The organism is Neisseria sp. P0001.S005, assembly GCF_051963715.1.
The window spans coordinates 1-57,671 of record NZ_JBQCTZ010000005.1; the positions used below are offsets into that span (position 1 = coordinate 1).

Sequence of the window (57,671 nt, forward strand, 5' to 3'; positions counted from 1 at the left end):
CCCCTGTTAGATAAGGGGGGCGCCATCGGCGCGCGTGAATCCGCCTTTGGCGTGTCGCTTACGCTGCCACCGCCAAACGCGGCTTCATGCGCTTTTTCGGTGCTGATGTTTTTCATTGGGACACCTCTTTGCTGATAATTTCGCGGACGAACAAACGACCGTATTCATTGGCGGCATTTCTAATCTGTGGAATACGGTCGGGGGAAGATATGGGAAAATTGACAGTTTTAAGACAACGGGTAACGTCAGAATCGTCTTTGAAAATACGAACGATGAAAGATTTTGGAAATTTAGGCGGTTCAGGATTGACGGTGTAGAAGACGATGCACATAAAAAAGCCCCTTTGTTAAAGGGGCTTTAGTTATGTTAAAAATGCCCCTGCGATAGGGCGCAATATATAAGGCTGTCTGAAAGATTTTCAGACAGCCTTTAAACCTTCATTAATATCACAACCTTAACAACATAAGCCTACAGTTGCTTTGCATGTTTCACACATTCTGTATCATCCAATGATATATTGCTTCAATTGCGTCATCTTCAACATTAAGTTTTAATAGGGTTAAAATCAATACCCGTAATATAACGTTGTCCAGCATGAGCTTTAATGTGCACAACAATATCAATGGTCTGCCTAAGCAGGTTTTTAATAACCTCAAACTCCAGACCACTTCCTTCTGGTGATGCTTTTACCATTAATGCCAATTGATCCCATGTTTGTTCTGTGCTACCAGCATGGCAACTTGTAATAGATCCCGGGTGTCCAGATGCACAATTTCGAATAAAATAAAATGATTCGTCACCACGTAGCTCTGCTAGAATAATTCTGTCCGGCTTCATACGCAGACAGGATTCCATACAACTTTTTGCCGTAATATTTGAACTACCTTGTCCACCTTTTGAGTAAAGCAAATGAACTACATTTTCATGAGGAATAAATAGTTCCCTAGCATCCTCAATGCTGATTAGTCGCTCACTTAAAGGAATGTGATTAACCAATGCTTTCATGAAAGTAGTCTTACCACTGCCAGTTGCACCTGAAACGACTATATTCTTTTTATATTCAACGGCTTTTTTAAAAAATTCTTCGTAGTTCCGATTGTTCTTCAGTTCTACTAATTCCTTATCTTGAGGAGATAATTCTCCATTTAACTCAATAATCTGACTAAAGAAACCATCTTTACTATACTGACTTAAGCTCTTTGTGTGTTTTGATGGCAAACGGATCGTAATTGAAGCTTTTCCTGCATCACAGGCAGGAGGAATCACAAATTGGGCACGTTGTCCTGTTGGGAATGTCAACGATACCATCGGCTCTGCTTCTGTAATTCGTTGACCAGTATTACTTTCATTAACAACAGCTGTACAGAACTGACGTGCCCTATCAAAGTTTAGCGTATTTACTTCTACCTTTTTCCAACCCTGAGAGGTTTCTAAAAATACCTCTCCTGGTCTATTAATACAAATCTCAGTCACATCAGGATCTTTTAAGAAAGAGGTAATTCCCAATACTTCATATTGATAATCTAAGAAATCCGCTGAAATTGTTGAGTTTAATTCATCCATAGTTAAAAATAAATTAATTTAAAATATGCGATTATAATGAAATTTAAAACTTGAGGAAGTTTTTTATTCAAGATTAAGAAACACCTATATTCCCCGAGCTTGTACTTGTGACAACTGTCTTTGCTGTGTTTCTAATTCAAATTGCTGAGCTGTTACCTGTACCTTTATAAGACTTTCCTCTATCGGTGTAACTGCAGCTTTTTGCATATCCACAGAAGCAGTTCTTAATTCAGGAGCCTTATCACCAATAAGAATCTGACCATTCTCTTTGATATTGATTAAAGAAGCCCCTCGCATCTTATTTGCATATCCTTCAGCAGCCAATGCCATAGCAATATTATCTAAGCTTCTTTCATCGTAGCTAATATCCTTTTTATTACAGAATTCAGTAAAAATTTGTTTACTTTGCTGATAGATATTTTGAGCATGTTGTGGGATAGCTTCCAACTTTAAAGGCTTCACAGATTGCATATTATCCCAATCGCCAGGAACAGGAGCATGCGCTATGTTGCTCTTAGGTTGATGTAAAATCTTAGTACTCTCTATTCCTGTAGCAGAATGTACTCTAATACTATTACTATCTCTGACACCACTACTATATTGGCCTGTTTTCTTTTCTTGTAAATGAATGCCTAAATCCCCATTTTTGAAATTTTCAATTTTAAGACCATTTATATCTAATGTCCCCGTATTTCTATCCCATTCATATACCATTCCAGCACTACGGTAAACGAAACGGTTTGGTTGAGATAAATCACGTACACCACCCTGTAATATATAGCCATTCAATGATACTTCACCCTTGCCGTCTGAATCTCGGATAATATCTAAATTGTCAGCACGATATTTGTCATGTCCTTTACCACCAAACAATTTATCTCTTCCAGAATTACCGGCTAAAATATCATTACCATTACCACCAATTAATACATCATTACCACTACCGCCTAATAAAATATCATTTTGATTAGTACCTTTTAAAACATCATCTCCGGCATCTCCATACATATATGCCCCACTTTTTAAATAAGTCTTAGCCCTGCCTATTAATAAACTATCACGGCTATATGATCCATCAGCAACAATTTTATTGTTGCCCTTATTTCCAAAAGTGTCATAATTTGCCATATGTTTAACAAATACTTGTTTGGAATTAGGGCTTATGGATGCTTCTTTAAAGTCTTTGGAAAAATTAGTACGGGTATTCAGGAAATGTTCAATATCAGTTTCATAATAAGTCATTCTGATTGATCCAGTTCCATTACTTGGGTACATACCATACATATTCTGGCGAGCAATTAAATCTTTAACCTCTCCAAAACTCTTACCTTTAACGTATGGGTAAAGATTACCACTAATTCCTGTACTATATGCCCTACCATTATATCTTTCTTCGTAAGCAACCATACGCGCTTCGTTAAAGATCGCCTCAGCTTCTCCATAGCCTCGCGCTTGAGCATAAGCCTTAGCAGTATCATAATAACTAGCTGATTTAGCTTGATGTTTACCTAATGCATGTCCTACCTCATGAGACATTGTTCTAGCGGTAATATATCGGATATCTTGTTCAAAATGGATACTTTTATTTTTCGGATCATAATATGCTCCTTCACGATTTTTTGGAGCAGGTTTGATATGTCCCCCTTTACTAGCGAAATGGTTAATTTGCTCCACTAATTCTGAGTCTTGCTTAATTCTATCTAGTTCAGACATTTGATTATTGAATCTTATTTTATGAAAACCAAGTGTCATCAATTCTGCTTCTGCTCTTTTATTCAGTATAATCTTTGGCATCCTAAAACTCCTTATGGCATTGGGCTCATTTTAAGATTGCTACAAAACTCTAAAGCTAAAATTGCACCTCCCCCAGAATTAGTAGCAATTATTTCACGGCCTGATTCTCTCCAATAATAATCTAGTCTTTCTTTTATTGAGTCATCATCTTTTCTTTTGGCTGAATACTCAAAATCTAAATACACCCCCTCAGGTATTTCATGTGTCATAGGCTTTGGAAAAAATTTAGGGAATGCATTTTCAGGAAATATGCTACCTATTTTATCTAGGTACTCTTTTGTTTGAGTAATATATAAACTAGATTTAAGTTCAGTATGCCTGAAAACGACATACATACCTATAGATGAATGAATATCTTGATTATGTTGCATATAATCATATGCCTCTATTACGGGTATTTGCCAAATCTCTTGTAATTCACTTGCGTACATCGTATAAAGGCAGTCATCTTTAAATGCCGTATCATACATCTGCTTAATTAGATCATCCCGATTTTCCACTTTGTGCAACATACTTCGGCAACGATTGCGCACTTGTTCCATAGTTATTTCCTTTTGTATATTCTGCATCTTGGAAGAATCCTTAATATTTTTATTACTAATCTGCGGAGTACAGGAGGTCACCAAGCATACAGTTAATATGGCTGTAATCGCTGATAGTTTCATATAAATTCCTTTTTAATCATTCTGGAAATTTAATTTTCAGACGGCCTTGAGCTTTTATTACTATTACCGTTTTCCTTTTAACGAGGCAACTTTCACTGTCTCCATCAGTCGTTTGGTAAATGTTCCATCTTGGTAATAACGGATTTTCCCCACTTGCGCCGGATGTGACATACCTTCGTAAAGGATAATTTCTTTATCTTGGCTCATTGCCTTTAACTCTTGCGGCAACATCAGTGCGCGACGCTCTTCGCTTTCTGAGACACTACGTTCACGTCCACGGCTGACATTTTTTCTTTTCACTGTGGTATAACCTAGCATTTCGGAGTATTCATTTGCATCCTGCTGTTCTCTAGGTGTATAGATGATTTGCAAAGCATGGTTAGTGATAATAGTACGCGCATATTCTTTGCCATAAACAGCATCTAGCTGGGCGACTGATTGGATAATCGGAAATAGGCGAATGTTGTAACCTGCCATATAGCTGACGGAATGAGCAATAATTTCAACTTTACCAATACTTGTGAATTCGTCCATTAACAACATACATTGGTGTTTCAAATCTGGGTTGTCCTGAGGCAGCTCTTTCGTATTTTGGTTGATAAGTTGAGAGAAAAAGAGGTTAACAATGACTCTTGACTCAGCAAGTTTGTTAGGAAGAATGCCGATATAAATAGTCATTTTCTTTTTACGTACGTCAGTCAACAGAAAATCATCAGCGGAAGTGGCGGCATCAATGACAGGATTAATCCACGGGTTGAGGGGTTCTTTAAATGTACCCATGATAGAACCGAAGGTTTCTTTTTCTTGAGAGATTAAACCGGAAAAAGCAGTTTTTGTAGCCTCGCTGAGGTATGGTTGTTGTGATAGAGATGTAAAGTATTCCTTGAGTTCTGTTCCATTACCTGATGAAAGACGGTATATTTTTCCTAATGTACAGGCCGGCTCATTTTCTTTGCCCACCACGGGAAAATCAGCCATTGCTTCATACTCATCAAAACAATAAAGTGAAAACGCCAAAAACGCATTTCTTGCCTGCGCTACCCAGAACTTATCACGACTATCCCCATCAGGATATAGCATTGCAGCTATCGACATTAAATCCGATACTCGCTGGTCAGGATCGGAAGAAACATAGGTAAACGGATTCCAACGGTGCGTCCTTCCATCTTCGGCAAACGGGTTGAACAAATAGACTTCCTGACCTAATACTTCTTTGCGGTAGCCACTAGTCAAATTGAAGTTCTCCTGTTTGATGTCCAAAACCACTACCGATCCTTTATAACTTAACAGGTTCGGAATAACGATACCGACACCTTTACCCGAACGTGTTGGCGCTGCCAACAATGCGAATTGCTGGCCATTGTAATGTAACAATTTGCCGTTGTATTTACCGACGACAATTGAAGTATCCGTTTGTTTGAAAAATCCTGCTTTTGTCAAATCAGCCATCCCGGCAAATCGTGCTTCTCCATGAAGACTTTGGGAAGCTGTACGCCAAATAGGAATTAAACCAAGCAGACCAATCAGAAAAGTAAAACCAAATCCAACAATTCCTGATGTTTTAATTTGTAGTGAATATTTGGCAACCTGAGGAATATCCAGCGTATTATAATATTTGAACCATGTTGTAAGTAGTAAGGGAGTTTTATCTAAGCCTAACCATTGCAGCAGGATAAAGCCTGAAAGGTAACAGCCTAATATGAAAGAAATTAATAGTAAAACTACCGTAATAATAGATTTGTTTTTTAGAGTCATTTCAATACCTGTAAGTCAAAGTAATAGATTATTTTAGCTTTCTAGTGAAGATATTAGTTTTCAGATAGCCTAAGGTTAAGGTGATGAGTGTATTATGAAATTTATCACTCTCTTTTAGTACTATCCTTGGCAGTTTCACTGTATGTTTGAACTAAATATTTTTTGCTTTTTTTGATAATACTCATGCACACTGCTCTATACAAACTCTTAGGGATACAGCTGGCAATAGAACTATAGATAATAGTAGGACGAGAGGCTTCATCAGCAATTATCCTTTATGATAAACACATAATGATTAGGCCGTCTGAAAAAACAGACGGCCCTTTAAAATTACTGCATAACCGAACTAAAATCAATGTCCTGGGCAGTATAAATATTAATCAAGGTCCCTTGGTTGATCGTTACTGTATTAGGACGAGCATTATTTCGCTCAAGCTGGCTGATAGCCTGTTGCTTCAATGTATTGGCTGTATCACTCTCGTAAGGATTAGTGGTAGTCGATGTGTTGGTTGTAACTGTTTGTCCTTGTGGACCATATTCAGTAGCAGCATATTTAAAAGCATCTGAAATCATACTAATCAATAAAGCCGATGCCAAACGTGATCCCCAATGAGACTTAAATTTACCAACATGGCCAGCCGCACCAAGATTATCTACTCCAGGGGATTCTAGTGTTACATCAACGCCTTCTGGTGTTATGATTCGATTCCAAATGACCTCCATCCGCGGGCCAGTAGGATTACTGGAACCATATTGTCCCATTACTTTCGAACCTTTCGGCAACAAGAGATATTTTCCACTGGCAGAGTATACAGGCTCAGTGATGATACAAGATGTAAACCCTTTTACTTCAGAAACAATTTTAGTTTCTAATACACAGCGTAAATAAGTACCCTGCAAAAGTAATTTATCCCTGTTATGCATATAACGGACAGCATTAGCTTGAGCTATGCCTGCTCCCGATTCTTTCTGAGCAGCCTCCCCATCTTCAACAAATTTAGAATCCGTGTTGGCATACATATCCGCAGGCTGCACGGGAATATTAGGAATTATAGGCGGAGGGGTATCTATTATCGGTGGAGATAGTGTTTCTATTGGTGGTGTAACAGATTCGGTAGTTTTAGAACTCTCTGGATCAGGCTTCTGCTCTTCCACTAAGTCAACCGGAGGTATCTGAGTAGCTTGAGGCTCCGGAGCAGGTAAATCTGGAACAGTAACCACCTGAGGACGTTCCGGTGGAGGTGTCTCCTCAGTGCCACTAAATTGATGATATGCAAATGCCCCTAACCCAGCCAATCCAAATCCCGCTGCCACAATAAAAGCAATTGCTTTTTTGTTAACAGTACGATCAACTGGAGCATTCAGTTGAGGAGCATTCTCCTCCAGCCCTGCCAATTGATCTTGCTCATACTGATTTGAATATAAGTTTTGTGATGACTCACTATCTTTATGATGTTCATTATTTAGCTTATCAGACATACTCAATTTCTCCTCAACCCAACTACATCATCTCCATGTCTTAAAACTAAAAACGGATAAGTTCCATGGATAATAACCACATTACCTTCAACATTACTATTTAGGACAAACTCAGTCCCTCTTTCAAACTTTCGACCATAAACGGTAGGAAAATCTCCTGTGAATTTTCCCTTACTCAAATGTACATAAGTAAATCTACCGTCATCATAAACCTTTAAAGGAACTAGCCAACGAGATGTGTCACTTACAGCCACATCATAATTAGTATTGTAAGTTTTAGAAGAATCATATTTCAGGCTATAACCAGCTAAAGTACTTGTCCGGAGACTAAAGTCTGTAGAATCAGGATATCTGAATTTAACTTGATAATTCACTCCCTTATCTGAAGCGTCAGCCAAGTTACCTACAACATTTTTCATAACTTTAAGTTCAAAAATGTATTGATGTGCCTGAGTACGCACAATGAGATTTGTATCAACTGCATCAGATTTTGGACGCAGATAAAATACATTTTCTCGGCGCACCAAGTCCCAACCACCACTCAGACCTGCACCAAAATCTTTAACCTTTTCACGAGAATCAAGTTCAATTTGTGTAACCACACCCTGTGCAGTATGAACTGGATATGTCGTATTTTCTTGAAACGTATATTCTTGAATAGCTGCAGCATAGACACTTCCTTGCAACAACCACGTTGCTGTTGCTGCTAAAACCATTTTTTTTAACATTATTAATTCCCACTTTCAACAGATATAGGAGAAGTACCGGGGACAGCATTATCCACAGATGTAGGGACTTCTGGTTGAGGTACACTTTGTATTTGTTGCTGAGTCTGACTTTCAGGCAATGTTCCACTAGAAAGATAATCAGAAGACAGATCTTGAACAGAAGATTCGCTGGCATCAGGATCGACACGATAAGACAACACTTGGAATCCTAGAGGGTTTTTTAACCTATACTTTTCATCCATCTTCAAATTACTATTATAAGTGTAGGTTAGAGTAGCAACATTACTATCTATGAATCTTGATATACCAGTACTCTTATTCAATAAAAATCTTTGGAATCTAACTGTCGCACTGGCATCACGGCCATCAGCCTTTCCGCTATTATTAAGAACGATACTCAAAATTTTAACGCGAATTGACTGAGTTGAGCCGTAAAGATTGAACGGGCTGTTAGGATTACTTTTATTCATTAGATTACGATAACTGTCAGACACACCTGCTACCGACATAGAATAAACTGTAGCCCAATCATTATCATAAATGATTTGACTATCAAAAGACTCCCTTGCAATAATAAAGTGAGAAATATTACTCTTGTTCACTGCCTCATTTTTAGTAATATCGAAATTATTCCAATCACCAGCCAACTTGGCAACTGTTGCCTGTCCTGTATAAATATCAGCCATGACAAGATAAGGTTCTTTTTCTTTCAACGGCAAGATATAAAATAACCCCCCGAGCAAGCACAAAGAAGAAAAAGTAGCAACACCGGCAACTACCCATGCCCTTTTCTCACTTTTCTTACGGATATCGACTAGAGTCGTTTCGAAATCCAAAGATTTTTTGACAGCTTTTTGAATTTTATCAATGTTTACTCCTGACGCATCAATCAGTCAATTCGTATCCCTATCCACTCATGTCTCTCCAACCATTGTTAAAACCACTGGTGGAGATTACCTGACAACATGGCATCTATCCGGCCTCCCCTTCGTAGGTCGTGAAGAATGGGAGCTTGAGCACAAACACAATACATTTAACCGTTTGCTCCAATCCTTGCGTGCCCCCGACTACGTAAATGTCGCCTTTTGGGTACATGACATTCGACGTCATCGTAATATCGATTTACGTCCTGAATTTCAAGAGTCTTTCAACCAAAGCCTCTCTGATCGTTATTTCTCTCGACTCTCCCAAGAAAAGCTCATGAATAACGAGCTTTACTTGACCATGATCTATCGCCCAGTTGTCGATGGCAAAAAATTCGTTGATAAATCGGGTAATATCGATCGTCTCAAAGCCGAGCAGGAACAAGCTATTGGTACACTTAACGAATTAGCAACCAACCTTGAAGCTGTTCTCAAAGACTACCATCCATACCGACTTGGTATGTACGAAGGTAAAAACGGGACTGTATTCTCTGAAACCCTCGAACTTTTCGGTTACATCCTTAACCGCGTTAACGAGCCAGTTCCTGTACTTCCTGCACCAGTTTACAACTACTTACCCCTTAGTCGACATCTCTTTTCTTCCAAAACCGGCGACTATATCGTCCGTACTCCTGAGGGTAAAAACCACTACGGGGCCATACTCAACCTTAAAGAATATCCTGATGGTACCTACCCTGGGATACTGAATGGTCTCAAATATTTGGATGTTGAATACGTCATCACCCATAGCTTCAGCCCAATGAGCCGATACGATGCTATGAAAACCCTCGAGCGCACTCGTGGCATGATGATCTCTTCCGGCGACAAATCCTTTACCCAAATTGCAGAACTCGACCATGCAATGGACCAGCTCGCATCTGGCAATTTTGTTCTTGGCGGCTACCATTTTAGCCTTGCTATCTATGCCGACAGCCAAGAGCAACTTTCCCAAAACATTGCCTCTGCCCGAGCCGAACTTTCCAATGCCGGCTTTGTAACGACTAAAGAAGACTTAGCTGTCTGCGCCGCATATTATGCCCAACTTCCAGGCAACTGGAACTACCGCACCCGCATTGCCAACCTCTCATCGTTAAATTTCTTGGGCCTCTGTCCTCTTCACAACTTTGCCGTTGGTAAACGTGAGGGCAACCCATGGGGGCAATGCGTTACCGTTCTTCAAACAACCAATGGTCAGCCCTACTACTTTAACTTCCATGCAACCCTTGAAGGTGAAGATTCCGAAGGTGAAAAAGCCATTGCCAATACCATGGTTATTGGTAAGTCCGGTACAGGTAAAACAGCCCTTATCAACTTCCTCCTTAGCCAGGTACAAAAATACGATCCCAAACCCACTATCTTCTTCTTCGATAAAGACCGTGGTGCCGAGATCTTCGTCAGAGCTTGCGGCGGTGCCTATATGGCGCTGGAAAGCGGTCAGCCGACCGGTTTCAACCCCTTCCAATGCGAAAATACAGAGGCAAATGTCCAATTCCTCTGTGGCCTTATGAAGCAATTAGGTGGCAAGGCGCACTATTCAGCAGCAGAAGACGACGACGTCCTGCGCGCCGTGCGAGCCATGCTTGATACCCCACCAGCGCTGCGTAGTATTTCCAACTTCCAAAAATCGCTACCCAATACTGGCGACGATTCCCTCTATGCCAATATCCGCAAATGGACTAGAGGAAACAGTCTCGGCTGGGTCTTTGATAACCCTCAGGACAAAATCGACTTCAGTGGTGCCAACATCATCGGCTTCGACTACACCGACGTGATTGAAAACCCACAGGTACGCGATCCAGTCATCGGTTATCTTATTCATCGAATGGAAGAGCTTATCGATGGCCGCCGCTTCATCTACATCATGGATGAATTCTGGAAAATCCTTGATGGCGAAGGCGGCTTGAAAGAGTTTGCTAAAAACAAACAAAAAACCATCCGTAAGCAAAACGGTATGGGTATCTTTGCCACCCAGTCTCCGGAAGACGCCCTCAAAAGCGATATTTCCGCCGCACTGATTGAGCAGACAGCTACCATGATACTGCTGCCAAATCCGAATGCAGATAAAAAAGACTACATCGATGGACTGAAGCTGACCGATTCAGAGTTCCAAGTGATTAAAAGCCTGGACGAGCGCAGCCGCTGCTTCTTGGTCAAACAGGGTCATGCTTCCGCAGTATGCCAGCTCAACCTACGCGGATTTGACGATGAATTGGCAGTTATCTCCGCCAGTACCGACAACATCGACATCATGGACGGCATCATCAAAAAAACGGCCGAACGTCTTGGTGTCGGCATCGATGCGGTAAGACCGGAGGATTGGTTACAGACCTTCTACGATGAACGTAAGGGTTCTGGTAAGAAAGCAGCCACCAACGTGATGCGCAACGCGGATTAGTCGTATAGACGAATAAACCCAAAGGCCGTCTGAAAACAGCAAGTATTTCAGATGTTCCTTACTGAAAAACAAAAAACTTGGATACGTTTAAATAATTTAATTTAAGAAAGATTGTAAGCAAATGAAAAACACAATGAAAAAACTGGCAGCAGTTTTAGTGTGCTCAGGAATGCTGGGAAATACATCCGTAACGGCAACAGGTATTCCGGTATTTGATGGAGCAGCGATGACCAATGCCTTCCAACAGCTGATGAACTGGCAGGCTCAATTATCCGCTCTCACTCGTGGGGGATTGGACAAATTAAAAGGCGCAGATACAAATGTTCGAGAATCTTCTCAAGCAAAAAAAATGTTTGAGCGACGCAAGAAAAAATGCAGGGAAATACAACAAAACAACCCTGCCTCAGGTACGATTTGTCTAAAAATTACAGGATTAGAACAAGAAAAATATGACCTGCTGGTTAAAATAGATAAGGAGCTTAAAGATGATTTTGATAGAATCAACGGCTTGGTAAAATCTCAAGGCAAATCAGCAAATTCAATGGCTGCTGCAACCCCTTTGTCTAAAGACACGAAAGGTTTTAATTACTCGAATCAGGCAGGTAAAGCTGAAACTGCCGAAAACAATGTACAGATACAAGTAAATGCCGTAATTGCCAAGTATAATCAGTACAAGAACCGAATTGAAACTTTAGACAGTATGATTGCACATTACAACTCAATGCGTAAAATGCTGACCAAAGAGCAGCTTACCGGCAGCAGTTTGAACAAAAAAATTACTCAAGTAACTACATACGGCAAACTGACTGAAGCTACGAATCGCTTTAGAGAAAAAGCAAAAGACGTAGTTGATGATAGAAAAGAAATCGAAAGCAAAACCAAACCGATCTATAAATCCAATTGAGTATAAGGCCGTCTGAACCGGATCGGTTTCAGACGGCCCAAACAAATCAATCATCCCATTGTTTTACAAAAATTAATCGAAAGCTCTTCTCATTATGATGGATTTACTCCTTTATACCGGCATTCGCGACTATCTTTATGCGCGAATCGGCTACTTTACCGAAGTAGTCTTATCTAAGAACTTAAATCTCGCCCTTACAATGGTTTTGGCATTGCTGACATTATGGATTATGGTTCAGGGCTATCTGATCGTAACAGGTCGGAGTCAGGAAGGCCTCAAAGGATTTATTTTTAACCTTGGTAAAAACTATGTTGTTATTGCCATTGCACTTGGGGTCTCCTTAGGTAGCAGCTTTAGCGTCCGTGTGTTGACTGATAATCTTGCCAATGGCATCAGTCAAGTTATGCATGGTAGTAACGATTTCGGCAGCGAGTGTCTGACCGAACAGACCTCCTATATTACCGGCTGTAAAATCGACTTAAACCTGAAAACAACTCAACTTGTCCTATCCAGCCTTTCTGCCATCGATACAGCAGATGACGACCATCTGGAAGATAAGCTTTCCGAAGCCAAATGGTTTGCCGGGGTAGGTACGGCAGGTCCAGCCGTCGTGGCAGGCACCATGCTCATCATGTACCGTATCGCGATTTCCCTGTTTGTCGGTTTCGCGCCTATTTTTATTTTATGCCTTCTGTTCAAAAGAACCGCTCCGCTGTTCCAAAAATGGCTATACTTCGGATTGGCTACCATCTTCTCCAGCGTCTTGCTCGGCGTTATGGCGGAGATTTCCATGGACTTGGTGGGCCACTTATTCGGCGGCGCGGCAGCCGGCAAATTTGTGGCAACTATCATCGGTGAAGGCGGCACTACCGGCATTATGGAAACCGTTACCCAACAGCTGGGCTTGGGTCTGATGCTCTCTACCCTGCTGATTACCGTACCGCCTATGGCAGGTATGTGGTTTAACGGTGTGATGGGCAGCTTCAGTGCTTACTCAGTCATCGGCAATGGAAATGGAAATCGCCAAGAAGTTCCGCCTCATTTGGATGGTGGGGCAAGTAGACAACAAATTTCAAATATTGATAAGCCTATGAATTATTACCAGGATCAGTATCAGCAACCTATATCGAGTTATACTACAGGAGGATATGGAAACGCTAACCAAGGCTTTGGTTCTAATACTGTTAAACCTATTGGTCAGTCTAAATTTGGTGCTAGTCAGACTCAAGAACCTCAATAGGCAAAACAAAATCGGACAAAGGATCTTACTGATGAAATACTTATATTTTATATTTGCAATAGGATTGGTAAATACAGCTTTGGCAACAAATCCTACATATGATGTAACCAAAGGTGCATTACAAAATGATCCAACGCTATGCCAATATGGTTACAATCCTAATTGTTCTCAGGCACATAAGCAGTCACAACAAACAATTGAACACATTTATGTTCATAGACCCCCAAAATTTGGCGCTTTAGCATATAGTTCAAAGGTTGGTCATATTGCGGGGTCTCTGAATCATAATTCTAAGGCTGAAGCTCAACAGGCTGCAATTCAGCGTTGTCAACGTGGAAGCAAGAATACCCCATGCAAAGTAATTGTATGGGTACAGAATGGTTGTGTTGCATCAGCAGTAGGAAAAATTAAAAATAAATTCGTTGTAGTTACCGGTGCAGGCCATCCAGGAACATCTGAGCAAATAGCTTTGCAAAACTGCAAAAAGGGCGGATTGGATGATTGTGAAATTATTATGCCCGAAGGTTGTTCTCTGCCTTAGTAGTTAGATAAAAGTGTACTGTCTGAAATTTCAGGCAGCACTTGATACCTTCTTCTAATCCCCAATTCAATTTTAACGAGTACGGCACGATGAAACACTTATCCATTTTTGTTTTAACAGCGGCCCTGCTACCGTTTTCTGCCTCTGCCGTCAACGCTTCAGATATTGCCGGCAAACTGCTGACAGGCGATAAAAAATATGCCTGCGAGGCCATTGCCTGCCTGACTTCTCCGGGTACGCCGCCTAAAGAATGCAACCCTGCACTGCACAGGTTCTATTCCATTCACCACAAATACGCGCAAGACACCATCAGCGCTCGCCGCCGCTTCCTCCAGCAGTGTCCTGCTTCCCATGATAAAGAGATTGCGCCTATTATCGAAATAGTCGTACATCGATAATCTATCTACACAAAGGCCGTCTGATATTCAGACGGCCTTTTGTAAATAGTCGGTTTCGCGCCTATCTTTATTTTGTGCCTCCTTTTCAAAAGAACCACCCCGCTGTTCCAAAAATGGCTATACTTCGGATTGGCTACCATCTTCTCCAGCGTCTTGCTCGGCGTCATGGCGGAGATTTCCATGGACTTGGTGGGCCACTTATTCGGCGGCGCGGCAGCCGGAAAATTTGTGGCAACCGTCATCGGTGAAGGCGGCACTACCGGCATTATGGAAACCGTTACCCAGCAGCTGGGCTTGGGTTTGATGCTCTCTACCCTGCTAATTACCGTGCCGCCTATGGCAGGCATGTGGTTTAACGGTATCATGGCATCCTACTCCGGATACAATGCAATGCAGGGTTGGGGAAACGGTCAGCCTGCAACACCACCGGGGATGAATAGCCAACAGGTTCAAGCCAACTATAATGTACAAAATCTTGACAACAGAAATGCAGATAACTCAAGAGCAGACACCGTACTACAAAGAAATATGTGGACTCCTGGTGGTAGTCAACCAGAAAGCACAACCACTGACACTACGAAATTACCTGGTCAGCAGCGCAGAGGAGATAACAAATCCTAGTATTTATGCGGCAACAATATGATAAAGTTTTAATGGTCAACAGACTGGACTTAAAATGAAAAAAATGCTTTTTTTATTATCAGGACTAGTAAGTCTTAATGTTTATGCCAATGGTTGTGGTGGTGAATACCAACCTGCAACTGGGACCTGTCGTATTATTGATAGCTCTGGTCGGCAAATCCTATATAATGTGGGTGCTCCACAATCTTCTAGTGGCTCTGCTCAGAGTCAACCTAGGGTTATCAATATCGATGTCCCTTCAAAATACGGAGCTTGGGCATTAAATTCTAAAACTGGTATTGCAGGCGGTGCACTAGATATGAATTCACTTGCAGCTGCGAAAAGAGAAGCCATTAAAACTTGTGAACGAGGTGGGCAAAATAGACCATGTAAAGTTTTAGTTTGGGTTCGAAACGGCTGTATCGCTGTTGCTCAAGGAAAGGATAGTAAATCATGGAGAAATTTTTTCGGAACAACTCCACCAGGTATGGCTGAAATAGAAGCATTAAGTAAATGTCAAGAACATGGACTTTCACAATGCAAAATTGTTGTAAACGAGGCCTGCTCACTACCTAAATTCTAGCCAACTTTTTTAGACAATCCTTGATACTTCCCTCTAATCTCCCTACTATTTTAACGAGTACGACACCATGAAACACTTATCCATTTTTGTTTTAACCGCTGTTCTGCTGCCGTTTTCTATACCTGTAGTCAACGCTTCAGATATTGCCGGAAAACTGCTGACTGGCGATAAAAAATATGCCTGCGAGGCCATTGCCTGCCTGACTTCTCCGGGTACGCCGCCTAAAGAATGCAACCCTGCACTACACAGGTTCTATTCCATTCACCACAAATACGCGCAAGACACCATCAGCGCACGCCGCCTCTTCCTCCAGCAGTGTCCTGCTTCCCGTGACAAAGAGATTGCACCCATTATCGAAATAGTCGTACATCGATAATCTATCTACACAAAGGCCGTCTGATATTCAGACGGCCTTTTGTAAATAGTCGGTTTCGCGCCTATCTTTATTTTGTGCCTCCTATTCAAAAGAACCGCCCCGCTGTTCCAAAAATGGCTATACTTCGGATTGGCTACCATCTTCTCCAGCGTCTTGCTCGGCGTCATGGCGGAGATTTCCATGGACTTGGTGGGCAACTTATTCGGCGGCGCGGCAGCCGGCAAATTTGTGGCAACCATCATCGGCGAAGGCGGCACTACCGGCATTATGGAAACCGTTACCCAACAGCTGGGCTTGGGTCTGATGCTCTCCACCCTGCTGATTACCGTACCGCCTATGGCAGGTTCTTGGTTTAATGGAATGATGGCAAGCTTCAGTGCTTACTCAGTCATCGGTAATGGAAATCGCCAAGAAGTACCACCCCATTTGGATGGAGGAGCAAGTCAGCGGGCTAATATCAATGTACAGAATTCAGCTGTTAATACTGTTAATAATGATTCAAACATTGGTAAACAAAATACATGGACGACTGGTAGCAGCCAAGCTAACAGTATGACCACTGATACAATGAAACTGTCTGGTGAACAGCGTAAAAATGATAGCAAATCCTAGTATTTTTGTAGTAGCAGATAAATAAAGATTTTAATAACCAATAGATTGGATCTAAAATGAAAAAACTGCTTTTTATATTATTGGGACTGACAAGCCTGAATATCAGCGTTGCCAATCCTACTTATGATGCAACTAGAGGTGCACTGCAGAATGACTCTAGCTTGTGCCAATACGGCTATAATCCTAACTGTGGCTCATCTGGTTACCGCCAACAAAGACAACCTACGGAAATTATCAACATCAATGTTCCTTCAAAATACGGTGCATGGGCAATCAACCCTAAAACAGGTATATCTGGTGGGGCGCTCGAGATGGATTCATATGCAGCTGCAAAAAAACAAGCCATTAAAACCTGTGAACATGGTGGGAAAAATAAACCGTGTAAAGTTTTGGTTTGGGTTAGGAATAGTTGTATCGCCGTTGCTCAAGGAAAAGATGGAAAACTTTTTTATGGCACAACACCTCCAGGGATGGCCGAAGCAGAGGCTTTAAGGAAATGTCAAGAGCGTGGAACTTTACAATGCAGAATTATTGCTAACGAAGGTTGCTCAATGCCCAGATTCTAATCAGGAAATGCCGTCTCTCGCTCAGACTGCACTTAATACTTTTTTCTAAATTCCCACCTTAAATTTAACGAGTACGGCACAATGAAAAATTTATCAATTATTATTTTAACAGCGGCTCTGCTACCGTTTTCTGCATCTGCCGTCAACGCTTCAGATATTGCCGGCAAACTGCTGACAGGCGATAAAAAATATGCCTGCGAGGCCATTGCCTGCCTGACTTCTCCGGGTACGCCGCCTAAAGAATGCAACCCTGCACTGCACAGATTCTATTCCATTCACCACAAATACGCGCAAGACACCATCAGCGCTCGCCGCCGCTTCCTCCAGCAGTGTCCTGCTTCCCGTGACAAAGAGATTGCTCCTATTATCGAAATAGTCGTACATCGATAATCTATTTATACAAAGGCCGTCTGAAATTCAGACGGCCTTTTCTCTTACAAAGAGATTTTGCAAGTTACCTTCAAATCTAACCGTCTAGTCTGCTAGATTATTTACACAAGCTTAATCTTATCTTTGCCAATATAGGTTAAGGCTTTTATATGGATTTGAAATGCCGTCTGAAACAACTGAGCACCATCCGCAAAGCGGATCGAACAAATAAAGAATGGTTTGTTTTGTTCTGATTCTTCCCTTTTTACCCCACCAAAACCGACGTCATACTGAGCGATCCCGCAATCAAATTATCGTTGAAAAACGTAATCTCGTCTTGCGGTTCACGTAATGCCATGATGTAAAGCAACGGCAAGTAATGATCTGGAGTTGGTACAGAAAGCTTAGCCTTTTCGCCTAGCTGATCATAATGCACCAAGGTTTCATTATCTCGTGTTGCAATCGCCTGATTGACCGCTTCACGGAAAGCAAACGCCCAGTCATACCCTGCACCGATTTGATCAATATGTTCCCAGTTTATCGTTCTCAGATTATGCACAATGTTGCCGCTGCCGATAATCAACACGCCTTGTTCTCGCAAAGCAGCTAACTTTTTCGCCAAGTTGAAATGCCATTCTGCCGATTGCAAACGATTAAGACTCAGTTGCACCACAGGAATATCGGCATCGGGATAGAGATATTTCAACACCGCCCATGCGCCATGATCAAAGCCTCGTGTTGGGTTCAGCTCCACATTTTCCGGCTGTAATAATGACCGTACTTGCTCCGCCAACTCAGGCGAACCAGGCGCAGGATATTGCACTTGACTGAGTTCATCGGGGAAGCCGTAGAAATCGTAAATCATTTCAGGGCGTTTGCCAGACGTAACCTGCAAACGGCTACTGTACCAATGCGCTGAAATCATCAAAATGGCTTTTGGTTTAGCAAACTGTTGCGTAATTAGACTGAAATTCTGATTGAACGAATTTTCTTTATCTAACGCATTCATCGGGCTACCATGCCCAACAAATAATACAGGCATTTTTTTCATGATTTACTCCTCGTTATCGGATACAGCAGATTGTACGGATAAATTTTTATTCAAAAAATACCGGTTTATGAACAACATTTTTTACTAATAAGAAATCATGACTGATAGGGGCTTGAGTTTCTGAGAGAATATGTAGGATAAGGATTTATATAAAAGGCCGTCTGAACATTTTATTTCAGACGGCCAAAAATTTCTTTATTTCTGTATTGACAGAAATAAAAGATAAAAATAGAATACCATCACTATGAAACTGAATCCGACCACTGAAAAATTTATCCTCCATTGGGGCGAAATGGGTACCAAATGGGGCGTAAACCGTACCGTTGCGCAAATCCATGCCCTGCTCTACATCTTAGGGAGACCGATGAACGCCGAAGAAATCACCGAAACGCTCGGCGTAGCGCGCTCCAATGTCAGCAACAGCATCAAAGAGCTGCAAAACCTGAGACTGGTGCATACCGTGCATATCTTGGGCGACAGGCGCGATCATTTTGAAACTTCGGATGATGTCTGGACTTTGTTCCGCACCATCGCAGAAGTGCGTATGCAGCGTGAAATCGAACCGACGCGGCAATTTTTGCAAAGCCTGATCGACAGCCCTGAATTTAGCCAGGAAAATGAAACTGCTAAGCAGAGAATCCAGCAAACCCATGATTTCATCAGTACGCTGACCATGTGGGCAAATGAAATGCTGAAACTTTCTACTTCAACCATGGTGAAAATTCTGAAAATAGGCGCCGGAATACAAAAATTTTTCCGTTGATGGCAATGGGCTTGTGAGCAATAAACACAGCCAATGCTATTTAGGATATGGAAACATGCTCATAGTGTCCTTGTATGGGCATGTTTATCTGAAGCTTAATGTTCCTTGGTAGATTTTGAATCACTGGATATGGGTTTCCCTCCTAAAGAAACAATCCCGAAGACTATCTAAAATTTTTTATCCTATAATTTCTCTTTTAACAGAAATTATAGAAATTTCAAACTAATTATATCTTTAAACTGAAATGAAATCAGGAAAGCAATATGCCCGACCACTCTACACATACCCTCCCCACCTACCTGCCTTACTCGATGGGGCTGCTATGGCTCTGGAGTGGTACCCAACCTCTGTTTTTCATGCCTGAAATGTCATTGGATTTGCTGCATTCGGTCGGTATCCCCAATCCGTTGCAATGGCCAACATTAATCGCCGCTTCGCTGCTGGACATCGGTTTTGCCTTCTTATGCTTCAGCCGCTTTCGCTCCCGTTCAGCAATATGGCTGCTGCAATTGATAACCGTCGCGGCATACAGCCTGATTATTGCCTTCAGACTGCCCGAAATGTGGGCGCATCCATTTGCGCCTTTGGTAAAAAACCTGCCGATTATGGCTGCTTTGTTTTTCTTGTATCAATCCGTAGGAGATAAAAAATGAACACCTATTTAATCGTTAAAACCCTGCACATCATCTCGGCCACCTTAATGGTCGGCACCGGCTTTGGTACGGCGTTCTACCTCTTTTGGGCAAACCGCAGCGGTTCGGTTGCCGCGCAGTCGGTCGTCTCCCATTGGGTCATCAAAGCAGATTGGTGGTTTACAACCCCCGCCGTTATTTTCCAACCCTTGTCCGGTTTATGGATGCTGTATGAACGCGGCTACACTGTTTCCACTATGCTGGAACAAAATTGGGTATGGATGACGCTTGCCTTATACATCTTTTCAGGCATTTGCTGGCTGCCCGTTGTCTGGCTGCAAATCCGTATGGCCAAGATTGCCGAAAAAGCACACAAAGAAAACGCAGACACCATTCCGGAGCCCTACTGGCGTTACGCCAGACGCTGGGAATTGCTCGGCTATCCAGCCTTTTGCGCCACTATTGTGATTTACTTCCTGATGGTGATGAAACCGATTTAAAGATTTTCAGACGGCCTCAGCAACAATATAAAGAAAAACATATGAACATCATCATTTTCGGAGGCAGCGGCTTTATCGGCAGCCGTACCGTTCAAATCCTCAAAGAACAAGTCCACCAAGTTTTCACGCCCGACCGCCGCGCCTTCGACTTTCTTTATCCCAATGAAACAGCCGCACGCCGTTTATTGGAAGGACAAGACATTTCTTATCAACTGCATTGGAATTATGAGCCGTCATGCCGAAATACTCGAAACTGTGCACCACCACACGCCCAAACAGCTCGCCGCATGGGCAAAAGCAGCTGGCATAAAACGCTGGGTGCAACTATCCGCGTTGGGAGCCGATCCATCTCAATCCATCAACTTTGTCGGCAGCAAAGGACGTGGCGATGATGCTATTGCTCAAAGCGGCATACCGATTGCCATAGCCAAGCCATCCGTTGTTTACGGTCGAGGAGGAACCAGCTGCGAACTGTTCATCAAACTAGCCCGCCTCCCTTTGCTTCCTTTGCCGGAAGGCGGACGCTTTCATTTGCAGCCCGTACACCTTGCCGATGTTGCCGAAGGTTTGGCAAAACTTGCCGTCCAAACCGATGCCGACCATAGCATCATCAACATGACCGGCAGCCAAACGCTGACCTTGGCAGAATACCTAACCACCCTCCGCTTAACCCTGCACCACAAACTGCCACAACATATTCTGCCCATCCCCCTGCGCCTGATTGACCCTGCGCTGCCGTTGGCAAACATCCTCAGCAACGGCATCATCAGCCGCAACAGCTTTGCCCTGCTCAAGCAAGACTCATGCGCTGACTATTCTGATTTTGCAGCTTTACTAGGCAGGGAACCATTGGCAGCAAAAAACTTTGCCGGTTGCCTATAATTTGTTTAGTTTTAAAATGACAAAACAAAGGCCGTCTGTTTGTTGTTCAGACGGCCTAAAGCTTTTATAAAATACTTCTTTGCAAAACAATTCACACTTTTATCGGCTTATTGCTTCTACCTACCCAACTACAAAGGCTGGGCCAAATCGTTTTCCGTGTTGTAGCTGATAAAATCCTGTTCATGAGGGAAATGGACAACCCTTGCACGCTGTTGCTGTAGCCAGCCGCGGATGCTGCGCATTCCTGAATAAAGGTATGGCACGGTACTTTGCAGGATTTGCGGCCGGATGAACATCACGCTGTAATGCGGTCTGGCAGGGGTCTCCACATAAAACGCATTGCACAATGGCGTGCGCCGCGCGATGGTTTCAAATTGGGAAACCAAGTTTTCCGGCAAACGCGGCATATCGCAGGATACGATAAGTAGCCAATCGGCGGTGGCAATTTGCAAATCGTTAGCAGCTGTACACAAAGCAGCTAAAGGGCCGTAATGCTGCCATTGGCGCGCGTCCGAGAAAACGTGTGCGCTGCGTTGTGCGTAAGATTCAAGATTACGGTTGGCACTGATGGCGATGTGGCTGACTTGCGGGCGGATTTTTTCGATAACATGATCTATCAAGGCTTTGTTGTGCCATTGCACCAACCCCTTATCGACACCTCCCATCCGGCTTCCCTGCCCGCCGGCCAATATCAGTGCGAAAATTTTCATTTTGGTAGTCCTTTGAGAAGCAGAGTATGGAGTGTGGTTCAAGATGTTGTGTTTATTGGATAAATTTCAAGGTTTCAGGCCGTCTGAAACCTTATTTTTATGATTAAATTCACTTGAGATGAATTTTATCATAACATGATTTTACATTAAACCCCTGTTTTTTCTTATCATAACCACACAATTATTTTAGACAGGTTGTTTATAGACCAAAAGAATGATATTTTTATAAGATTATCGGATTAGTTCTCCTGCGTGCTTTATGCGTTTATTCTCCGGATCTTCAGACGGCCTGAGCCTGTCTTCGCGTTTAAAACTGCTGACTTTTTTATGGGTCAGTTCGGCGTTTTTGTCGATTGCCTTTACCCTGCTGCTTTCTTGGCGTTTGGAAAACGCAGCCAAAACGATTGAAGATGCAGGCAGTTTGAAAATGCAGGTGTATCGTTTGGCTTATATGGCAAGCGTCCGTACACCCAATGCGCAAATTGACAACCAAATCAAAGAATTTGAGCGTACGCTGGCCAATGTGACGCAAAGCGATGCCATTCATCCGCTGATTCCGTCTCAAATGCCGCTGGCTTACGACTTGATTCAATCGATGCTGTTGATTGATTGGGAATCCAATATCAAACCGTCTTTGCAACATTACGAGCGTCCGACCCAAATCGGCCTGTACCGTTTTGCCGGCAACATCGAGCTGTTTTTACAGGCGATGGAAAATGCCAACGAGCAAAATACCTTGTGGCTGCGCCGCTTTCAAATGGCCATGATGCTGATGATTTTTGTGGCTGCAGGCTTGATGATTGTTTGGCATTATTCATGGATTATCCGACCCTTGGAAAAACTGCGTGATGGCGTAGAGACCATCAGCAAAGGGCATTTCGGCGTTCAAATCGAGACAGACCAGATCCGTGAGTTTGCCCAAGTAAGCAAGGGCTTCAACCAAATGAGCCGCCGTCTGCATACGCTTTATACAGACTTGGAAGGACAGGTTGCCAAACAAACCCAAGACTTGGCGCGGCAAAACCGTGATTTGACCCTGCTCTACCAAACCACGCGCAATCTGCACCAAACCTTTACGCCGCAACAGGCGGCAGAAGAATTTTTAACTCAGATTCTGCCTGCGTTTTCAGCTTTGGGCGGTACGGTATATCTTTCCGATGAAGAGCGGAAACGTTCTGATTTGGCGGCAAGCGTTGGTGAAACCGAAGAAAGAAATCGTGTAGAATTTCCGATCGTTTATCAAGACGAACAGCTCGGCGTACTGACCCTATATTTTTCAGACGGCCATATGCCTGATGAGCAAGACGAAAAACTGCTGCATACTTTAAGCGGACAGCTGGGCATTTCCATCGCCAACAACCGCATGGAACAAGAGCGCCGCCTGCTTGCAGTCTTGCAGGAGCGTAACTTGATTGCACAAGGTTTGCATGACAGCATCGCGCAAGCTTTAACCTTTTTGAATTTGCAGGTACAAATGCTGGAAAGTGCGTTTGCTTCAGACCAACGCGAGCAGGCCGAAGAAAATATCGGCTTCATCAAAGACGGCGTACAGGAATGCTACGAGGACGTACGCGAACTTTTGATGAATTTCCGCACCAAAATCAGTAATAAAGATTTTCCTGAAGCGGTAGAATCGCTGCTGGCGCGTTTTGAACGACAAACCGGTATTCCAGTTGATTTAAAATGGCAGGACGACGGGCAGGCTTTGAATTATGATGAGCATTTGCAGATCATCTTCATCTTGCAGGAAAGCCTGTCTAATATCCGTAAGCACGCGCGTGCACAACATGTCAGCGTCGAAATTGCCAACCACGGCGATTTTGTCATGACCATTCGTGACGACGGCGCAGGCTTTAATAAAGAACACCTATCAAACCGGCCTTCAGGCGAACATGTCGGCTTGGGCATTATGCAGGAACGGGCCCAACGGATTAACGCAGAATTGGCCATTACATCGCAGATTGGGCAAGGTACGGCGGTTATGCTGACTTTGCCGCAACAAATGAGAACAGCATCATGACGATTAAAATTACCCTTATTGACGACCACACCCTATTTCGCAGCGGTATCAAGGCCTTGCTTTCGCGCCAGCCTGATTTTGAAGTCGTCGGCGAAGCTTCAGACGGCCTGGCCGGCGTAAAAATGGTTGAGCAGCTCAAGCCTGATGTGGTCTTACTGGACTTGGATATGCCGGTTATGAACGGCCGCGAAGCATTGGCTCAAATTTTAAGTATCAATCCGCAGCTGACCGTCATCATGCTGACCGTTTCTGAAGACAGCGACGATTTGACCGAATGTATGCGTATGGGTGCAAAAGGCTTTTTGCTGAAAAACATCAACGCCGACTTCCTGTTGGAAAGCATCCGCAAAGCTGTCGATGGCGACAACGTCTTTTCTCCAGAAATGACCAGCCGCTTGGTGCAATCGCTGATTTCTCCCTCTCCTTCCCGCTCCGACCATCTGCTGGAGCAACTGACCCCGCGCGAAATGGAAATCTTGGGCTATCTTGCCGCCGGACACAGCAACAAAATCATTGCCCGCCATTTGAATCTGGCAGAGTCAACCGTCAAAGTGCATGTACAAAACCTGTTGCGCAAGTTAAACCTAAGCAGCCGCGTCCAAGCAGCGGTTTATGCGGTGCAACACAAAGTACCGCAACCGGTATTGTCTTAAAAAGGTCGTCTGAAACCTTCTTTTTAAAAGGTTTCAGGAAAAGCGTTTATTCGCTATAATCACGCCGATTTATATGCAGGGTTGTCTGATTCTTTCAGACGGCCTTTTTATTTGATTTCTCACTGATTTAAAACAACATGTCCGAAAACATTCCAGAAAATACACCCGAAAATACCGTTCCTGAAGAACACAAACGCAGCATCCGCAGTTTCGTCTTGCGCCAAGGCCATATGACCGCGGCCCAACAGCGCGCCATCGATACGATGTGGCCGCAATTTGGTGTGGACTTTCAAGATGCTCCTTTGGATTTGAACCGCGCTTTTGGACGGGACAATCCTAAAGTATTGGAAATCGGTTTCGGTATGGGCGTCGCGACAGTGGAAATCGCCAAACGTCTGCCCGATACCGACTTTTTAGCGATTGATGTTCACGGCCCAGGTGTCGGTAATATTTTGAAGCTGATTGAGGAAGAACACATTTCCAATATCCGTGTGATGCGTCATGATGCGGTGGAAGTAGTGGAAAAGATGCTGGAAGACGGTTCTTTAGACGGCATTCATATTTTCTTCCCTGACCCTTGGCACAAAAAACGCCACAATAAACGCCGCTTGGTACAAGTGCCGTTTGTTGAAAAGCTGCTGCCCAAACTCAAAAGCGGCGGCTATGTCCATATGGCGACCGACTGGGAAGAATACGCCGTGCAAATGCTGGAGGTTTTGAGCAGTTTCGACGCTTTGCAAAACACGGCTGCCGATTACGCCCCTACACCTGATTATCGCCCTGAAACCAAATTTGAAGCTCGAGGCAAACGATTGGGTCATGGCGTTTGGGACTTGGTGTTCCGTAAGAAATAAAGCCAAACATAAAACACAAGGCCGTCTGAAAAATTTCAGACGGCCTTTTATTTTATTGATTAAGCCAAGAAAAGTTTATAAGCCGGATTATCGGTTTCTTCTTTATAAACATAACCCAAGCTCTCCAAGAAATCGGTAAAGGCTTCATTGTCGCTTTCAGGTACATCGATACCGACCAAAATACGGCCGTAGTCCGCACCATGATTGCGATAATGGAACAAAGTGATATTCCATTCGGCGCGCATATGGTTCAAGAAACGGGACAATGCGCCGGGGCGTTCCGGAAATTCAAAGCTGACCAAACGTTCGTTGGCTACTTTTTCCGTACGGCCGCCGACCATGTAACGAATATGGATTTTGGCAATTTCATCATTGGTCAAATCGACATTGGGCAAGCCTGCTTCAGTCAGTTGTTCACTGATGACGGCCAAGTCTTTCGCACCGGCGGTTTGCAAGCCGACAAAAATATGCGCATTTTTATCGCTGCCGTAGCGATAGTTGAACTCAGTAATGTTCCGGCTTCCCAACAAATTGATAAACTTCAGGAAGCTGCCCTTTTCTTCGGGAATGGTAACGGCAAAAATACCTTCGTTGCCCTCGCCCAGTTCACTGCGTTCAGAAACATGGCGCAGGCGGTGGAAGTTCATGTTGGCACCACTAGTGACCGCAACCAAATTTTGACCTTGGATATTGTTTTTCGCGACATAAGCCTTCAGGCCGGCAAGGGCCAATGCGCCCGCAGGCTCGGTAATGCTGCGCGTATCGTCAAAAATATCTTTGATGGCGCCGCACAACATATCCGTATTGACCGTAATAATCTCGTCCAATAGCTCTTTACACAGGCGGAAGGTCTCCTCACCCACCACTTTAACAGCCGTGCCGTCTGAAAACAGGCCGACATCTTTCAAATGTACGATTTCCCCTGCCTCAACCGATTGCTTCATACAGCAAGAATCATCGGTTTGCACGCCAATGACTTTAATTTCAGGGCAAACCTGTTTAATAAATGCCGCCACGCCAGCCGCCAAACCGCCGCCGCCAATCGGCACAAAAATCGCATTGATATTGCGGTGTTGACGGAGGATTTCCATGCCGATGGTTCCCTGACCCGCAATCACATCAGGATCATCAAACGGCGCGATATAGGTCAGTTTTTCCTTTTCTGCCAACTCCATCGCATAATCATAGGCATCATTGTAAGACACACCTTTCAATACCACTTCACCGCCACGGCTCTTTACTGCATCAATTTTGATTTTCGGCGTAGTTTCCGGCATCACGATGACGGCGCGGCAACCCAAATATTGAGCCGATAAAGCCACACCCTGCGCATGGTTGCCCGCACTTGCTGCAATCACGCCGCAATCCAAGGCTTCTTTTGGCAGCTTCGCCATTTTGTTGTACGCGCCGCGAATTTTGAACGAAAACACCGGCTGCAAATCTTCACGTTTAAGCAAAACCTGATTGTTCAGACGGCCTGACAGACTACGTGCCAAATCCAAAGGCGTTTCTACGGCCACATCATAAACTGAAGCGGTCAAAATACGGGTTAGATAATCAGAAAGAGGAAGGGAATGGTTCATGGTATTCTTAGTGTTCGGAAATAAATTGCAATTCGGTCAAATCGACCGGAGGAAAAAGTTAAAACCATACCCCTGAGGCCGTCTGAAGGCAAGAAAAATCTTAGCAAAGCCTAAATGAGACGGTATAATGTCCACTTAATATCTATTTAATATGCCAAACTGTTTACCTCATAACAGTGTCCACTCATATTCAAATCCACAAATAATGATGAAAAAAACGCTACTTAGCTTAATTTTTGCTGCCCTCCTGAATACTTATGCCCTTGCTGCCGACCTGGTTGCATCCACACCTGCCGTACAAAGCGAGGCTCAAACGCAGCCGCTGCTGCACAGCATCAACAGCCCGACAACGCCGCCGGAAATTGCAGCGACTGCCTATATCGTTACCGACCTGCACAGCAAGCAAACCTTGGCATCCAACAATGCCGACACGCCTATCGAGCCTGCCGCGTTGACGCAAATGATGACCGCCTACCTTGCCTTTAAAGCACTGGAAAACGGTACGCTTGAGGCAGGACAAATGTTGACCGTTTCCAATGCTGCATGGAAAGTCGAAGGTTCGCGCATGTTCCTCGATCCCAAAGTTCCTGTCAGCGTCAGCTCCTTGATTAAGGGTACAACCATCCAATCGGCCAACGATGCCGCCATTACCCTTGCTGAAGCCCTTGGCAACGGCTCTATCGACGAATTCGTCAAACAAATGAATGAAGAAGCCAAACGCTTGGGCATGAAGCACACCCACTTCAACAACCCGACCGGTATTTCTTCTAACGGCCATGTTTCAACCGTTGGCGACCTTGCCATCTTGGCTGCCGCGCTCATCAATGACTATCCAAAATATTATCCTTTATTTGCAAACAAATCTTTCAAATACAATAATATCGAGCAGCCCAACCGCAATCTCCTGCTCTATCGCGACAGCAGTATCGACGGTTTGAAAACCGGCTATAGCGAAGGCGCAGGCTACCATCTCGCCGCTTCCAGCAAACGCAACAACCGCCGTATTGTTTCCATTCTTGCCGGTGCCGAATCCACCGAAGCGCGCGCCAGCGAAAGCAGCAAACTGCTCAACTGGTCATTGCAGGCATTTGATACGCCTAAACTTTACAACGGCGGAGAAGTGATTTCCCAAGTCAAAGTTTACAAAGGCAGCACCAAAGCCGTAGATATCGGTTTCTTGAACGATGTTTACATTACCATTCCTCACGATACCGGCAAAAACGTCAAACCAATCTTAGAAACGCTTCAGCCCGTCCTCGCCCCGATTGAAAAAGGCCAAGTATTGGGCAAACTGAAAGTCATGAAAGACGGTAAAATTATTGCCGAAAAAGACGTTGTCGCCCTGACCGGCGTAGAAGAAGGCAGCTGGTTGCGCCGTATGTGGGACGCGATTGTGTTGTGGTTTAAAAGTTTATTCAGTTAATCCTCTTTCTATCAAAACATAAATAAAGGCCGTCTGAAATTTTCAGACGGCCTTTTGTATATCTGTTTTATGGCTTTAATAAAAATTCCTAACAAGAAATTTATCCATTTTAATTTTAGCGGTTTCAGTGATTGATAATATTAAACGCTTCAAAAAAATGCCGTCTGAAAACACAACGGTTTTCAGACGGCATTTCAATACCTTAATAGGTTATCAGTATGGGCTTAAACTAAGCCTTTTTTCTCCAGATAGCTTTCGTAATCGCCCAAGTAGTGTTCATATCCGCCTTTGCCATCCAATTCGATAATTTGGGTAGCCAATGAAGATACAAACTGACGGTCGTGCGATACGAAAATCAGTGTGCCGTTGTATTTTTCCAGTGCCATATTCAGCGATTCGATGCTTTCCATGTCCATGTGGTTGGTGGGTTCGTCCATAATCAGCACATTGGGTTTCAGCAGCAGGAGTTTGCCGTAGAGCATACGGCCTTTTTCACCGCCGGAGAGAACCTGCACTTTTTTCACCACGTCGTTGCTGCCGAAGAGCAAGCGGCCCAAAGTGCCGCGGATGACTTGTTCGTCATCGCCTTCCTGCCCCCATTGGCGCATCCATTCGCTCAGGTCCATATCGACGTCGAAGTCGTTTTCATGGTCTTGCGGGTAGTAACCGACACTGGCTTTTTCCGCCCATTTGATGGTACCTTCGTCCGGCAACAGGCCGTCTGAATATTCGGGGTTGTACGCGCCGGCCAAGAGTTTCAGCAAGGTAGATTTACCTGCGCCGTTCGGGCCGATGATAGCGAGGCGCTGACCTGCTTCAAGGATGAAGTTCAGGTTTTTAAACAACTGGGTTTCAAAACGTTTGGCCAGTTTTTCAACTTCCACAGCCTGACGGTGCAGCTTGGCTTTTTCATCAGCTTCAAAACGGACATACGGGTTTTGACGGGTAGAAGGTTTGACTTCGACCATCTCGGCTTTGATTTTGTCTGCCTGTTTCAGACGGCTGGTTGCCTGACGGGCTTTGGATTTATTGGCAGAGAAGCGAGCAACGAACTCTTGCAGCTCTTGCAGTTTCTCTTTGGCTTTGGCGTTGTCTTTCAGGGCGCGCTCACGCGATTGGGCGGAAGCGAGCATATAGTCGTCGTAGTTGCCCGGATAAATGGTGATGGTGTTGTAGTCCAAATCCGCCATGTGTGTGCAGACTTCGTTCAAAAAGTGACGGTCGTGCGAGATGATAATCATGGTGGAGTCGTATTGGTTCAACACGCCTTCCAACCAGCGGATGGTATTAATGTCCAAGTTATTGGTCGGTTCGTCCAAAAGCAATACATCTGGTTTGGAGAACAGGGCTTGCGCCAGCAATACGCGCAGTTTGAAGCCCGGAGCGACTTCTGCCATGGTCGCATTGTGCAAATCTTCGGAAATGCCCACGCCGCTCAATAATTCGGCAGCGCGCGCTTCGGCGGTGTAGCCGTCGTATTCGGCGAACTTGGCTTCCAGTTCGGCGGCTTTCATGTAGTCGTCTTCGGTGGCTTCGGGGTTGGCGTAAATTGCATCACGCTCGGTCATCGCCGCCCACATTTCGGTGTGACCCATCATCACCACGTCCAGCACGCGCATGTCTTCGTAGGCAAACTGGTCTTGGCGCAATTTACCCAAACGCACACCGTTTTCAATCGCTACTTCACCGGCAGTTTGTTCCAAATCGCCGCCGAGAATTTTCATGAAGGTGGATTTGCCTGAGCCGTTGGCGCCGATCAAGCCGTAACGGTTGCCTTCGCCGAATTTGACGGATACGTTTTCAAACAGCGGCTTTGCGCCGAACTGCATGGTGATGCCGTTGGTAGAAATCATTATTCGTAAAACCTTTATAAATAGAATGTTATAATCGGACGCGATTGTAGCATATTTTTGCAAAGACCTCAGGATTGAGGCCATGGCAAATGCGCCCAATTTCGATACAAGATGAAAACAGGCAACGCTTCACGCAAAAACGCGTTGTAGGCAGCATTTCAGGCCGTCTGAAACGGAGAATCTATATGGAAACGCACAAAATCTATTATGCCGTGATTATTTTGGTATGTGCCGCTTCCATGCTGCTCAGCCCGTTTTTCTATATCCGCCGCACGCGCTCGGGCGCCGAATTACGGAGCGCACCCAGACAGTGGAAACCCATCCTCTTCGCCAACATCATCATGATTGCGGCTTTATTTGTTTGGTGGAAATGGTTTTAAGGAAAAATAAAAAATGAACAAACTCTGGATCAGCACATTACTGCTCGCTTTGGCAACTGCGGTTTCCGCCGCGCCTATTTTTGAATGTACCGATTCTGCCGGCCGCAAAGTCTATACCCAAGCCGGCGGCAAAAACTGCAAAGCCAGCAATATCGGCAAACCGTCCGTATATACTTCTGCGCCTGTTTCAACACCGGCAACGCCGATTTCCCCAAGCAAAGCCGAGCAGGCAGAAGAAGCTGTCGCCCCGGTCAATCCGACTGATGTCGGCGCGGCCAAGCGTGCTTTAGATACCGCCAAGAAAAATTTGGAAGAAGGCAAAAAAGTGCGTTATGGCAATGAACGCAACTATGCCCGCTATCTCGATCGGATCAACGGTTTGGAAAAAGCCGTCCGCTCGGCTCAGGAAAACTATGATGCGGCGCAACGCCAGCCTGCATCTCAAGATCCTGTTGCCTATTAATCCTTACCACACCAGCAAGGCCGTCTGAAATTTGATGTTCAGACGGCCTTTTCATCTTTTCAATATAACAAAATCGTCTTTATACCAAACAAAGTATTCTTTCCAGTTTTCAGACGGCCTTGTTAAAGTAAGCGTGTATTAAATTCTGACGATTGCCATTATGTTGTTACTCAAAACGCCTTCTGTATTGCCGGGTTTCAAACTCAGCCTGGGTTTGACGGTTTTATGCCTGTCGCTTTTGGTGGTTTTGCCGTTTGCGATGATGGCGGCCAAAGCGGCGGAAATCGGCTGGAGCGGATTTTGGAACACGATTACCGAACCCAATGTCTTGGCGGCCGTCTGGCTGAGTTTGCGGATGTCGTTTTATGCGATGTTGACCAATATCGTGTTCGGCACGTTGGTTGCCTGGGTATTGGTGCGTTATGAATTTCTGGGCAAAGGGTTAGTAAACGCTTTGGTCGATTTGCCGTTTGCGCTGCCGACAGCGGTAACAGGTATTGCGTTGGCAACCCTATATGCGCCCAATGGCTGGATAGGCCGTTTTTTCGAGCCTTTGGGCATCAAAATCGCGTTTACGCCCATCGGCATTTGGATTGCGCTGATTGTTGTCAGCCTGCCCTTTATCGTCCGCGCCGTGCAGCCGGTATTGGAAGAATTGTCGGGGGAATATGAAGAAGCGGCGGCGACTTTGGGCGCAAGCCGTTGGACTACGTTCCGCCGCGTCCTTTTGCCAGAAATCACACCGGCCCTGTTGACCGGCGCAGGCATGATGTTTGCCCGCTCTACCGGCGAATACGGATCGGTCATCTTTATCGCGGGCAATATTCCGATGGTGTCTGAAATCCTACCCTTGATTATTACCGGCAAACTGGAGCAATACGATGCTCAGGGTGCATCAGCCGTTGCTCTGTTTATGCTGATGATTTCGTTTGTCATCCTGCTGATTTTGAACATTATGCAATGGACTTTGAGCCGCCGCGCCGGAGCGAAGGTTTAACAAACAACAGGCCGTCTGAAACATCAAGCAAACATTTTTCAGACAGCCTAAACGGATACAAGAATAAATAGAGGCTTCACTAACATGAAAACCCATTCTACCAATCCAAACCTGAGCGAACCGCGTTGGCTGCGCGTATTGCTGACCGCTACTGCCTTGGGCTTTCTGCTGCTGATGCTGGTCGTACCGCTTATCGCCGTGTTTTACGAAGCACTGAAAGGCGGTTGGGATTTGTACCTGCAATCCTTGACCGATCCCGAGGCATGGTCTGCCATCAAATTGACGCTGATTACCGCGCTGATTGTCGTTCCCGTCAATGCCGTATTGGGCGTGGCGATGGCGTGGCTGCTGACCCGTTTTGACTTTCGCGGCAAGCAGTTACTGACCACCCTGCTCGATTTGCCGTTTTCCGTATCGCCCGTGGTGGCCGGTTTAATGTTCGTCTTATTGTTCGGCGCGCACACGGCATTGGGCGGCTGGCTGGAAGCGCAAGGCATACAGATTATCTTCGCCATCCCGGGCATTATTTTGGCGACACTGTTCGTTACCTTCCCCTTTGTCGCACGCGAAATTATTCCTTTAATGCAGGCGCAGGGCGACAGCGAAGAACAGGCTGCCCTGATACTCGGCGCAAGCGGCTGGCAGATGTTTTGGCGCGTTACCCTGCCCAACATCAAATGGGCGCTGCTTTACGGCATCATCCTTACCAACGCCCGCGCGATGGGCGAGTTCGGCGCGGTCAGCGTGGTATCGGGACACATACGCGGCGAAACCAATACCATCCCGCTTTTGGTCGAAATCTTCTACAACGAATACAACTTCACCGGCGCATTCGCCCTCTCCGGCGTATTGGCACTTTTAGCACTGGCGACGCTGGCGGTGCAGAACATCATCACAAAATTACAAGATAAAAAACTCGCCGCCGCCGAAAGGAACGCAGCATGAGCATCACCATTCAAAACTTAAACAAACACTTCGGAGCGTTCCACGCGCTGAAAAACATCAACCTCAACGTCCCCACCGGCAAACTCGTTTCCCTGCTCGGCCCTTCCGGCTGCGGCAAAACCACGCTCCTGCGCATTATCGCCGGACTGGAAAACGCCGACGGCGGCCAAATTCTCTTTGACGGCCAAGACGTAACCGCCAAGCATGTACGCGAGCGCAAAGTCGGCTTTGTGTTCCAACACTACGCCCTCTTCCGCCACATGAACGTGTTTGACAACGTCGCCTTCGGTTTGACCGTATTGCCCAAGTCCGAACGCCCGTCCAAAGAACAAATCCGCGCCAAAGTCGAAGAATTGCTCAAACTCGTGCAGCTCTCCCACCTCGCCAAATCTTATCCGCACCAGCTCTCCGGCGGCCAACGCCAACGCATCGCCCTCGCCCGCGCCCTCGCCGTCGAACCCAAACTCCTGCTCCTGGACGAACCCTTCGGCGCGCTGGATGCCAAAGTGCGTAAAGAATTGCGTACCTGGCTGCGCGACATCCATCACAACCTAGGCGTAACCAGCATTTTAGTGACGCACGACCAAGAAGAAGCCCTCGAAGTTTCCGACGAAATCGTCGTTATGAACCACGGTAAAATCGAACAAACCGGAAGCGCCGAAGCCATTTACCGCAAACCCGAAAACGCCTTCGTTACTGAGTTTCTCGGTGAAACCGACGCATTTGAAGGACGCATCGAAAAAGGCATCTGGCACTACAACGGCTTCGCGTGGAAATTGGACGCGCACTACAAATGGCAGGAACAAACCGCCACCGGCTACATCCGCCCTCACGAATGGCAGCTTGCCGCCGAAAACGAAACACCGATGATTCGTGCCAAAATCGAAAAAATCCACGCCGTCGGCGCATTGACGCATATTTTAGTCAAACACGACAAACAAGACGTACATATCACGCTGGCAGGCAGCGATGCCGCGCGTTACCAAATCGCCGAAGGCAAAGAATTGAAGCTGATTCCGAAACAGGTTTATGTCTTTTCTCAAAACGAACTGATTGAATATTCGATTTGAAACTAAATCATAAGGCCGTCTGAAAATCTGCTTTCAGACGGCCTATCATCTTATTTAAACCTGCCAATCAATCGGCTCTAAACCATGTGCCTGCAAATAAGCGTTTGCCTGCGAAAAATGTTTGCAGCCGAAAAAGCCGCGATATGCCGATAAAGGCGAAGGATGCGGCGCAGTCAGCACCAAATGACGGTTGCGGTCGATAAACACGCCTTTCTTCTGCGCATGGCTGCCCCACAGCATAAAGACTAAATGCTCGCGTTCCTTATCCAATTGTCGGATGACTTCATCGGTAAACGCCTCCCAGCCAAAAGTCGCATGGGAATGCGCCAAACCGGCACGGACAGTCAATACCGTGTTCAACAGCAACACGCCCTGTTCTGCCCAATGCTGCAAATAGCCGTGTTGCGGAATCTGAAAGCCCTCAATATCCGTCGCCAGCTCTTTATAAATATTGACCAGTGACGGCGGCACCGCAATTTCAGGTTGCACGGAAAACGCCAAACCATGAGCCTGACCCGCGCCGTGATACGGGTCTTGCCCCAAAATCACTACTTTTACATTTCCGAATTCAGTCGTCCGAAAGGCATTGAATACATCGCGCTCAGGCGGATAAACAGTTATCCCCGCCTGCCTTTCATGGCGTACCTTCTCCAAAATCGTTTGAAAATACGCCTTTTCTTTTTCTGCACCAATTGCCTCGTGCCAAGTCTGCATTATTTGCCGCTCCGTATTTGAACGGACTTATTATAACTGAAATAAATTTCAACCTTAGCCTTTTCATTTCAAGCTGTTGCCATTATGATAAGGATTCTCAAAAGATTATTAAAAGGATATGCCGCATGACGATATGGTTTGTTGCCGCCGCCGTTGTTCTGATTGTCGAATTATTTATCGGAACGGTTTATCTTTTGGTAGTCAGCGTAGCGCTGGTCGCCGCCGGAATCATATACGGATTAAGCGGACACTTTTCTGCCGCCGTTTTGACCGCCGCCATCATCAGCGCACTCGGTATCTGGCTGGTACACGGCCGTCTGAAAAACCGCTCGGCTCCCCAAGCGCTCAACGATGATTTGGATATTGGGCAAAACGTCCGCATCCTACGCCACCTACATGACAATATTTACGAAGTCGCCTACCGCGGCACACATTGGCAGGCACAAGCCGAACGGCCCCAAGATACTTTTCAGACGGCCTCAAGCGCAGTCATTACCGCCAAAAACGGCAATCTTCTGATTATCCGCACACTCTCCCAACCATCATCATAAGGAAACATTATGGAATTTCTGCTCAGTCTCCCCGTCCTCATACTCATCGTCGTTGTTGTTTTTGGTTTCAAATCCTTTATCGTTGTACCGCAGCAGGAAGTTTATGTGGTCGAACGATTAGGCCGTTTTCACAAAGCGCTGACTGCAGGTCTGAACATCCTTATCCCATTTATCGACCGCGTCGCCTATCGTCACTCGCTGAAAGAAGTTCCTTTGGATGTTCCCAGCCAAGTCTGTATTACCCGCGACAACACTCAGCTGACTGTGGACGGCATCATCTACTTCCAAGTCACCGATCCAAAACTCGCTTCATATGGTTCCAGCAACTACATCATGGCGATTACCCAGCTTGCGCAGACAACTTTGCGCTCTGTCATCGGCCGCATGGAATTGGATAAAACCTTTGAAGAGCGCGATGAAATCAACAGCATTGTTGTTGCTGCTTTGGACGAAGCGGCAGGCGCATGGGGCGTGAAAGTCTTGCGTTACGAAATCAAAGACTTGGTTCCGCCGCAAGAAATCCTCCGCTCAATGCAGGCGCAAATTACAGCCGAACGTGAAAAACGCGCGCGCATTGCCGAATCCGAAGGCCGTAAAATCGAGCAGATCAACCTTGCCAGCGGTCAGCGCGAAGCAGAAATCCAACAATCCGAAGGTGAAGCGCAAGCCGCCATCAACGCGTCAAACGGTGAAAAAATCGCCCGCATCAACCGCGCACAAGGTGAAGCCGAAGCCCTGCGCCTGGTGGCAGAAGCCAACGCCGACGCCATCCGCAAAATCGCCGAGGCTGTCCGCTCCGAGGGCGGTGCTGAAGCTGTTAACCTGAAAGTTGCCGAGCAATACGTTGCCGCCTTCAGCAATTTGGCTAAAGAAAGCAACACGCTGATTATGCCTGCCAACGTTGCCGACATCGGCAGCTTGGTCTCCGCCGGTTTGAAAATCATCGACGGCAACAAGCCTAAAGCGTCATAATAGCGTTCTGACTCAGGCCGTCTGAAAACCCAATACGGCTTTTCAGACGGCCTTTTTATATCGTTCGATTTTTATATGAATACACAAACCATCAAAACCTATCTTGTCGGCGGCGCCGTCCGCGACCATCTGTTAGGCCTGCACGTCAAAGACCGCGACTGGGTAGTCGTCGGTGCAGATGCGCAAACCATGCTGGCTCAAGGCTATCAACCTGTTGGCAAGGATTTTCCCGTCTTTCTCCATCCAGACAGCCACGAAGAATATGCCCTCGCCCGTACCGAGCGCAAAACCGCCAAAGGCTATGCCGGATTCAGCTTTCATGCCGATAAAGACGTTACGCTGGAACAAGACCTGATGCGCCGCGACCTGACCATCAATGCCATGGCTCAGGATTCAGACGGCACGATCATCGATCCTTTTGGCGGACAACAAGACTTGGCGGCCGGCATCCTGCGCCACGTTTCGCCTGCCTTTGCCGAAGACCCCGTGCGGATTTTGCGTATCGCCCGTTTTGCAGCGCGTTATGGTTTTCAAATTGCCGATGAAACCATGTCGCTGATGCGGCAAATGGTAGAAAACGGCGAAGCGGATGCCTTGGTTGCCGAACGCGTCTGGCAAGAGCTGGCAAAAGGCTTGATGGAGAAAAATCCGCGCCGAATGATTGAAGTTTTGCGCGAATGCGGCGCACTCAAAGTTTTACTGCCCGAGCTTGATGCCCTTTTCGGCGTACCACAACGCGCCGATTATCATCCTGAAATCGACAGCGGTATTCATACGCTGATGGTTGTACAACGAGCCGCAGAAATGAACCTTTCCCTCGCCGAACGCTATGCCGCCTTATTGCACGACTTAGGCAAGGCAAAAACACCGACCGATATCCTGCCAAAACACTACGGACACGACGTCAACGGCGTCGAACCCGTCCGCGAAGTCAATCAACGCCTGCGTGCGCCCAAACACTGCGCCGAGCTTGCCGAACTTGTCTGTCGCTGGCACATCATGCTCCATCAAGTCGAGCAGTTCAAAAGCAAAACCATTTTGAATGTTTTGAAAAAAACCGACGCATTCCGCCGCCCCGAACGTTTTCAGACGGCCTTAAACGTCTGCGTGGCCGACAAACAAGGCCGTCTGAATCTTGAAGATACCCCCTATCCGCAACGCGAACACTGGCTGGCCTTACTTGAGGCCGCCAACCAAGTAGATGCAGGCAAAATTGCCGCCGAATGCCGCACACAAGGGAAAGCCCATTTAATTGCCGAACAAATCGATCATGCCCGCTTGGCGCAAATTACACCGCTGCAAAAAGCGTATCAGGCTGAAAAAATAGGAGGCTATTGATGACATCTTCGCGTTATAAAATTGAACAAACACCTAGCAAAATTACCTTGTCAGCAAAAATTATACGCAACAGACTCAAACTTCTATTAACTTGCAGAGATCTTGTAATCGTACTATTGATATTGGCAAACATTTCAAATTTAAACTTTGAATCAACATTTAATATCATACTCCTCATATTTTTAGGCCTGCTTTCTTGCCAATGTATTTATGACTTACTGTGGCAACTTTTTGGACAAGAATATATCCATGTTCAAAATGGAATACTTTCACACCAATTCGCACTGTTTGGATTGGGAAAAGGTAAAAAATTTTCACTCGTAGAAATATCACAATGGCAGCCACATGAGAACTATGCAAATACTAAAAACACTAAAATCACACTGCGTAACTATTTGAGTCAGAGAAGGAATACATCCACCATCTCCAGCCCCTTACGACAACCAAATAGTAAACAAGGTGCATGGTCATTTATTTATCATGGTAAAACCATATACATTGGAGAATTTTTTTATAGCGACGATTACCAAGCAATTAACTCTAAATTAAACAACCTAATACCGAAAAAAGCCAAAACAGGGACACTTTCCGAACCAGAACACGGACTTTGAAACAGCCGCCACGATATCCGCTATAATCTGCATCTTGACCATCTTATTTCAACAATAAAAATCATGACTATCCAGACCGATTTACTTCACGAAAAAATCAGCAATGAAGATTATCAACGCCTCATTGTCAAACACAGCGAATCTTTCAGCGACGGCGAAATCCGCCTATTAAACGAAATCCTTGAAAAATTCCGCTTTGATGTCGTACAGGCGCAGGCTTTGGCGCAAGCCGTCATGCAGCAGGTGCGCTTTGATCCAAACGACTACCATATCGACAGCGACGATGAGGATACAACCGGCATCTGTCCGCACTGCATCAATCCGCCCATGCCGCCCCTGCGCGATTATTTGGTTTGGCGCGAAACACGCGGCTAAAAATTTCCCCAATCGATTTTGATAAGTTATTAACCATTTGCTATCGAACAAGGCCGTCTGAACAGGTGTCATCGTTACATTTGTTCAGACGGCCTTTTGTAAATAAATGTTCACGACTAGGATAAATCAGTATAATCTGCGCCGTTTGAATTTTCTTCGGAGCTTTTATGAACCAGCTTAAAACGGCGGTGGCCGGTGCGCAGATTTTGTTTGTCGCATTCGGTGCCATGGTGCTTGTGCCGCTACTGACGGGACTGAACCCAGCTTTGGCATTATTGGGCGCAGGCTTGGGCACTTTGTTGTTCCAATTGGTTACCAAACGTAAAGTGCCGATTTTCCTCGGCTCTTCTTTTGCCTTTATTGCACCGATTATCTACTCCATCGATGAATGGGGCCTGCCTTCTACCATGTTCGGCCTGTTTGCGGCAGGTTTCATGTACTTTGTCTTTGCCGCGCTGATCAGATGGCGCGGTCTGGATGCGGTACACAAACTGTTGCCGCCCGTAGTTATCGGCCCGGTGATTATGGTAATCGGCTTGTCTGTGGCCGCAGCAGCCAGCAGCATGGCCATGGGTCAGGCAGATGGAAAACAGGTCATCGACTATATCGACTCACTGATTCTATCGGGCTTTACCTTTGCGGTAACCGTCATTGTTTCTGTCTTCGGCAGCAAAATGATGAAGCTGATTCCGATTCTGATCGGCGTAGCTTCCGGCTATGTATTGGCTCTAATCATGGGTCTGGTCGACACCAGCGCCATCATCAACGCTCCTTGGTTTGCCGTCCCTCATTTTGAAACGCCTCAAGTCAACTGGCAGGCTGCCTTGTTTATGTTGCCCGTCGCCATTGCCCCGGCCATCGAACACATCGGCGGTATTATGGCCATCGGTAATGTAACCGGCAAAAACTACACTCAAGACCCGGGCTTGGACAAAACCCTCGCCGGTGACGGCTTGGGCGTGTGCGTGGCCGGTTTGATTGGCGGCCCTCCTGTGACTACTTACGGCGAAGTAACCGGCGCGGTGATGATTACCAAAAACAGCAACCCCGTCATCATGACTTGGGCGGCAATTTTTGCGATTTTCATGGCGTTTTTCGGTAAATTCAACGCATTTTTAGCTTCGATTCCTATGCCGGTTATGGGCGGCATTATGTTGCTGCTGTTCGGTACAATCGCCTCTTTGGGCATCAAAACACTGATTGATGCGAAAGTCGATTTGATGCAGCCGAAAAATCTGGTTATCGTCAGCTCCGTATTGACGACCGGTATCGGCGGCATGATTATCAAAGTAGGTACTTTGAGCTTCGCCGGTGTAGGCTTGTGCGCCGTATTGGCCATTATCCTGAACTGCGTTTTGCCCAATACAAAATCAGAAGAAGCATAAATAGCTGGCTCATAAACGCAAAGGCCGTCTGAAAATGAGATTTCAGACGGCCTTTTTATTACGCTTTATACAATGAAAAATGCCGGAGACTTAACCATCTCCGGCATTTTTGAATAAGGTGGCGAGCCGAACCCCCGGCACTGGCTCATCAGAGTGGGCTGCTGGCTTCCGCCCCTGACCCGGTGTTCCGAATTACCATGCGGGGAGACCCGCCGTAGAAGAAACGCATTATAGCGGTTTTACAGAAAAACTCAAGCGATAAAATCTATCAGGCCGTCTGAAAACCATTTACACGACAAGATTGTAAACAATATTGCCTAGTTGCAAATCATTCCCATTGAAATGTTTATTGTCTTTTCCGTTGAAAAATATCGAAAATTACACTACATTAACACTTTACGCCATCAAGAAGAAATTACATTTTTCAGACGGCCTTTAATATAAAAACATTACATCCATCAACGGAACACGACCATGACCACGACTACTGCCCCTCAGCGTATTCGAGAAATTCCCTATAACTATACTTCTTATACCGACCGCGAAATCGTCATCCGACTGTTGGGCGACGAAGCGTGGCAAATCCTGCAAGACCTGCGCGGTCAACGCAAAACAGGACGTTCGGCACGAATGTTGTTTGAAGTATTAGGTGATATTTGGGTGGTCGTGCGCAATCCGTATCTGGTCGATGATTTGCTGGAGCATCCGAAACGCCGCGCCGCGCTGGTACGCGAAATGCGCCACCGCTTAAATGAAATCCGCAAGCGCCGTGACGACAATCAGCAAGTGGATGTCTTGGTTGCCGCAGCAGAAAAAGCAGTCGAGCGTTTTGATAGCAGTTTTGATGAAACCATCCAAAAACGCCATCAGATTTTGGAACGCTTAAGCAAAATCACCAAACCGCACAACATCATGTTTGACGGATTGGCGCGCGTAACGCACGTTACCGATGCAACCGACTGGCGCGTGGAGTATCCGTTTGTCGTCGTCAATCCTGATACCGAAGCAGAGATCGCTCCTTTGGTGCGCGCCTTAATCGAGTTGGACTTGGTCATTATCCCACGCGGCGGCGGTACGGGTTATACCGGCGGTGCGGTACCTTTGGATGCAAACAGCGCAGTCATCAATACCGAAAAACTCGATAAGCATCGCGGCGTCGAATATGTTGAGCTGGCAGGCTTGGACGGCAGACATCCGATTATCCATTGCGGCGCAGGCGTGGTAACACGCCGAGTAGAAGAAACCGCGCATCAGGCGGGTTTGGTGTTCGCCGTCGATCCGACTTCTGCCGACGCTTCCTGCGTGGGCGGTAATGTGGCGATGAATGCGGGCGGCAAAAAAGCCGTGTTGTGGGGTACGGCGTTGGACAACCTCGCCTACTGGCAGATGGTTAACCCGCAGGGCGAATGGCTGCGCATCGAGCGCGTGCGCCACAATTTCGGCAAAATCCACGATGAAGAAACCGCCGTGTTCGACATTCACACGCTGGATTCAGACGGCCTCAATATCGTTAAAACCGAACGCTTGGAAATCCCCGGCCACAAATTCCGCAAAGTCGGTTTGGGCAAAGACGTTACCGACAAATTCTTGAGCGGCCTGCCCGGCGTGCAAAAAGAAGGCACGGACGGCATCATCACCAGCGTTGCCTTCGTGTTGCATAAAATGCCGAAATACACGCGCACTGTGTGTATGGAATTTTTCGGTACGGTCGCCACTGCTACGCCATCCATCGTCGAAATCCGCGATTTCCTGCTTGCCCATGAAAGCGTACGATTGGCCGGTTTGGAGCATTTAGACTGGCGCTACGTCCGCGCCGTCGGTTATGCCACCAAAGCGGCAGGTAAAGGCCGACCTAAAATGGTCTTGTTGGCAGACGTGGTTTCCGATGACGAAGCCGCCGTACAGGCAGCCGCCGAACACATCTGCGAACTCGCCCGCGCCCGCGACGGCGAAGGCTTTATCGCCATATCTCCCGAAGCGCGCAAAACCTTCTGGCTTGACCGCAGCCGCACCGCTGCCATCGCCAAACACACCAACGCCTTTAAAATCAACGAAGACGTGGTAATCCCACTTGAGAGGCTCGGCGAGTATTCAGACGGCATCGAACGCATCAATATTGAGCTTTCCATCCAAAACAAACTCAAACTCTGTGCCGCCTTGGAGCAATATCTGTCCGGCAAACTCCCCATCGACAAAATGGGAACAGACCTGCCAACCGCCGAACTGTTGGGCGAACGCAGCAAACACGCCCTAGCCCACGTTTCCGCTGTCAAAGCTCGATGGGAATGGCTGCTTGCTAACTTAGACGCGCCGCTTGCCGACCATAAAGCACGCTATGGCGCATCCGTCCACGCCGCTCCCGAAGCCAAAGACAATGAAAGCTGCTTTATTGCCTTCCGTGATTTCCGTCTGCGCGTGTCTGTCAAAGCGGACGTAATGAAGCCACTTTCTGAAATCTTCAGCGGCAAAACAGATACCAAAATTATCCAAGGTTTGGGCAAAATCCACGCCAAAACCGTACGCAGCCGCGTCTTCGTCGCCCTGCATATGCACGCCGGCGACGGTAACGTTCATACCAATATTCCGGTTAACTCAGACGATGCCGAAATGCTTCAGACGGCCTATCGTTCGGTCGAACGCATCATGAAAATCGCTCGTTCGCTCGGTGGCGTAATTTCCGGCGAACACGGCATCGGCATTACCAAGCTCGAATTTTTGACCGATGAAGATTTGCAACCGTTTTGGAACTACAAAAACCAAGTCGATCCCAAACACACCTTCAATCGTCACAAACTGATGAAAGGCTCGGACTTACGCAACGCCTACACGCCATCCTTCGAGCTTTTAGGTGCGGAATCGCTGATTATGGAAAAATCAGACCTCGGCACCATTGCCGATTCTGTCAAAGACTGCCTGCGCTGCGGCAAATGTAAACCTGTTTGCTCTACTCATGTTCCGCGTGCCAACTTGTTGTACAGCCCACGCAACAAAATCCTCGGTGTAGGCTTGCTGACCGAAGCCTTCTTATACGAAGAGCAAACCCGCCGCGGCGTTTCTATCAAACACTTTGAAGAACTCATGGACATCGGCGACCACTGCACCGTGTGCCACCGCTGCGTCAAACCCTGCCCCGTCAACATCGACTTCGGCGATGTTACCGTAGCCATCCGCAACTACCTTGCCGATTCCGGCCACAAACGATTTGCGCCTGCGGCTTCAATGGGCATGGCATTTTTGAACGCCACAGGCCCCAAAACCATCAAAGCCCTTCGCGCCGCCATGATACAGACCGGCTTCCCAGCACAGAACTTTGCCTACAAAATCGGCAAGCTTCTTCCGATCGGCACTAAAAAGCAAAAAGCCGAACCGAAAGCCACCGTCGGTACCGCCTCAATCAAAGAACAGGTTATCCATTTCATCAACCGTCCTTTGCCAAAAAGTGTGCCAGCCAAAACTCCGCGCTCCATGCTGGGTATAGAAGACGACAAGAGTATTCCTATCATCCGTAACCCGGCTTCTCCGGAAGATGCCGAGGCCGTGTTCTACTTCCCAGGTTGCGGCTCTGAGCGTCTGTTCAGCCAAATCGGTCTTGCCGTTCAAGCCATGCTTTGGCATGTTGGTGTCCAAACTGTCCTGCCACCCGGCTATATGTGTTGCGGCTATCCGCAAGATGCAGGCGGTAATAAGGCTAAAGCCGAAGAAATGAGCACCAACAACCGCGTGGCTTTCCACCGTATGGCAAATACCCTCAACTACCTCGACATTAAAACCGTCGTCGTCAGTTGCGGTACCTGCTACGACCAACTGGAAAAATACCGTTTTGAGGAAATCTTCCCAGGCTGCCGTATCATCGACATCCACGAATATCTGCTTGAAAAAGGTGTACAGTTAAACGGAGTACAAGGTCAGCAATACCTCTACCACGACCCTTGCCATACCCCGATCAAAACCATGAATGCCACCCAAATGGCCAGCAGCCTGATGGGACAGAAAGTCGTCTTAAGCGACCGCTGCTGCGGCGAGTCCGGTATGTTTGCCGTCAAACGGCCAGACATTGCCACTCAGGTCAAGTTCCGCAAACAAGAGGAAATTGAGAAAAACCTCAAAGAGCTGCCGCAGGGCGAACCAGTCAAAATGCTTACCTCCTGCCCAGCCTGCCTGCAAGGCTTGAGCCGTTACGCCGACGACAACAATATGCCTGCAGACTACATCGTCATCGAAATGGCGAAACACATTCTCGGTGAAAACTGGCTAGATGAGTTTGTGAAAAAAGCCAATAACGGCGGTGTAGAAAAAGTATTGCTCTAAGGACTTAGGCAAAACCTTTGGCCTGTAATAAAGGCCGTCTGAAAATCTTTCAGACGGCCTTTTTATTCAAAAGAATCAAGATAAAATAATCAAATCAAACGCCTTTACAAATAGCGATGCCACACCAGTAGTATTCAATAAAAAATAAAACCTAAGGCCTTTTATTTCTCAGGTTTTATTTATCAAGCCTTATGCTTTTTCTTTCTGGAGTTTCTCTGCCATCAGTTGATGCAGCGTTTTCTTAGCCGGTTTCATCGGAACACGGTTATCCGTCCAGCCCAGCTGCTTGCTAGGCGTCAATGCACGGAATTTAGTGGCTGTCCAACCGAATGCACGGTAAGCTTTACTGCCGCTGAAAATACCGTCAAACGTACGCCACGCCATTTGTTCGCCGAAAGTATGCGATGCGCCTTGACCACGGATAGGATGTGGAACGATTTCGGTTGGTGAACGTTGAGCTTCAACACGCAGACGTTGCATTTGCTCGGTAATCGGAATGCGTACCGGACAAACCTCAACACAGGCACCACACATGGTACACGCAGTCGGCAGATCGCGTGTCGCATCCAAGCCCAACAAGTGCGGAGAGATAATCTCGCCAATCGGGCCGGGATAAGTCGTACCGTAAGCCGCGCCACCGATACGGGTATAAACCGGACAGTGGTTCATACATGCACCGCAACGGATACATTGCAAGGTACGGCGCATTTGATCTTCTGCATACGCTTGGCTACGGCCGTTATCAAGCAGTACCAAGTGCATTTCTTGAGGGCCGTCCAGCTCTTCGCTACGGCGAGGACCGGTAATCATATTGAAATAAGTGGTAATGTTCTGACCGATGGCAGAACGTGGCAACAGACTGTACAAAGGCGGAACATCCGACAGCTTCGCAACCACTTTCTCAATACCGGTAATGGCAATGTGCACAGGCGGTACAGTGGTACTCAAGCGGCCGTTGCCTTCGTTTTCGACCAGACACAAAGTGCCTGTTTCCGCAACGGCAAAGTTCACACCGCTCAAACCGACATCGGCAGTGCTGTAAATATCGCGCAAGGCTTTACGCGCAAATCCGGTCAGTTGGTCTACGTCGTCTGTTAATGGAGTGCCGAGGTTTTGATGGAAAAGCTCGCTAACCTGCTCTTTGGTTTTATGAATGGCAGGCATCACGATATGGGTTGGTTTCTCGCCGGCCATTTGAACGATAAACTCGCCCAAGTCGCTCTCAATCGCTTTGATGCCTTGGTCTTGCAGATAATGGTTCAGCTCAATCTCTTCGCTGACCATAGATTTGCCTTTCACCATCAGCTTACCGTTTTTATCGGTAATGATGTTGTGAATGATTTGGCAGGCTTCGGCAGGTGTTTCCGCCCAGTGGACTTTAACGCCCAACTTGGTCAGGTTTTCTTCCAATTGCTCCAACAATGCAGGCAATTTGGACAACGAACGTTGACGGACATGTTCACACAAGTCACGCAGACTTTGCAGCTCTTCTTCATCAGTCAAAACGGCTTTGCGCTTGGTCATCAGCATATCCATCGCCGTGCGCAAGCTTTTACGCAGAGGCTTGTCTTGCAAAGAAATCGCAGCGTTTTGCTTGAACGTTTCCGGCTTCATATGGAATTTAATGGTTTGGGAACTCATGCTTTTTCCTCCAAATCGGCAGGGGAAATATGATCAGGCAGAACGGCCAAAACCACCAAATCGCGCGGGCCGTGTGCACCATAGGCCAAAGTCAATTGAATATCGGCAGTCTTAGATGGGCCGGAAATCAAAATAACGTTGGTAGGCATGCCTTTTTCTACCAGTTTTTCGCCTTCAACAGCATTATGGAATTCGTTGTACATTTTGCTGGTGTCAAACAGGCAGAAATGCACAGGCGGAACCAAACTCAGGCTGCGCGGCTCGACAGGACTGGACTCCAGCATAATCGTACCGGTACGGGCAATACCGCATTTAGAGCCGCTAAAACCCGCCTCAATATCTGTAAAGAATTCGTTTTTCCAATCGTCGATTTTTCGCTCAAAACCACGCGGTTCAATATTGGTATCAGCCAAAGCTGCACGGGCCAGCTGACCATGTTCTGTTTCCAATGGGAGCAGAATGTTTTTCAAGCCTTTGCCTTCGGCTGCTTGGCGGAATACTTGCGGCCAGTTGGTTTTAGTAACCCAATAGATTTCCGTTTTGACGGCACGCATGGCAGCCGCCCAATGTTTCAAGCGCTCGACATCGTTTGCCCAAGAAACACCCATTTCACGGTAATAATCGAAAACCGGCGGCTCTTCCATCGGCAAGGCATCGGCTTTTTTCAATTTCGCTAAAATATTTTCGCGCGCGCTCATGCTTTACCTCCGGTACGTTCCAACAGGAAAGATGCAATATGTTTCGGACGCGGCATATTGGGTTCGTCTTTGGCAATTTTGCCTCCGATATTCATCATACAGCCGCAATCCGCGCTGATGATTTCAGTTGCACCTGTTTCTTTTAAGGCTGCAACTTTGTCGGTTACCATCGCACCGGAAATATCGGCTTGTTTCACAGAGAATGTACCGCCAAAACCGCAGCACTCGCTTTCATGGTCGTGAACGATACGTTCAACATTCGCCATGCCGTCAATCAGCTGCCAGCCTGACAAATGGACATTCATCTCACGACGCGCTGCGCAGGAAGTATGAACAGCCACTTTAACCGGCTCGCCTTTATCTTCAGGTTTGTAACCAATTGCCAGCAGGAAGTGGGTGAATTCAATGATACGGTTGGCGCAATCAATGGCTTTTTGTTCGTACTCAGTGTCTTTGAACAAAGTCGGCCAGTGGTGTTTCATCATGCCGCCGCAAGAACCGGAAGGCACGACAATCGGCCAATTTTCAGGAAATAAATCCAGTTGCGCTTTGGCAACATCAAAAGCTTCTTTAGGATGACCTGACGAATAGGCAGGTTGGCCGCAGCAGCTTTGCTCCATAGGATAATGGATATGGATGCCCTGTTGTTCGATTAAAGTGATGGCATCCATGCCTGCTTCGGGCATGAAAAGGTCGAGAACGCAAGTACCGAAGAAATAAGCATCGGTTGGCTTGCTGTCGAATACGGTGATTTGTGGTGGTTTGATTGCGCTCATTTTTTTGGAACGGGATAACCCATTTTCTTGTGTAAAAATAAGATGGATACTTTAAGTAATTGCTTGTAATGGGTCAAGTCTAATTTTAAAAAATAATATTAAAAAAGCATGACAAACCAGGCATACACCTCTCCCTTATTGATTTGATAATCTACATAATAACCACTATCAACAATAAACTTTATGGGTTCATTTTTAAATAAATGAAATTCAACCATTCACTCTCTCTTCAAAACACAATAACTGCCTCTTTATAGAATCTTGATTTACATCAGAAGTCATGAACTTAATCTCTATGACACGTTTTGAAACAAAATAAGCAACCCGTTATGCTGCACATATGTTTCAGACGGCCATACTTAGCATAAAAAGATGTCTAATATAATAAAAATAAAAGTTTTTCTCACAAGACTCAGGCCGTCTGAAAAATAGTTCGTCAAAAGGCTACTTTCCATCTGCTCAATCCTACTTTTAATCAAAATCAAACACTTGAAAAATCATCGTTCCCAACCTTGAAAACCCTATGCACACTCAAGCACTTTCAGTATTATTGTGACAGTTTCTTGACGCAAAATTACAGTCTTAGTCGCCCACAATCGGCATGGATTTGCAAAAGAATTGAAACCAAGCTTCAAAACAATTTCACCTTAACTTCGGAGTAGGCATTATGTTGACCCAGACTCAACAGGTTGATTTGACCTTGCATCACCTTAAAGAACGCACCCTATCGATTTATACCCCCGAACAGCGTGCAAGCATCGAGACATCTGAAGACTGGAAACAGTTTGACAGACGACTTGAAGAACACTTCCCAAAACTGATGCACGAGCTGGACAATGTTTACAACAACAACGAAGCCGTCCTCCCCATGCTGGAGCAACTGATTGCCCAAGCATGGCAAAGCTATTCACAACGCAACTCATCCTTAAAAGATATTGATATTGCGCGCGAAAACGATCCTGACTGGATTTTGTCCAACAAACAGGTTGGCGGCGTATGCTATGTCGATTTGTTCGCTGGCGATCTGCAAGGCTTGAAAGCCAAAATCCCTTATTTTCAAAAGCTGGGGCTGACTTATCTGCACATGATGCCCCTATTTAAATGTCCCGAAGGCAAAAGCGACGGCGGCTATGCGGTCAGCAGCTACCGCGACATCAATCCCGCATTGGGTACGATAGACGATTTGCGCGATGTCATTGCCACCTTGCACGAAGCAGGTATTTCCGCCGTTGTCGATTTCATCTTCAACCATACTTCCAACGAACACGAATGGGCAAAAGGCTGAGCCGCCGGCAATCCGCTTTACGACAATTTCTACTACATCTTCCCTGACCGCTGGATGCCCGACCAATACGACCGCACCCTGCGTGAAATCTTCCCCGACCAACACCCGGGCGGCTTCTCCCAACTGGAAGACGGACGCTGGGTATGGACGACGTTCAACTCCTTCCAATGGGACTTGAATTACAGCAACCCATGGGTATTCCGTGCCATGGCAGGCGAAATGATGTTCCTTGCCAACTGGGGCGTTGATATTCTGCGCATGGATGCCGTTGCCTTTATTTGGAAGCAAATGGGCACAAGCTGCGAAAACCTGCCTCAGGCACACGCTCTGATTCGCGCGTTTAACTCCGTAATGCGTATCGCAGCGCCAGCCGTGTTCTTCAAATCCGAAGCCATCGTCCATCCTGACCAAGTTGTCCAATACATCAGCCAAGACGAATGTCAAATCGGCTACAACCCTCTGCAAATGGCACTGTTGTGGAACACCCTCGCCACACGCGAAGTCAACCTGCTCCATCAAGCACTGACCTACCGCCACAACCTACCCGACCATACTGCATGGGTCAACTACGTCCGCAGCCATGACGACATCGGCTGGACGTTCGCCGACGAAGACGCATCACAATTCGGCATCCACGGCTACGACCACCGCCAATTCCTCAACCGCTTCTTCGTCAACCATTTCGACGGCAGCTTCGCGCGCGGCGTACCGTTTCAATACAACCCAAGCACAGGCGACTGTCGTGTCAGCGGTACGGCCGCAGCATTGGTCGGCTTGGCTCAAAACGATCCGCATGCAGTTGACCGCATCAAACTTTTGTACAGCATTGCTTTGAGTACCGGCGGCCTGCCGCTGATTTATCTAGGCGACGAAGTGGGTACGCTCAATGACGACGACTGGTCGCAAGACAGCAATAAGAGCGACGACAGCCGCTGGGCACACCGTCCTCGTTACAATGAGGATTTGTACAACCAACGCCATGACAGCTCGACCACTGCCGGTCAAATCTTCCAAGGTTTGCGCCATATGATCTCCATCCGCCAAAGCAATCCGCGCTTTAATGGCGGCAGGTTGGTCACCTTTAACACCAACAACAAACACATCATCGGCTATATGCGCAACAACGCGCTTTTGGCATTCGGCAACTTCAGCGAACATGCGCAAACCATCAGTGCGCACACTCTGCAGGCCATGCCGTTTAAAGCGCACGATTTGATCAGCGGTCAAACCGTTTCTCTGAATCAGGACTTGGTACTGCAACCCTATCAAGTCATGTGGCTTGAAATTGCGTAAGCTGAATTTTTTATACATCATTCAAGGCCGTCTGAACAAATCAGCGTTCAGACGGCCTTTTAAGGCATAAGATGTATTTTGTATTTTGGGCAGTTTCGCTTAGAATGCACGCTTTAATACCAAATGACACACTTAAAGTCAGGAGTAAAAATCCATGTTGAAAAAATTCGTACTTGGCACCATCGCTGCAGTAGTTTTGGCTGCTTGCGGCGGAGAAGACAGCAACTCAGCTTCTTCTGCTCCGGCACAATCCGGTGCGGCCTCCGGCTCACTGATTGAGCGTATCAACAATAAAGGTACCATCACTGTCGGTACGGAAGGCACTTACGCACCATTCACCTACCACGACAAAAACGGCAAATTGACCGGCTACGATGTCGAAGTAACCCGCGCAGTTGCCGACAAACTGGGCATCAAAGTTGAATTTAAAGAAACACAATGGGACTCCATGATGGCAGGTTTGAAAGCCGGCCGTTTTGACGTAGTCGCCAACCAAGTCGGCCTGACCAGCCCTGAGCGTCAAGCGACTTTTGACAAATCCGAGCCTTACAGCTGGAGCGGTGCCGTATTGGTTGCCCGCAAAGACAGCAACATCAAATCCATTGATGACATCAAAGGCGTGAAAACCGCACAATCCCTGACCAGTAACTATGGAGAAAAAGCCAAAGCTGCAGGCGCAGAACTCGTACCGGTAGATGGTTTGGCACAATCGCTGACCCTGATTGAACAAAAACGTGCCGATGCAACCCTGAACGACGAATTGGCGGTTTTGGACTATCTGAAGAAAAATCCGAATGCGGGCGTGAAAATCGTTTGGTCTGCGCCAGCCGATGAAAAAGTCGGTTCTGGCCTGATTGTCAATAAAGGCAATGACGAAGTCGTGGCCAAATTCAGCACGGCAATCAACGAGCTGAAAGCCGACGGCACGCTGAAAAAACTAGGCGAACAATTCTTCGGAAAAGACATCAGTGTTAAATAATTTCCTTGCCTCTCTGCCGTTTATGACGGAAACACGCGCTGATATGCTCATCAGCGCGTTTTGGCCTATGGTCAAAGCCGGCTTTGCAGTATCTTTGCCTTTGGCGATCGCTTCTTTCGTTATCGGCATGATTATTGCCGTAACCGTTGCTTTGGTGCGAATCATGCCCTCCGACAGCATTTTCCAAAAATGCTTGCTGAAGCTGGTTGAATTTTATATTTCCGTCATTCGCGGTACGCCGCTATTGGTGCAGTTGGTCATCGTATTCTACGGTTTGCCTTCCGTCGGCATCTATATCGACCCGATTCCTGCCGCCATCATCGGCTTTTCGCTCAATGTCGGCGCATACGCTTCCGAAACCATACGCGCGGCAATTTTGTCCGTACCTAAAGGCCAATGGGAAGCCGGTTTCTCCATCGGTATGACCTATATGCAGACTTTCCGCCGCATTGTCGCACCGCAGGCATTCCGCGTTGCCGTACCGCCTTTGAGCAATGAATTTATCGGCTTGTTCAAAAACACCTCGCTTGCCGCCGTGGTAACGGTAACGGAGCTTTTCCGTGTCGCTCAAGAGACAGCAAACCGTACTTATGACTTCTTGCCGGTTTATATCGCAGCCGCATTGGTCTATTGGTGTTTCTGCAAAGTGCTGTTTCTGATTCAGGCGCGTTTGGAAAAACGTTTCGACCGCTATGTCGCCAAATAAGGAGTTGTCATGATTAAAATCCGCAATATCCATAAGACCTTTGGCGAAAATACCATTTTGCGCGGCATCGATTTGGATGTCGGCAAAGGACAGGTGGTGGTTATCTTAGGCCCTTCCGGCTCAGGCAAAACTACGTTTTTACGCTGTTTAAATGCTTTAGAAATGCCTGAACAAGGTCAGATCGAGTTTGACAATGCGCAGCCGTTAAGCATTGATTTTTCAAAAAAACCAAGCAAACACGATATCTTGGCACTGCGCCGCAAGTCCGGCATGGTGTTCCAACAATACAACCTCTTTCCGCACAAAACTGCGTTGGAAAACGTCATGGAAGGGCCGGTTGCCGTACAAGGCAAGCCTGTCGCCAAAGCGCGTGAAGAGGCTGTCAAATTGCTTGAAAAAGTCGGTTTGGGCGATAAGATTGACCTCTACCCCTACCAGCTTTCCGGCGGTCAACAGCAGCGCGTCGGCATTGCCCGCGCATTGGCGATTCAGCCTGAACTGATGCTGTTTGACGAGCCGACTTCCGCGCTCGACCCTGAATTGGTACAAGATGTTTTGGATACCATGAAGGAATTGGCACAAGAAGGCTGGACCATGGTTGTCGTTACGCATGAAATCAAATTTGCCTTAGAAGTGGCAACCACCGTCGTTGTGATGGACGGCGGCGTTATTGTCGAACAAGGCAGCCCGCAAGATTTGTTCAATCATCCCAAACATGAGCGGACACAAAAATTCCTGCGCCAAATCCGTGCGGACAATGGCGATCTTCAAATTTAATTGAAACGACAGATAATTTGAAAACATTTCCGACTGTCATTTCATAAAGGCCGTCTGAATAAGTGAAATAGAAATCGTTGATTTCGTTTTCATACTTGTTCAGACGGCCTTTTATATGTCTTTTCAGGTAAAATAACGCCTTTTGTTTTACTTACCCCCTTGCCTGCCATCATGATAGAAATTAAAAAACTCACCCTGCAACGCGGTTTGAAAGTCCTGCTCGATAAAGCCGATACCGTAATCAACCCCGGCCAACGCGTTGGTTTAATCGGTAAAAACGGTACAGGAAAATCCAGCCTGTTTGCGCTGATAAAAGCTGAAATCACTCAAGATGGCGGCGAAATCCTTATTCCCAAAACATGGCGGTTGGCTTCCGTCTCTCAAGAAACGCCTGATTTAGATATTTCCGCTTTAGACTACGTTTTGCAAGGCGATGCCGAATTACAGGCTTTTCAGACGGGCCTGGCTCAAGCAGAAGCTCAAAACGACGGCATGAAGCAAGCTGAATATCACGCCAAACTTGAAGAAATCGATGCCTATACCGCTCCGGCACGCGCCGCCAAACTGCTTAACGGCTTGGGTTTCTCACAAGAAGAACATACCCGCCCCGTCAAATCCTTCTCCGGCGGCTGGCGTATGCGCCTCAACCTTGCCCAAGCGCTGATTTGTCGTGCTGATTTGCTGCTTTTAGACGAACCGACCAACCACTTGGATTTAGAAACCGTACTGTGGCTGGAAAACCATCTCGCCTCCCTGTCCTGTACGCAAATCATCATCTCCCATGACCGCGACTTCTTGAATGCCACCACAACGCAAACCATCGAACTGTCGCAACAAAAACTGACCCAATACGGCGGCAATTACGATTTCTACCAAGCCGAACGCGCCCAACGTCTGGCGCAACAACAAGCCGCTTACGTCAAACAACAGGCACAAATCAAACATCTGCAATCCTTTATCGACCGTTTCAAAGCCAAAGCCACAAAGGCCGTACAAGCTCAAAGTCGCATGAAGGCATTAGCCAAGCTCGAGCGCATCGCCCCGGCGCATTTGGATAGCGAGTTTTCCTTTGAGTTTGACAATCCAACCCACCTGCCCAATCCATTGTTGAAACTTGACCATGCCGACTTGGGTTATGGCGACAATACCGTTTTGCACAACATTACCCTTTCTTTGGAAAGCGGCGCACGTTACGGCCTGCTGGGCGTTAACGGCAGCGGTAAATCCACATTTATCAAAGCATTAGCAGGAAAAATCGATTTACTTTCCGGCAGCATCGTCCGCTCCGAAAAGCTCAATATCGGTTATTTTGCCCAGCATCAACTAGACACATTGCGCGCTGACCAAAGTCCGGTTTGGCATATCCAACAGCTTTCGCCCGAAGTCCGCGAACAGGAAATCCGCAACTTTTTAGGCGGTTTCAACTTTGTTGGCGATATGGCGATTCAAAAGACCGAGCCGTTCTCCGGCGGCGAAAAAGCGCGGCTCGCCCTTGCCATGATTATCTGGCAAAAGCCTAATCTGCTGCTGCTTGACGAACCGACCAACCACCTAGACTTGGATATGCGCCACGCCCTGACACTTGCCCTGCAAAGTTTCCAAGGTGCATTAATCGTCGTATCGCACGACCGCAGCCTGCTTGAAGCGACTACCGACAGCTTCCTCCTTATCGACAAAGGCCGTCTGAACAACTTCGACGGCGATTTGAACGACTATCGTCAATGGCGATTGGCACAAGAAAACGCCGCAGCAGCCCCCGCCGCTTCTGCACAAAGCCAAAGCCGTAAGGATACAAAGCGTATCGAGGCACAAATCCGTCAGGAAAAAGCCAAACGCAGCAAACCGATTCAGCAGAAAATCGACAAAGCAGAAAAAGAAATCGCACGATTGACTGATATTCAGACGGCCTGTGAAGCATTTTTGGCACAAGAATCTGCTTATTCAGAAGAAAATAAACCCAAATTGCAAGAGACACTCGCACAATTAACAGAAACTAAAGTAAAATTAACGCAACTGGAAGAAAACTGGCTGCAATGGCAGGAAGAGCTTGAGCAAATCCAAGTTAATGTCGAAGCCGAGTTTTCCCAATAAAAATAGAGCCATCAGGCCGTCTGAAATAAAACACAATACGGAAAAACATGACTTCAATCATCAAACAAGCCGGATACTTCCTCGTATCCTCTTTCCTCTTGGGCACTTCTCTTCACGCTGCCGCCGCAGTTTATTCCTGCGGCAACGGCAGCTATACTTCCGAACCCAAATCCTCCTGTGCACAGGCCGAATTGCCTAAAATCAGCGGCCATCAAGGCAGCGGTTACCACCTCAACATCCGCAGCCTCAACGCCTCTGATGAACGCGCAAGTGCAAAGCCTAAGAAAAAGGCACGCGTGGAAAAATCCGATAAACAAGAGAAAAAAGCCGACAAACCGAGCAAAAACAAAAACCGTGCAAAAGCTAAAAAACAGCAGCCCATGCCGTCTGAACAAGAATAAAATGCTCAACTGCAACGAATCAGCCCTACCTGAATCATGAAAAAATATCTGCTTACCCTATCCCTGCTGCCGCTTACCGTTTTCAACAGCCAAGCCCACGCCGCAAAAATCTACACCTGTGAAGTCAACGGCTCGATTGTCTATACCTCGCGTCCAAGCGGCAACTGCCAAGCCGTCAATGATTTGCCGATTGTCGGCAAATACAGCAGCAGCCGATACGACGCTCCGGTTAGTGATGCGCCTACACTCGATGCGCCGACATCACAAACTGCTCCGGCAAAAAGCAAAAACACAGCGGCAAAATCCAACCATAAGGCAACGCCCAAACCAGCCCCTGTCCGTACCGCTTCTGAAACAGCGCCTCCTCCGGTTCCCAAATCCTCCGGTGTCAACAGTCGCCGCTCTATTTTGGAAACCGAGTTATCCAATGAACGCGCGGCTTTGGCCGATGCCAAAAAGCAACTGAGCCAAGCGCGAACAGCCAAAGGCGGCAGCGTCAATCAACAGGCCATCAGTACGCTGCAAGGTGCTGTTTTGGATAGGGAGAAAAATATTCAAGCCCTCCAGCGCGAACTGGGCAGAATGTAAGTCCAAATCAATCAAAATCTCAGGCCGTCTGAACAGGTAGAAACGAAATCCAAAATTTTCGTCGTGCCAAACAGACGGCCTGAGTTCCGTAATGATTACGCCCGTTTCAATTTCTTGTGCCTAGTAAATACGGTATAATTTGCCCTTTACGCACATTACCTCCAGTCTTTTCAGACGGCCTTTATCTCATGACTGCAAAATCTTCTAAAACCCAAACAAAAAAACGCGTCTCAGCCAAACCGACCACACGCAAATCCACCAAAGCACAAACTCAAGCCGACAATAAAGTCTCCCAACGCCTCAAGGCGGCCAAAGAGCTGCAAAGAAACGAAGAAAAAAAAGCGCGCCCAGAGCATGTCGTCAACTTGATTAATGATGCTTTATGGCTGTTTGGCTTGGTTATCACCATTTATCTGGCCATTTCCCTGGCCAGCTTCAGCATGGACGACCCTGCATGGTCGCGCAGCGTTCCCAAAACCAATGATGTCGCCAACCTCGGCGGCCTCTTCGGCGCATATCTTTCCGATGTCGGATATTATCTGTTCGGCTTATCGTTTTGGTGGTGGATAGCCGCCTCTTGCGTTTTCCTCTACAAAAATTTCCGCCCCATGAAAAAGCAGGAAAACCACAAGCCCTACAATCACGGCGTAGCCGCTTTGGCATTGTTTCTCCTGCTGGTGTGCAGCCCGATTATCGAACATTTCCTGTTTGACAATGCATTGAGCGAATCCCTTCCCGTCGGCGCCGGCGGCTTGGTCGGCTTGTTAGCGGGTTCAGGCTTGGCTTGGCTGTTGGGTAAGTCGGGCAGCCTGTTGATTATGCTGGTGATGCTGCTTTTATCCATTTCCCTGTTGGCCCAGGTGTCATGGTTGGAAGTTATGGCCAAATCCGGCAGCCATATGGGCGGCCTGTTTGGCAGCCTGATAAAAAAACTGCCTCAATTCCAAAATAAAAAAGAAGATGTCTGCACTGAAGCTTTGGAAACCCAAAATACGCGCCGCATGGTGAAAGAGGCCAAAACCATTACCGCCACTCCGGTTGCTCCGTTGGCAGGCAGCAGCAGCAACCGTAAAACCGTTGCCGTATCCGTTGCGCCGCCCCCTAAAATCCAAACTTCCCTGTTTGACGATACTGAACCTAAAAACAACGGCGAATACCATAAACCCAACATAAACCTGTTGCGTATGCCGTCTGAAGAACCGGTTGCCGTCAATCCGGATGAATTGCAACAGACCGCGGAATTGATTGAAGCCAAGCTGGCTGAATTCGGCATCGGCGTACAGGTTGTTTCCGCCACTTCCGGCCCCGTGATTACCCGCTACGAAATCGAACCGGCACAAGGTGTCAAAGGTAGCCAAATTGTCGCCCTGTCCAAAGATTTGGCGCGCTCAATGTCTCTGCAAGCTGTACGTATCGTAGAAACCATTGCCGGTAAAAACACCATGGGCATTGAATTGCCCAATGAGAAACGCCAAGACGTCATGTTGAGCGAAATCCTCTCTTCATCCGTGTTTACCGATGCCAAGTCCAAACTGACCGTTGCTTTGGGTAAAGATATTGCAGGTACGCCCGTTGTCGGTGACTTGGCAAAAATGCCGCATCTTTTGGTCGCAGGTATGACCGGCTCGGGTAAATCTGTCGGTGTGAACGGCATGATTATGTCCATGCTCTTCAAAGCCTCGCCCGACGAAGTCCGTTTCATCATGATTGACCCGAAAATGCTGGAATTGAGCATTTATGACGGCATTCCGCACCTGCTCTGTCCGGTTGTGACCGATATGCGTGAGGCTGGACAAGCGTTGAACTGGTGTGTTGCCGAAATGGAAAAACGTTATCGTCTGCTTTCCCACGCCGGCGTGCGTAATTTGGACGGTTTCAACCAAAAAGTCGA

53 protein-coding genes, 1 other RNA gene and 2 pseudogenes (1 of these 56 running past the window's edge) are annotated in these 57,671 nt (G+C 46.6%); 39 read left to right on the plus strand and 17 right to left on the minus strand.

From position 1 onward, the window contains the following. Positions 1-112: 112 nt before the first annotated feature. From ACTHSP_RS01525 to ACTHSP_RS01560, 8 genes are all read right to left on the minus strand, one after another. Positions 113-331 (minus strand): hypothetical protein, encoded by a 219-nt coding sequence (locus tag ACTHSP_RS01525; RefSeq protein WP_440345498.1) that lies wholly within the window; start codon positions 329-331, stop codon positions 113-115. Between the two features lie 212 nt (positions 332-543). Continuing rightward, the gene (gene virB11, locus ACTHSP_RS01530; protein ID WP_049329383.1) at positions 544-1,563 is read right to left on the minus strand and encodes a P-type DNA transfer ATPase VirB11; all 1,020 of its coding nucleotides are present in this window, start codon (positions 1,561-1,563) and stop codon (positions 544-546) included. Between the two features lie 84 nt (positions 1,564-1,647). Next, positions 1,648-3,357, minus strand: a complete 1,710-nt coding sequence (locus ACTHSP_RS01535) for a calcium-binding protein (RefSeq protein ID WP_053090744.1) — start codon at positions 3,355-3,357, stop codon at positions 1,648-1,650. Between the two features lie 11 nt (positions 3,358-3,368). Continuing rightward, positions 3,369-4,022 carry a hypothetical protein gene (locus ACTHSP_RS01540; protein ID WP_224783486.1) on the minus strand — a complete coding sequence of 218 codons (654 nt, stop codon included), beginning with the start codon at positions 4,020-4,022 and terminating at the stop codon, positions 3,369-3,371. A gap of 63 nt (positions 4,023-4,085) precedes the next feature. Beyond that, a complete protein-coding gene (locus ACTHSP_RS01545) occupies positions 4,086-5,777 on the minus strand; it encodes a type IV secretory system conjugative DNA transfer family protein (RefSeq protein WP_049352198.1) in 1,692 nt (563 codons plus the stop codon). Between the two features lie 330 nt (positions 5,778-6,107). After that, entirely contained in the window at positions 6,108-7,256 is a 1,149-nt protein-coding gene (locus ACTHSP_RS01550) for a TrbI/VirB10 family protein (RefSeq protein ID WP_049329379.1), read from the minus strand. A gap of 2 nt (positions 7,257-7,258) precedes the next feature. Beyond that, positions 7,259-7,984: a TrbG/VirB9 family P-type conjugative transfer protein gene (locus ACTHSP_RS01555; protein WP_049329378.1), complete on the minus strand. Its 726-nt coding sequence runs from the start codon at positions 7,982-7,984 to the stop codon at positions 7,259-7,261. 2 nt (positions 7,985-7,986) lie between these two features. Beyond that, complete coding sequence (locus tag ACTHSP_RS01560; RefSeq protein ID WP_440345499.1) at positions 7,987-8,820, minus strand: virB8 family protein; 834 nt, start codon at positions 8,818-8,820, stop codon at positions 7,987-7,989. 31 nt (positions 8,821-8,851) lie between these two features. On the opposite strand from ACTHSP_RS01560, the gene ACTHSP_RS01565 reads away from it, so the two are divergent. The 11 genes from ACTHSP_RS01565 (at position 8,852) to ACTHSP_RS01615 (ending at position 17,533) form a co-directional block, all read left to right on the plus strand. Then, positions 8,852-11,302, plus strand: coding sequence for a VirB4 family type IV secretion/conjugal transfer ATPase (locus tag ACTHSP_RS01565; RefSeq protein WP_440345500.1), 2,451 nt, complete (start codon positions 8,852-8,854; stop codon positions 11,300-11,302). Between the two features lie 133 nt (positions 11,303-11,435). Further along, positions 11,436-12,206, plus strand: a complete 771-nt coding sequence (locus ACTHSP_RS01570; RefSeq protein WP_152333342.1) for a hypothetical protein — start codon at positions 11,436-11,438, stop codon at positions 12,204-12,206. 94 nt (positions 12,207-12,300) lie between these two features. Beyond that, positions 12,301-13,446 carry a type IV secretion system protein gene (locus tag ACTHSP_RS01575; RefSeq protein ID WP_049352204.1) on the plus strand — a complete coding sequence of 382 codons (1,146 nt, stop codon included), beginning with the start codon at positions 12,301-12,303 and terminating at the stop codon, positions 13,444-13,446. A 31-nt stretch (positions 13,447-13,477) separates the two neighbouring features. Next, positions 13,478-13,987 (plus strand): DUF4189 domain-containing protein, encoded by a 510-nt coding sequence (locus tag ACTHSP_RS01580; RefSeq protein ID WP_049352206.1) that lies wholly within the window; start codon positions 13,478-13,480, stop codon positions 13,985-13,987. Positions 13,988-14,076: 89 nt separating this feature from the next. Next, on the plus strand, positions 14,077-14,385 hold the full coding sequence (locus tag ACTHSP_RS01585; RefSeq protein WP_053090745.1) for a TrbM/KikA/MpfK family conjugal transfer protein: 309 nt from the start codon (positions 14,077-14,079) through the stop codon (positions 14,383-14,385). A 45-nt stretch (positions 14,386-14,430) separates the two neighbouring features. Continuing rightward, positions 14,431-15,006: a type IV secretion system protein gene (locus ACTHSP_RS01590; protein ID WP_371464507.1), complete on the plus strand. Its 576-nt coding sequence runs from the start codon at positions 14,431-14,433 to the stop codon at positions 15,004-15,006. 55 nt (positions 15,007-15,061) lie between these two features. After that, on the plus strand, positions 15,062-15,589 hold the full coding sequence (locus tag ACTHSP_RS01595) for a DUF4189 domain-containing protein (RefSeq protein WP_371464415.1): 528 nt from the start codon (positions 15,062-15,064) through the stop codon (positions 15,587-15,589). Between the two features lie 67 nt (positions 15,590-15,656). Then, a complete protein-coding gene (locus ACTHSP_RS01600; protein ID WP_440345501.1) occupies positions 15,657-15,965 on the plus strand; it encodes a TrbM/KikA/MpfK family conjugal transfer protein in 309 nt (102 codons plus the stop codon). Positions 15,966-16,010: 45 nt separating this feature from the next. Beyond that, on the plus strand, positions 16,011-16,577 hold the full coding sequence (locus tag ACTHSP_RS01605) for a type IV secretion system protein (RefSeq protein ID WP_371464509.1): 567 nt from the start codon (positions 16,011-16,013) through the stop codon (positions 16,575-16,577). Positions 16,578-16,633: 56 nt separating this feature from the next. Continuing rightward, positions 16,634-17,143, plus strand: coding sequence for a DUF4189 domain-containing protein (locus ACTHSP_RS01610; protein ID WP_371464416.1), 510 nt, complete (start codon positions 16,634-16,636; stop codon positions 17,141-17,143). Between the two features lie 81 nt (positions 17,144-17,224). Beyond that, on the plus strand, positions 17,225-17,533 hold the full coding sequence (locus ACTHSP_RS01615; protein ID WP_371464417.1) for a TrbM/KikA/MpfK family conjugal transfer protein: 309 nt from the start codon (positions 17,225-17,227) through the stop codon (positions 17,531-17,533). Positions 17,534-17,777: 244 nt separating this feature from the next. On the opposite strand, the gene ygiD is transcribed toward ACTHSP_RS01615, so the two are convergent. Next, complete coding sequence (ygiD, locus tag ACTHSP_RS01620; RefSeq protein WP_049352208.1) at positions 17,778-18,563, minus strand: 4,5-DOPA dioxygenase extradiol; 786 nt, start codon at positions 18,561-18,563, stop codon at positions 17,778-17,780. 244 nt (positions 18,564-18,807) lie between these two features. Here ygiD and ACTHSP_RS01625 point away from each other — a divergent pair, with 244 nt between their 5' ends. The 4 genes and pseudogenes from ACTHSP_RS01625 (at position 18,808) to ACTHSP_RS01640 (ending at position 21,340) form a co-directional block, all read left to right on the plus strand. Next, on the plus strand, positions 18,808-19,326 hold the full coding sequence (locus tag ACTHSP_RS01625; protein WP_049333867.1) for a GbsR/MarR family transcriptional regulator: 519 nt from the start codon (positions 18,808-18,810) through the stop codon (positions 19,324-19,326). A 263-nt stretch (positions 19,327-19,589) separates the two neighbouring features. Then, the gene (locus tag ACTHSP_RS01630; protein ID WP_049352211.1) at positions 19,590-19,979 is read left to right on the plus strand and encodes a DoxX-like family protein; all 390 of its coding nucleotides are present in this window, start codon (positions 19,590-19,592) and stop codon (positions 19,977-19,979) included. Next, positions 19,976-20,458, plus strand: a complete 483-nt coding sequence (locus ACTHSP_RS01635) for a DUF2269 family protein (RefSeq protein WP_049352212.1) — start codon at positions 19,976-19,978, stop codon at positions 20,456-20,458. The genes ACTHSP_RS01630 and ACTHSP_RS01635 overlap by 4 nt, the downstream gene beginning before the upstream one ends. Before the next feature lie 41 nt (positions 20,459-20,499). Further along, positions 20,500-21,340 (plus strand): annotated as a pseudogene (locus ACTHSP_RS01640) (NAD-dependent epimerase/dehydratase family protein). Positions 21,341-21,468: 128 nt separating this feature from the next. Here the strand turns inward: ACTHSP_RS01640 and mobA are convergent. Then, positions 21,469-22,050: a molybdenum cofactor guanylyltransferase MobA gene (gene mobA, locus ACTHSP_RS01645; RefSeq protein ID WP_049328535.1), complete on the minus strand. Its 582-nt coding sequence runs from the start codon at positions 22,048-22,050 to the stop codon at positions 21,469-21,471. A 259-nt stretch (positions 22,051-22,309) separates the two neighbouring features. Between mobA and ACTHSP_RS01650 the strand changes: the two genes are divergently transcribed. The 3 genes from ACTHSP_RS01650 (at position 22,310) to trmB (ending at position 25,577) form a co-directional block, all read left to right on the plus strand. Further along, the gene (locus tag ACTHSP_RS01650; RefSeq protein WP_283120918.1) at positions 22,310-24,070 is read left to right on the plus strand and encodes a histidine kinase; all 1,761 of its coding nucleotides are present in this window, start codon (positions 22,310-22,312) and stop codon (positions 24,068-24,070) included. Next, positions 24,067-24,723 carry a response regulator gene (locus tag ACTHSP_RS01655; protein ID WP_003680203.1) on the plus strand — a complete coding sequence of 219 codons (657 nt, stop codon included), beginning with the start codon at positions 24,067-24,069 and terminating at the stop codon, positions 24,721-24,723. The genes ACTHSP_RS01650 and ACTHSP_RS01655 overlap by 4 nt, the downstream gene beginning before the upstream one ends. 137 nt (positions 24,724-24,860) lie before the next feature. Further along, entirely contained in the window at positions 24,861-25,577 is a 717-nt protein-coding gene (gene trmB, locus ACTHSP_RS01660) for a tRNA (guanosine(46)-N7)-methyltransferase TrmB (protein WP_003683649.1), read from the plus strand. A 59-nt stretch (positions 25,578-25,636) separates the two neighbouring features. On the opposite strand, the gene ilvA is transcribed toward trmB, so the two are convergent. After that, positions 25,637-27,160: a threonine ammonia-lyase, biosynthetic gene (gene ilvA, locus ACTHSP_RS01665; protein ID WP_283120919.1), complete on the minus strand. Its 1,524-nt coding sequence runs from the start codon at positions 27,158-27,160 to the stop codon at positions 25,637-25,639. A 205-nt stretch (positions 27,161-27,365) separates the two neighbouring features. Between ilvA and ACTHSP_RS01670 the strand changes: the two genes are divergently transcribed. Next, positions 27,366-28,583 (plus strand): D-alanyl-D-alanine carboxypeptidase family protein, encoded by a 1,218-nt coding sequence (locus ACTHSP_RS01670; protein ID WP_440345502.1) that lies wholly within the window; start codon positions 27,366-27,368, stop codon positions 28,581-28,583. Positions 28,584-28,807: 224 nt separating this feature from the next. Here the strand turns inward: ACTHSP_RS01670 and ACTHSP_RS01675 are convergent, their stop codons facing one another. Next, a complete protein-coding gene (locus ACTHSP_RS01675) occupies positions 28,808-30,436 on the minus strand; it encodes an ABC-F family ATPase (RefSeq protein WP_440345503.1) in 1,629 nt (542 codons plus the stop codon). A gap of 89 nt (positions 30,437-30,525) precedes the next feature. Here ACTHSP_RS01675 and ACTHSP_RS01680 point away from each other — a divergent pair, with 89 nt between their 5' ends. The 5 genes from ACTHSP_RS01680 (at position 30,526) to ACTHSP_RS01700 (ending at position 34,291) form a co-directional block, all read left to right on the plus strand. Then, positions 30,526-30,816: a hypothetical protein gene (locus ACTHSP_RS01680; RefSeq protein ID WP_440345504.1), complete on the plus strand. Its 291-nt coding sequence runs from the start codon at positions 30,526-30,528 to the stop codon at positions 30,814-30,816. Between the two features lie 13 nt (positions 30,817-30,829). Next, complete coding sequence (locus ACTHSP_RS01685) at positions 30,830-31,279, plus strand: DUF4124 domain-containing protein (protein WP_049352227.1); 450 nt, start codon at positions 30,830-30,832, stop codon at positions 31,277-31,279. 160 nt (positions 31,280-31,439) lie between these two features. Beyond that, the gene (gene cysT, locus ACTHSP_RS01690; RefSeq protein WP_371464421.1) at positions 31,440-32,276 is read left to right on the plus strand and encodes a sulfate ABC transporter permease subunit CysT; all 837 of its coding nucleotides are present in this window, start codon (positions 31,440-31,442) and stop codon (positions 32,274-32,276) included. Between the two features lie 84 nt (positions 32,277-32,360). Continuing rightward, on the plus strand, positions 32,361-33,221 hold the full coding sequence (gene cysW, locus ACTHSP_RS01695; RefSeq protein ID WP_049352232.1) for a sulfate ABC transporter permease subunit CysW: 861 nt from the start codon (positions 32,361-32,363) through the stop codon (positions 33,219-33,221). After that, complete coding sequence (locus ACTHSP_RS01700; RefSeq protein WP_049352234.1) at positions 33,218-34,291, plus strand: sulfate/molybdate ABC transporter ATP-binding protein; 1,074 nt, start codon at positions 33,218-33,220, stop codon at positions 34,289-34,291. Before cysW ends, ACTHSP_RS01700 begins: the two co-directional genes overlap by 4 nt. 54 nt (positions 34,292-34,345) lie before the next feature. On the opposite strand, the gene ung is transcribed toward ACTHSP_RS01700, so the two are convergent. Beyond that, positions 34,346-35,005 (minus strand): uracil-DNA glycosylase, encoded by a 660-nt coding sequence (gene ung, locus ACTHSP_RS01705; protein WP_049352237.1) that lies wholly within the window; start codon positions 35,003-35,005, stop codon positions 34,346-34,348. 125 nt (positions 35,006-35,130) lie between these two features. On the opposite strand from ung, the gene ACTHSP_RS01710 reads away from it, so the two are divergent. The 6 genes from ACTHSP_RS01710 to ACTHSP_RS01735 all read left to right on the plus strand — a co-directional run bounded on the left by ACTHSP_RS01710 (position 35,131) and on the right by ACTHSP_RS01735 (position 40,237). Then, complete coding sequence (locus ACTHSP_RS01710) at positions 35,131-35,556, plus strand: NfeD family protein (RefSeq protein WP_049352239.1); 426 nt, start codon at positions 35,131-35,133, stop codon at positions 35,554-35,556. Between the two features lie 9 nt (positions 35,557-35,565). Beyond that, a complete protein-coding gene (locus ACTHSP_RS01715) occupies positions 35,566-36,528 on the plus strand; it encodes an SPFH domain-containing protein (protein ID WP_039863787.1) in 963 nt (320 codons plus the stop codon). Positions 36,529-36,603: 75 nt separating this feature from the next. Continuing rightward, positions 36,604-37,866: a multifunctional CCA addition/repair protein gene (locus ACTHSP_RS01720; RefSeq protein WP_049352240.1), complete on the plus strand. Its 1,263-nt coding sequence runs from the start codon at positions 36,604-36,606 to the stop codon at positions 37,864-37,866. After that, a complete protein-coding gene (locus ACTHSP_RS01725; protein ID WP_049352243.1) occupies positions 37,866-38,477 on the plus strand; it encodes a hypothetical protein in 612 nt (203 codons plus the stop codon). Before ACTHSP_RS01720 ends, ACTHSP_RS01725 begins: the two co-directional genes overlap by 1 nt. Before the next feature lie 63 nt (positions 38,478-38,540). Further along, positions 38,541-38,852, plus strand: a complete 312-nt coding sequence (locus ACTHSP_RS01730; RefSeq protein WP_003679235.1) for a hypothetical protein — start codon at positions 38,541-38,543, stop codon at positions 38,850-38,852. A 167-nt stretch (positions 38,853-39,019) separates the two neighbouring features. Continuing rightward, positions 39,020-40,237 (plus strand): uracil-xanthine permease family protein, encoded by a 1,218-nt coding sequence (locus ACTHSP_RS01735; protein WP_049352246.1) that lies wholly within the window; start codon positions 39,020-39,022, stop codon positions 40,235-40,237. A 117-nt stretch (positions 40,238-40,354) separates the two neighbouring features. Here ACTHSP_RS01735 and ffs read toward each other — a convergent pair. Further along, an RNA gene (gene ffs / locus ACTHSP_RS01740) (signal recognition particle sRNA small type) lies at positions 40,355-40,451 on the minus strand. A gap of 260 nt (positions 40,452-40,711) precedes the next feature. Between ffs and ACTHSP_RS01745 the strand changes: the two genes are divergently transcribed. Continuing rightward, positions 40,712-44,545: a DUF3683 domain-containing protein gene (locus tag ACTHSP_RS01745; RefSeq protein WP_049352248.1), complete on the plus strand. Its 3,834-nt coding sequence runs from the start codon at positions 40,712-40,714 to the stop codon at positions 44,543-44,545. A gap of 189 nt (positions 44,546-44,734) precedes the next feature. Here the strand turns inward: ACTHSP_RS01745 and ACTHSP_RS01750 are convergent, their stop codons facing one another. The 3 genes from ACTHSP_RS01750 to ACTHSP_RS01760 are packed head-to-tail and all read right to left on the minus strand — an operon-like array spanning position 44,735 to position 47,660. Further along, positions 44,735-46,186 carry a LutB/LldF family L-lactate oxidation iron-sulfur protein gene (locus tag ACTHSP_RS01750; protein WP_049352251.1) on the minus strand — a complete coding sequence of 484 codons (1,452 nt, stop codon included), beginning with the start codon at positions 46,184-46,186 and terminating at the stop codon, positions 44,735-44,737. Beyond that, positions 46,183-46,884, minus strand: coding sequence for a LutC/YkgG family protein (locus ACTHSP_RS01755; protein WP_049352253.1), 702 nt, complete (start codon positions 46,882-46,884; stop codon positions 46,183-46,185). Before ACTHSP_RS01755 ends, ACTHSP_RS01750 begins: the two co-directional genes overlap by 4 nt. Continuing rightward, entirely contained in the window at positions 46,881-47,660 is a 780-nt protein-coding gene (locus tag ACTHSP_RS01760) for a (Fe-S)-binding protein (protein WP_440345505.1), read from the minus strand. Before ACTHSP_RS01760 ends, ACTHSP_RS01755 begins: the two co-directional genes overlap by 4 nt. Before the next feature lie 667 nt (positions 47,661-48,327). Between ACTHSP_RS01760 and ACTHSP_RS01765 the strand changes: the two are divergent. From ACTHSP_RS01765 to ACTHSP_RS01800, 8 genes and pseudogenes are all read left to right on the plus strand, one after another. Next, positions 48,328-50,238: pseudogene (locus ACTHSP_RS01765) on the plus strand (alpha-amylase family protein). Between the two features lie 154 nt (positions 50,239-50,392). After that, complete coding sequence (locus ACTHSP_RS01770; RefSeq protein ID WP_440345506.1) at positions 50,393-51,217, plus strand: amino acid ABC transporter substrate-binding protein; 825 nt, start codon at positions 50,393-50,395, stop codon at positions 51,215-51,217. Beyond that, positions 51,207-51,923: an amino acid ABC transporter permease gene (locus tag ACTHSP_RS01775; RefSeq protein WP_049358137.1), complete on the plus strand. Its 717-nt coding sequence runs from the start codon at positions 51,207-51,209 to the stop codon at positions 51,921-51,923. Before ACTHSP_RS01770 ends, ACTHSP_RS01775 begins: the two co-directional genes overlap by 11 nt. A 9-nt stretch (positions 51,924-51,932) precedes the next feature. After that, the gene (locus tag ACTHSP_RS01780) at positions 51,933-52,700 is read left to right on the plus strand and encodes an amino acid ABC transporter ATP-binding protein (protein WP_049352258.1); all 768 of its coding nucleotides are present in this window, start codon (positions 51,933-51,935) and stop codon (positions 52,698-52,700) included. 171 nt (positions 52,701-52,871) lie between these two features. Continuing rightward, complete coding sequence (locus tag ACTHSP_RS01785; protein WP_049352260.1) at positions 52,872-54,791, plus strand: ATP-binding cassette domain-containing protein; 1,920 nt, start codon at positions 52,872-52,874, stop codon at positions 54,789-54,791. Between the two features lie 47 nt (positions 54,792-54,838). Further along, entirely contained in the window at positions 54,839-55,192 is a 354-nt protein-coding gene (locus ACTHSP_RS01790) for a hypothetical protein (RefSeq protein ID WP_049352263.1), read from the plus strand. A gap of 36 nt (positions 55,193-55,228) precedes the next feature. Beyond that, on the plus strand, positions 55,229-55,780 hold the full coding sequence (locus ACTHSP_RS01795; protein ID WP_049352265.1) for a hypothetical protein: 552 nt from the start codon (positions 55,229-55,231) through the stop codon (positions 55,778-55,780). A gap of 317 nt (positions 55,781-56,097) precedes the next feature. After that, positions 56,098-57,671, plus strand: the 5' portion of a protein-coding gene (locus tag ACTHSP_RS01800; RefSeq protein WP_440345507.1) for a DNA translocase FtsK. The gene runs 730 nt beyond the window's last position; the window shows 1,574 of its 2,304 coding nt (coding positions 1-1,574); it begins with the start codon at positions 56,098-56,100; its stop codon lies beyond the right edge, outside the window.

Bases quoted from the DNA above. Each gene is read 5' to 3' on its own strand.
- ACTHSP_RS01525 (WP_440345498.1), bottom strand. From the start codon at position 331: ATGTGCATCGTCTTCTACACCGTCAATCCTGAACCGCCTAAATTTCCA.
- virB11 (WP_049329383.1), bottom strand. From the start codon at position 1,563: ATGGATGAATTAAACTCAACAATTTCAGCGGATTTCTTAGATTATCAA.
- ACTHSP_RS01535 (WP_053090744.1), bottom strand. From the start codon at position 3,357: ATGCCAAAGATTATACTGAATAAAAGAGCAGAAGCAGAATTGATGACA.
- ACTHSP_RS01540 (WP_224783486.1), bottom strand. From the start codon at position 4,022: ATGAAACTATCAGCGATTACAGCCATATTAACTGTATGCTTGGTGACC.
- ACTHSP_RS01545 (WP_049352198.1), bottom strand. From the start codon at position 5,777: ATGACTCTAAAAAACAAATCTATTATTACGGTAGTTTTACTATTAATT.
- ACTHSP_RS01550 (WP_049329379.1), bottom strand. From the start codon at position 7,256: ATGTCTGATAAGCTAAATAATGAACATCATAAAGATAGTGAGTCATCA.
- ACTHSP_RS01555 (WP_049329378.1), bottom strand. From the start codon at position 7,984: ATGTTAAAAAAAATGGTTTTAGCAGCAACAGCAACGTGGTTGTTGCAA.
- ACTHSP_RS01565 (WP_440345500.1), top strand. From the start codon at position 8,852: ATGTTTACTCCTGACGCATCAATCAGTCAATTCGTATCCCTATCCACT.
- ACTHSP_RS01570 (WP_152333342.1), top strand. From the start codon at position 11,436: ATGAAAAAACTGGCAGCAGTTTTAGTGTGCTCAGGAATGCTGGGAAAT.
- ACTHSP_RS01575 (WP_049352204.1), top strand. From the start codon at position 12,301: ATGATGGATTTACTCCTTTATACCGGCATTCGCGACTATCTTTATGCG.
- ACTHSP_RS01580 (WP_049352206.1), top strand. From the start codon at position 13,478: ATGAAATACTTATATTTTATATTTGCAATAGGATTGGTAAATACAGCT.
- ACTHSP_RS01585 (WP_053090745.1), top strand. From the start codon at position 14,077: ATGAAACACTTATCCATTTTTGTTTTAACAGCGGCCCTGCTACCGTTT.
- ACTHSP_RS01595 (WP_371464415.1), top strand. From the start codon at position 15,062: ATGAAAAAAATGCTTTTTTTATTATCAGGACTAGTAAGTCTTAATGTT.
- ACTHSP_RS01600 (WP_440345501.1), top strand. From the start codon at position 15,657: ATGAAACACTTATCCATTTTTGTTTTAACCGCTGTTCTGCTGCCGTTT.
- ACTHSP_RS01610 (WP_371464416.1), top strand. From the start codon at position 16,634: ATGAAAAAACTGCTTTTTATATTATTGGGACTGACAAGCCTGAATATC.
- ACTHSP_RS01615 (WP_371464417.1), top strand. From the start codon at position 17,225: ATGAAAAATTTATCAATTATTATTTTAACAGCGGCTCTGCTACCGTTT.
- ygiD (WP_049352208.1), bottom strand. From the start codon at position 18,563: ATGAAAAAAATGCCTGTATTATTTGTTGGGCATGGTAGCCCGATGAAT.
- ACTHSP_RS01625 (WP_049333867.1), top strand. From the start codon at position 18,808: ATGAAACTGAATCCGACCACTGAAAAATTTATCCTCCATTGGGGCGAA.
- ACTHSP_RS01630 (WP_049352211.1), top strand. From the start codon at position 19,590: ATGCCCGACCACTCTACACATACCCTCCCCACCTACCTGCCTTACTCG.
- ACTHSP_RS01635 (WP_049352212.1), top strand. From the start codon at position 19,976: ATGAACACCTATTTAATCGTTAAAACCCTGCACATCATCTCGGCCACC.
- mobA (WP_049328535.1), bottom strand. From the start codon at position 22,050: ATGAAAATTTTCGCACTGATATTGGCCGGCGGGCAGGGAAGCCGGATG.
- ACTHSP_RS01650 (WP_283120918.1), top strand. From the start codon at position 22,310: ATGCGTTTATTCTCCGGATCTTCAGACGGCCTGAGCCTGTCTTCGCGT.
- ACTHSP_RS01655 (WP_003680203.1), top strand. From the start codon at position 24,067: ATGACGATTAAAATTACCCTTATTGACGACCACACCCTATTTCGCAGC.
- trmB (WP_003683649.1), top strand. From the start codon at position 24,861: ATGTCCGAAAACATTCCAGAAAATACACCCGAAAATACCGTTCCTGAA.
- ilvA (WP_283120919.1), bottom strand. From the start codon at position 27,160: ATGAACCATTCCCTTCCTCTTTCTGATTATCTAACCCGTATTTTGACC.
- ACTHSP_RS01670 (WP_440345502.1), top strand. From the start codon at position 27,366: ATGATGAAAAAAACGCTACTTAGCTTAATTTTTGCTGCCCTCCTGAAT.
- ACTHSP_RS01675 (WP_440345503.1), bottom strand. From the start codon at position 30,436: ATGATTTCTACCAACGGCATCACCATGCAGTTCGGCGCAAAGCCGCTG.
- ACTHSP_RS01680 (WP_440345504.1), top strand. From the start codon at position 30,526: ATGCGCCCAATTTCGATACAAGATGAAAACAGGCAACGCTTCACGCAA.
- ACTHSP_RS01685 (WP_049352227.1), top strand. From the start codon at position 30,830: ATGAACAAACTCTGGATCAGCACATTACTGCTCGCTTTGGCAACTGCG.
- cysT (WP_371464421.1), top strand. From the start codon at position 31,440: ATGTTGTTACTCAAAACGCCTTCTGTATTGCCGGGTTTCAAACTCAGC.
- cysW (WP_049352232.1), top strand. From the start codon at position 32,361: ATGAAAACCCATTCTACCAATCCAAACCTGAGCGAACCGCGTTGGCTG.
- ACTHSP_RS01700 (WP_049352234.1), top strand. From the start codon at position 33,218: ATGAGCATCACCATTCAAAACTTAAACAAACACTTCGGAGCGTTCCAC.
- ung (WP_049352237.1), bottom strand. From the start codon at position 35,005: ATGCAGACTTGGCACGAGGCAATTGGTGCAGAAAAAGAAAAGGCGTAT.
- ACTHSP_RS01710 (WP_049352239.1), top strand. From the start codon at position 35,131: ATGACGATATGGTTTGTTGCCGCCGCCGTTGTTCTGATTGTCGAATTA.
- ACTHSP_RS01715 (WP_039863787.1), top strand. From the start codon at position 35,566: ATGGAATTTCTGCTCAGTCTCCCCGTCCTCATACTCATCGTCGTTGTT.
- ACTHSP_RS01720 (WP_049352240.1), top strand. From the start codon at position 36,604: ATGAATACACAAACCATCAAAACCTATCTTGTCGGCGGCGCCGTCCGC.
- ACTHSP_RS01725 (WP_049352243.1), top strand. From the start codon at position 37,866: ATGACATCTTCGCGTTATAAAATTGAACAAACACCTAGCAAAATTACC.
- ACTHSP_RS01730 (WP_003679235.1), top strand. From the start codon at position 38,541: ATGACTATCCAGACCGATTTACTTCACGAAAAAATCAGCAATGAAGAT.
- ACTHSP_RS01735 (WP_049352246.1), top strand. From the start codon at position 39,020: ATGAACCAGCTTAAAACGGCGGTGGCCGGTGCGCAGATTTTGTTTGTC.
- ACTHSP_RS01745 (WP_049352248.1), top strand. From the start codon at position 40,712: ATGACCACGACTACTGCCCCTCAGCGTATTCGAGAAATTCCCTATAAC.
- ACTHSP_RS01750 (WP_049352251.1), bottom strand. From the start codon at position 46,186: ATGAGTTCCCAAACCATTAAATTCCATATGAAGCCGGAAACGTTCAAG.
- ACTHSP_RS01755 (WP_049352253.1), bottom strand. From the start codon at position 46,884: ATGAGCGCGCGCGAAAATATTTTAGCGAAATTGAAAAAAGCCGATGCC.
- ACTHSP_RS01760 (WP_440345505.1), bottom strand. From the start codon at position 47,660: ATGAGCGCAATCAAACCACCACAAATCACCGTATTCGACAGCAAGCCA.
- ACTHSP_RS01770 (WP_440345506.1), top strand. From the start codon at position 50,393: ATGTTGAAAAAATTCGTACTTGGCACCATCGCTGCAGTAGTTTTGGCT.
- ACTHSP_RS01780 (WP_049352258.1), top strand. From the start codon at position 51,933: ATGATTAAAATCCGCAATATCCATAAGACCTTTGGCGAAAATACCATT.
- ACTHSP_RS01785 (WP_049352260.1), top strand. From the start codon at position 52,872: ATGATAGAAATTAAAAAACTCACCCTGCAACGCGGTTTGAAAGTCCTG.
- ACTHSP_RS01790 (WP_049352263.1), top strand. From the start codon at position 54,839: ATGACTTCAATCATCAAACAAGCCGGATACTTCCTCGTATCCTCTTTC.
- ACTHSP_RS01795 (WP_049352265.1), top strand. From the start codon at position 55,229: ATGAAAAAATATCTGCTTACCCTATCCCTGCTGCCGCTTACCGTTTTC.